The sequence below is a fragment of the Corallincola holothuriorum genome (assembly GCF_003336225.1).
Taxonomy (GTDB): Bacteria; Pseudomonadota; Gammaproteobacteria; order Enterobacterales; family Neiellaceae; genus Corallincola; species Corallincola holothuriorum.
Map to the genome: position 1 here is coordinate 1 of NZ_QPID01000004.1, position 57671 is coordinate 57671.

The 57671-nt window shown below is 49.4% G+C and carries 45 protein-coding genes, 14 tRNA genes and 1 riboswitch (1 of these 60 running past the window's edge); of the genes, 33 read left to right on the plus strand and 26 right to left on the minus strand.

What is annotated here, in order from left to right; translation table 11 throughout:
• Nucleotides 1–277: 277 nt before the first annotated feature.
• Complete coding sequence (locus DU002_RS07550) at nt 278–1762, minus strand: capsule assembly Wzi family protein (protein WP_114337781.1); 1485 nt, start codon at nt 1760–1762, stop codon at nt 278–280.
• A gap of 164 nt (nt 1763–1926) precedes the next feature.
• Between DU002_RS07550 and DU002_RS07555 the strand changes: the two genes are divergently transcribed.
• Nucleotides 1927–2742, plus strand: coding sequence for an HDOD domain-containing protein (locus DU002_RS07555; protein ID WP_114337782.1), 816 nt, complete (start codon nt 1927–1929; stop codon nt 2740–2742).
• Nucleotides 2743–2831: 89 nt separating this feature from the next.
• On the opposite strand, the gene DU002_RS07560 is transcribed toward DU002_RS07555, so the two are convergent.
• From DU002_RS07560 to DU002_RS07570, 3 genes are all read right to left on the minus strand, one after another.
• Entirely contained in the window at nt 2832–3623 is a 792-nt protein-coding gene (locus tag DU002_RS07560; RefSeq protein WP_114337783.1) for a sugar nucleotide-binding protein, read from the minus strand.
• 17 nt (nt 3624–3640) lie between these two features.
• Nucleotides 3641–3841 carry a hypothetical protein gene (locus DU002_RS07565; protein WP_114337784.1) on the minus strand — a complete coding sequence of 67 codons (201 nt, stop codon included), beginning with the start codon at nt 3839–3841 and terminating at the stop codon, nt 3641–3643.
• A gap of 119 nt (nt 3842–3960) precedes the next feature.
• The gene (locus DU002_RS07570; RefSeq protein ID WP_114337785.1) at nt 3961–4665 is read right to left on the minus strand and encodes an SDR family oxidoreductase; all 705 of its coding nucleotides are present in this window, start codon (nt 4663–4665) and stop codon (nt 3961–3963) included.
• A 130-nt stretch (nt 4666–4795) separates the two neighbouring features.
• Here DU002_RS07570 and DU002_RS07575 point away from each other — a divergent pair, with 130 nt between their 5' ends.
• Complete coding sequence (locus tag DU002_RS07575) at nt 4796–5224, plus strand: helix-turn-helix domain-containing protein (RefSeq protein ID WP_233496447.1); 429 nt, start codon at nt 4796–4798, stop codon at nt 5222–5224.
• A gap of 50 nt (nt 5225–5274) precedes the next feature.
• On the opposite strand, the gene DU002_RS07580 is transcribed toward DU002_RS07575, so the two are convergent.
• On the minus strand, nt 5275–6048 hold the full coding sequence (locus DU002_RS07580; protein ID WP_114337786.1) for a DUF481 domain-containing protein: 774 nt from the start codon (nt 6046–6048) through the stop codon (nt 5275–5277).
• A gap of 169 nt (nt 6049–6217) precedes the next feature.
• On the opposite strand from DU002_RS07580, the gene DU002_RS07585 reads away from it, so the two are divergent.
• Entirely contained in the window at nt 6218–6823 is a 606-nt protein-coding gene (locus DU002_RS07585; RefSeq protein WP_114337787.1) for an FMN-dependent NADH-azoreductase, read from the plus strand.
• A 76-nt stretch (nt 6824–6899) separates the two neighbouring features.
• On the opposite strand, the gene asnB is transcribed toward DU002_RS07585, so the two are convergent.
• The 3 genes from asnB to DU002_RS07600 form a co-directional block, all read right to left on the minus strand.
• Nucleotides 6900–8564, minus strand: a complete 1665-nt coding sequence (gene asnB / locus DU002_RS07590; RefSeq protein ID WP_114337788.1) for an asparagine synthase B — start codon at nt 8562–8564, stop codon at nt 6900–6902.
• A 239-nt stretch (nt 8565–8803) separates the two neighbouring features.
• Nucleotides 8804–9769: a cysteine synthase A gene (gene cysK, locus DU002_RS07595; RefSeq protein ID WP_114337789.1), complete on the minus strand. Its 966-nt coding sequence runs from the start codon at nt 9767–9769 to the stop codon at nt 8804–8806.
• Nucleotides 9770–9948: 179 nt separating this feature from the next.
• A complete protein-coding gene (locus DU002_RS07600) occupies nt 9949–11451 on the minus strand; it encodes a hypothetical protein (RefSeq protein WP_114337790.1) in 1503 nt (500 codons plus the stop codon).
• A gap of 174 nt (nt 11452–11625) precedes the next feature.
• Between DU002_RS07600 and DU002_RS19270 the strand changes: the two genes are divergently transcribed.
• Both DU002_RS19270 and DU002_RS07605 read left to right on the plus strand, forming a co-directional pair.
• Nucleotides 11626–11808, plus strand: coding sequence for a hypothetical protein (locus DU002_RS19270; protein WP_131414594.1), 183 nt, complete (start codon nt 11626–11628; stop codon nt 11806–11808).
• Between the two features lie 140 nt (nt 11809–11948).
• Nucleotides 11949–12031: riboswitch (cyclic di-GMP riboswitch) on the minus strand.
• A 206-nt stretch (nt 12032–12237) separates the two neighbouring features.
• Nucleotides 12238–12996 carry a sulfite exporter TauE/SafE family protein gene (locus tag DU002_RS07605; RefSeq protein WP_114337791.1) on the plus strand — a complete coding sequence of 253 codons (759 nt, stop codon included), beginning with the start codon at nt 12238–12240 and terminating at the stop codon, nt 12994–12996.
• 79 nt (nt 12997–13075) lie between these two features.
• On the opposite strand, the gene purT is transcribed toward DU002_RS07605, so the two are convergent.
• Nucleotides 13076–14260, minus strand: coding sequence for a formate-dependent phosphoribosylglycinamide formyltransferase (gene purT / locus DU002_RS07610; RefSeq protein ID WP_114337792.1), 1185 nt, complete (start codon nt 14258–14260; stop codon nt 13076–13078).
• A 243-nt stretch (nt 14261–14503) separates the two neighbouring features.
• Between purT and DU002_RS07615 the strand changes: the two genes are divergently transcribed.
• Nucleotides 14504–14872, plus strand: coding sequence for a diacylglycerol kinase (locus DU002_RS07615; RefSeq protein ID WP_114337793.1), 369 nt, complete (start codon nt 14504–14506; stop codon nt 14870–14872).
• Nucleotides 14873–14958: 86 nt separating this feature from the next.
• Here the strand turns inward: DU002_RS07615 and cysZ are convergent, their stop codons facing one another.
• Nucleotides 14959–15717, minus strand: a complete 759-nt coding sequence (gene cysZ / locus DU002_RS07620) for a sulfate transporter CysZ (RefSeq protein WP_114337794.1) — start codon at nt 15715–15717, stop codon at nt 14959–14961.
• Nucleotides 15718–15865: 148 nt separating this feature from the next.
• Here cysZ and smc point away from each other — a divergent pair, with 148 nt between their 5' ends.
• From smc to ligA, 3 genes are all read left to right on the plus strand, one after another.
• Nucleotides 15866–19315 carry a chromosome segregation protein SMC gene (gene smc, locus DU002_RS07625; RefSeq protein WP_114338069.1) on the plus strand — a complete coding sequence of 1150 codons (3450 nt, stop codon included), beginning with the start codon at nt 15866–15868 and terminating at the stop codon, nt 19313–19315.
• 32 nt (nt 19316–19347) lie between these two features.
• On the plus strand, nt 19348–20343 hold the full coding sequence (zipA, locus tag DU002_RS07630) for a cell division protein ZipA (protein ID WP_114337795.1): 996 nt from the start codon (nt 19348–19350) through the stop codon (nt 20341–20343).
• Between the two features lie 72 nt (nt 20344–20415).
• Nucleotides 20416–22434 (plus strand): NAD-dependent DNA ligase LigA, encoded by a 2019-nt coding sequence (gene ligA, locus DU002_RS07635; RefSeq protein ID WP_114337796.1) that lies wholly within the window; start codon nt 20416–20418, stop codon nt 22432–22434.
• A gap of 67 nt (nt 22435–22501) precedes the next feature.
• On the opposite strand, the gene DU002_RS07640 is transcribed toward ligA, so the two are convergent.
• The 6 genes from DU002_RS07640 to DU002_RS07665 form a co-directional block, all read right to left on the minus strand.
• Entirely contained in the window at nt 22502–24445 is a 1944-nt protein-coding gene (locus DU002_RS07640; RefSeq protein ID WP_114337797.1) for a sensor histidine kinase, read from the minus strand.
• 17 nt (nt 24446–24462) lie between these two features.
• The gene (locus DU002_RS07645) at nt 24463–25629 is read right to left on the minus strand and encodes a sugar ABC transporter substrate-binding protein (RefSeq protein ID WP_114337798.1); all 1167 of its coding nucleotides are present in this window, start codon (nt 25627–25629) and stop codon (nt 24463–24465) included.
• 78 nt (nt 25630–25707) lie between these two features.
• Nucleotides 25708–25783: transfer RNA gene (locus DU002_RS07650), tRNA-Val, on the minus strand.
• Between the two features lie 31 nt (nt 25784–25814).
• Nucleotides 25815–25890, minus strand: a tRNA-Val gene (locus DU002_RS07655).
• A 24-nt stretch (nt 25891–25914) separates the two neighbouring features.
• Nucleotides 25915–25990 (minus strand) — tRNA-Val (locus DU002_RS07660).
• Nucleotides 25991–26009: 19 nt separating this feature from the next.
• Nucleotides 26010–26085, minus strand: a tRNA-Val gene (locus tag DU002_RS07665).
• A gap of 296 nt (nt 26086–26381) precedes the next feature.
• Here DU002_RS07665 and DU002_RS07670 point away from each other — a divergent pair.
• The 6 genes from DU002_RS07670 to DU002_RS07695 all read left to right on the plus strand — a co-directional run bounded on the left by DU002_RS07670 (nt 26382) and on the right by DU002_RS07695 (nt 26953).
• Nucleotides 26382–26457: transfer RNA gene (locus tag DU002_RS07670), tRNA-Ala, on the plus strand.
• A 22-nt stretch (nt 26458–26479) separates the two neighbouring features.
• Nucleotides 26480–26555 (plus strand) — tRNA-Glu (locus DU002_RS07675).
• 31 nt (nt 26556–26586) lie between these two features.
• Nucleotides 26587–26662, plus strand: a tRNA-Glu gene (locus DU002_RS07680).
• A 27-nt stretch (nt 26663–26689) separates the two neighbouring features.
• Nucleotides 26690–26765, plus strand: a tRNA-Glu gene (locus DU002_RS07685).
• A gap of 30 nt (nt 26766–26795) precedes the next feature.
• Nucleotides 26796–26871, plus strand: a tRNA-Glu gene (locus DU002_RS07690).
• 6 nt (nt 26872–26877) lie between these two features.
• Nucleotides 26878–26953, plus strand: a tRNA-Ala gene (locus tag DU002_RS07695).
• 118 nt (nt 26954–27071) lie between these two features.
• Here DU002_RS07695 and nspC read toward each other — a convergent pair.
• The 3 genes from nspC to DU002_RS07710 all read right to left on the minus strand — a co-directional run bounded on the left by nspC (nt 27072) and on the right by DU002_RS07710 (nt 30275).
• Nucleotides 27072–28208 carry a carboxynorspermidine decarboxylase gene (gene nspC / locus DU002_RS07700; RefSeq protein ID WP_114338070.1) on the minus strand — a complete coding sequence of 379 codons (1137 nt, stop codon included), beginning with the start codon at nt 28206–28208 and terminating at the stop codon, nt 27072–27074.
• A gap of 84 nt (nt 28209–28292) precedes the next feature.
• A complete protein-coding gene (locus DU002_RS07705; RefSeq protein ID WP_114337799.1) occupies nt 28293–29492 on the minus strand; it encodes a saccharopine dehydrogenase family protein in 1200 nt (399 codons plus the stop codon).
• Between the two features lie 156 nt (nt 29493–29648).
• Nucleotides 29649–30275, minus strand: a complete 627-nt coding sequence (locus DU002_RS07710) for a nitroreductase family protein (protein ID WP_114337800.1) — start codon at nt 30273–30275, stop codon at nt 29649–29651.
• Between the two features lie 159 nt (nt 30276–30434).
• On the opposite strand from DU002_RS07710, the gene DU002_RS07715 reads away from it, so the two are divergent.
• The 3 genes from DU002_RS07715 (at nt 30435) to pyrI (ending at nt 35862) form a co-directional block, all read left to right on the plus strand.
• On the plus strand, nt 30435–34328 hold the full coding sequence (locus tag DU002_RS07715; protein ID WP_158537996.1) for an ATP-binding protein: 3894 nt from the start codon (nt 30435–30437) through the stop codon (nt 34326–34328).
• Between the two features lie 141 nt (nt 34329–34469).
• The gene (pyrB, locus tag DU002_RS07720) at nt 34470–35393 is read left to right on the plus strand and encodes an aspartate carbamoyltransferase (protein ID WP_114337802.1); all 924 of its coding nucleotides are present in this window, start codon (nt 34470–34472) and stop codon (nt 35391–35393) included.
• Between the two features lie 10 nt (nt 35394–35403).
• Nucleotides 35404–35862: an aspartate carbamoyltransferase regulatory subunit gene (gene pyrI / locus DU002_RS07725; RefSeq protein ID WP_199405196.1), complete on the plus strand. Its 459-nt coding sequence runs from the start codon at nt 35404–35406 to the stop codon at nt 35860–35862.
• Nucleotides 35863–35922: 60 nt separating this feature from the next.
• On the opposite strand, the gene DU002_RS07730 is transcribed toward pyrI, so the two are convergent.
• Complete coding sequence (locus DU002_RS07730; RefSeq protein WP_158537997.1) at nt 35923–37878, minus strand: transglycosylase SLT domain-containing protein; 1956 nt, start codon at nt 37876–37878, stop codon at nt 35923–35925.
• 96 nt (nt 37879–37974) lie between these two features.
• On the opposite strand from DU002_RS07730, the gene DU002_RS07735 reads away from it, so the two are divergent.
• Genes DU002_RS07735 through DU002_RS07750 form a run of 4 tightly spaced genes read left to right on the plus strand, consistent with a single transcriptional unit; the run spans nt 37975 to nt 43196 of the window.
• A complete protein-coding gene (locus DU002_RS07735; RefSeq protein ID WP_114337805.1) occupies nt 37975–38904 on the plus strand; it encodes an AAA family ATPase in 930 nt (309 codons plus the stop codon).
• A 15-nt stretch (nt 38905–38919) separates the two neighbouring features.
• The gene (locus DU002_RS07740; RefSeq protein ID WP_114337806.1) at nt 38920–39885 is read left to right on the plus strand and encodes a DUF58 domain-containing protein; all 966 of its coding nucleotides are present in this window, start codon (nt 38920–38922) and stop codon (nt 39883–39885) included.
• Nucleotides 39882–41876, plus strand: a complete 1995-nt coding sequence (locus DU002_RS07745; protein WP_114337807.1) for a transglutaminase family protein — start codon at nt 39882–39884, stop codon at nt 41874–41876. Before DU002_RS07740 ends, DU002_RS07745 begins: the two co-directional genes overlap by 4 nt.
• 36 nt (nt 41877–41912) lie before the next feature.
• Entirely contained in the window at nt 41913–43196 is a 1284-nt protein-coding gene (locus DU002_RS07750) for a fumarylacetoacetate hydrolase family protein (RefSeq protein ID WP_114337808.1), read from the plus strand.
• Nucleotides 43197–43273: 77 nt separating this feature from the next.
• On the opposite strand, the gene DU002_RS07755 is transcribed toward DU002_RS07750, so the two are convergent.
• Both DU002_RS07755 and gloB read right to left on the minus strand, forming a co-directional pair.
• Nucleotides 43274–44935, minus strand: coding sequence for a lytic transglycosylase (locus DU002_RS07755; protein ID WP_114337809.1), 1662 nt, complete (start codon nt 44933–44935; stop codon nt 43274–43276).
• 67 nt (nt 44936–45002) lie between these two features.
• Nucleotides 45003–45770, minus strand: coding sequence for a hydroxyacylglutathione hydrolase (gene gloB, locus DU002_RS07760; RefSeq protein ID WP_114337810.1), 768 nt, complete (start codon nt 45768–45770; stop codon nt 45003–45005).
• Between the two features lie 102 nt (nt 45771–45872).
• Here gloB and DU002_RS07765 point away from each other — a divergent pair, with 102 nt between their 5' ends.
• The 8 genes from DU002_RS07765 to DU002_RS07800 all read left to right on the plus strand — a co-directional run bounded on the left by DU002_RS07765 (nt 45873) and on the right by DU002_RS07800 (nt 50125).
• A complete protein-coding gene (locus tag DU002_RS07765; protein WP_158537998.1) occupies nt 45873–46580 on the plus strand; it encodes a class I SAM-dependent methyltransferase in 708 nt (235 codons plus the stop codon).
• Nucleotides 46581–46702: 122 nt separating this feature from the next.
• Nucleotides 46703–47443, plus strand: a complete 741-nt coding sequence (dnaQ, locus tag DU002_RS07770; RefSeq protein WP_114337812.1) for a DNA polymerase III subunit epsilon — start codon at nt 46703–46705, stop codon at nt 47441–47443.
• Nucleotides 47444–47516: 73 nt separating this feature from the next.
• Nucleotides 47517–48827, plus strand: coding sequence for a hypothetical protein (locus tag DU002_RS07775; RefSeq protein ID WP_147271804.1), 1311 nt, complete (start codon nt 47517–47519; stop codon nt 48825–48827).
• A 118-nt stretch (nt 48828–48945) separates the two neighbouring features.
• Nucleotides 48946–49022: transfer RNA gene (locus DU002_RS07780), tRNA-Asp, on the plus strand.
• Nucleotides 49023–49057: 35 nt separating this feature from the next.
• A tRNA-Asp gene (locus tag DU002_RS07785) sits at nt 49058–49134 on the plus strand.
• A 128-nt stretch (nt 49135–49262) separates the two neighbouring features.
• Nucleotides 49263–49339: transfer RNA gene (locus DU002_RS07790), tRNA-Asp, on the plus strand.
• Nucleotides 49340–49386: 47 nt separating this feature from the next.
• Nucleotides 49387–49463 (plus strand) — tRNA-Asp (locus tag DU002_RS07795).
• A gap of 155 nt (nt 49464–49618) precedes the next feature.
• Nucleotides 49619–50125: a GNAT family N-acetyltransferase gene (locus DU002_RS07800; protein ID WP_114337814.1), complete on the plus strand. Its 507-nt coding sequence runs from the start codon at nt 49619–49621 to the stop codon at nt 50123–50125.
• Between the two features lie 52 nt (nt 50126–50177).
• On the opposite strand, the gene fadE is transcribed toward DU002_RS07800, so the two are convergent.
• Entirely contained in the window at nt 50178–52643 is a 2466-nt protein-coding gene (gene fadE, locus DU002_RS07805) for an acyl-CoA dehydrogenase FadE (protein WP_114337815.1), read from the minus strand.
• A 326-nt stretch (nt 52644–52969) separates the two neighbouring features.
• On the opposite strand from fadE, the gene DU002_RS07810 reads away from it, so the two are divergent.
• A complete protein-coding gene (locus DU002_RS07810) occupies nt 52970–53737 on the plus strand; it encodes a class II glutamine amidotransferase (protein ID WP_114337816.1) in 768 nt (255 codons plus the stop codon).
• Here DU002_RS07810 and DU002_RS07815 read toward each other — a convergent pair.
• Genes DU002_RS07815 through purM form a run of 3 tightly spaced genes read right to left on the minus strand, consistent with a single transcriptional unit; the run spans nt 53703 to nt 56195 of the window.
• Nucleotides 53703–54521 (minus strand): DUF3108 domain-containing protein, encoded by an 819-nt coding sequence (locus DU002_RS07815; RefSeq protein ID WP_158537999.1) that lies wholly within the window; start codon nt 54519–54521, stop codon nt 53703–53705. The two genes, DU002_RS07810 and DU002_RS07815, sit on opposite strands and share 35 nt — an antisense overlap.
• Entirely contained in the window at nt 54508–55149 is a 642-nt protein-coding gene (purN, locus tag DU002_RS07820; RefSeq protein ID WP_114337818.1) for a phosphoribosylglycinamide formyltransferase, read from the minus strand. The genes DU002_RS07815 and purN overlap by 14 nt, the downstream gene beginning before the upstream one ends.
• 5 nt (nt 55150–55154) lie before the next feature.
• Nucleotides 55155–56195 (minus strand): phosphoribosylformylglycinamidine cyclo-ligase, encoded by a 1041-nt coding sequence (gene purM, locus DU002_RS07825; protein ID WP_199405197.1) that lies wholly within the window; start codon nt 56193–56195, stop codon nt 55155–55157.
• Nucleotides 56196–56224: 29 nt separating this feature from the next.
• Between purM and DU002_RS07830 the strand changes: the two genes are divergently transcribed.
• Nucleotides 56225–57391, plus strand: a complete 1167-nt coding sequence (locus DU002_RS07830; RefSeq protein ID WP_199405198.1) for a DUF2066 domain-containing protein — start codon at nt 56225–56227, stop codon at nt 57389–57391.
• 21 nt (nt 57392–57412) lie between these two features.
• Nucleotides 57413–57671 carry the start of a DnaA inactivator Hda gene (gene hda / locus DU002_RS07835; protein ID WP_114337821.1) on the plus strand. The gene runs 443 nt beyond the window's last position, so the window shows 259 of its 702 coding nt (coding positions 1–259); the start codon lies at nt 57413–57415; its stop codon lies beyond the right edge, outside the window.

The following is a 57671-nucleotide window of genomic DNA, read 5'->3' on the forward strand; positions in this document are numbered from 1 at the left end:
CGCTGCGGCAATGCGCAAGCTGACTCATATTTGCTTCGGCGTGCTTAAGCACCAGAGCGAGTATCAGCCTCAAACAGCGTGAAAATCACTGCTTGAGGCATGACGAGCAAGATGGTATCTCTCCCCTTGGAGAGGGGGCTAAAAGCGTAAGCGATGATGGTTCATTGCTAAAATCAGCCTATTTTCTCTCAAGCTGCCTCGCTTAGATCCCTTCTCCCTTGCCGGGAGAAGGTTAGGATGAGGCGGCTAAAGACATAGCTAACAAAGGTCTTTGACGCTAAAAAACATACTCCCAATTTACCCAGCCATTCCATACGCCGTCTGAATCTTCATCGGCATTGTCATAATCGGAATAGGTATAGTCCATACCTATTTCAATGCGGCCATGGAACATAGGCATCAGGTAACTAACGTCTACCTGTTTTGCTTGTTCAGCAATGGGTGCAACGGTGTTCCCTCCGGGCGGAGTCCTATTTTCATTATCGAAGTTCAGATCCAGATAGCGGAAGTTACTTTTCCATTGGTGGCCATTACTTCTTATGCCGACAAAGCCTAGAGTGTAACTCTTGGTGTCGTTGTCATAAGTACTACCGATGCTACGATCCCAATAGCGGTAACCGCTTTGGTATTGAGTGTGCTCGTAAGTACAGTTGTATTGGCCTCCACACCATGCGCCAGTATCTGTGTATTCAAAGAAGGTACGAATTTGATTGCCTGCTAGCAGGTAACTAACGTCGATACCGCCAAGATAACTTTTCGCCTGAAATGGGGGGAATTTATCTAAGCCAAAACTGTCTTCCCCCATGGTTTCACCGTAGATTCCATAAGGGACGCCCCAAGCGGTGTCGCCCCAGCGAAAATCTAACGCGGCTAACTGGTTGCCTGGTGCATTTTCATCGCCTATCTCATTGTCATCACCGGTAAGCATTTTTCGCCAAGTACTTCCTTCGCATGGGCGGTCATCACCACATATTTGCGCGGAACGGGACATACCTAACTCTAACTGCGGAATCGGCTTGATAGTGGCGCGGAAGGTCCAGAGTAGGGCATCTTCAACATATCTATCATCGTCATTGAGGATGCCAACACCTGTAGAGAGGGTCCATGGGCCTAGCCACTCCAATACCGGAAAATCGAATGGTTCGGCATAGTTACGGCTGATCATCATGGTAGGTATTGGCCGGGCGTTACTGCTCATGGTTAATGCAGTGTCCCACCCTGGCCCCCACCATTGATCAATGACTCCGCCAGTGATCGCCCAGTTGCCGATGATCATGCTTAGATAGGAACCGTCTAAGCGCAGATCTTCATCATCTTGCGCATCGTAGGCGTAGGTGGCTTTAAGCTTATAGGCGATACGATTGCCCATCCCTTCATGGCTGATAGAGGCTTCGCCTTTCTCTCTGAGCGGTGTACCAAAATGCTGGAAGCGGGCATCATTAGTGGCTGCGCCAATTGACAGGCTGGTGACACCTTGCTTGTCGTTTTGCTGGGTAAATGCATGGCGTACTCTGTGTACGGCCATCCGTACACTTTCAGGTTGCTCGCTGATAGAAGCTTGATCTATGTCTCTTATTATTCCACTCCACATTAGCGGAAAGGTGTTAACAGGCACGGTGATCACACCAACGTCAGCGAGCATCTGAATATCGGCACGCAGGTGGATTTCATCAGGCGATATCCAGGGCGCGGCGATGCTATTAATTGATATAACAGAAGAAAGCAGTGCCGCGGCGGCACAAGCGAATATACTTTTGGTCATCGAAGAGTTGCTCAAGAGAGTGACATCCCGTGTCTTATAACTTTTGTGCCTATTGTCGCTTGTTCTACGGATAATGAAAAGCGTGGTCTGCGTCGCTTGGTTTGTTTCTTTGCTGCAGGCAAAATAGCGCAATTGATTCTGGCCTAGGTTGTTTGGGAGGCTGTTTGGCGATTCAGCAGATGAAAGGCGCAATGGCGGCGCTGTTTAATTCAGAGCAACACTTACTGGCATTGCCCGAGCAAGTGGTTGCTGTGCGTCGATTGTGTGTTAATCCAAACTCTGATCTTTATGATGTCGAAGAGACGGTGTTAAAAGATCCGGCGTTTAGTGGGTACTTGTTGAAGCTGGCTAATAGTGCGCTTTATGGCACAGGCAAGCAGACCTGCCATCAGGTGGCTGACGCTATTAGAAGAATAGGGATACATGCGGTAGGTGAATTGGCGATGATCTATGCGGCTAAGCAGCTGCACGATGCCCGCTGTTTAGATACCAATATTGCCCAGCGTATGCGTTTGAATTGGCAGCAAAGTTGGAGCCTAGGGCAGGTGGCCACTGAATTGTATTGGCAACATCGCCATCGCGAACCCGCCAAATGCCGACGCTTAGATGCTTCCGATATTTTGACTGCCGCAGTGATGTCGGGGGTTGGTTCGTTAGCTGTATTGACTGCCGCAGACCAAGTGATCACGCGAAGTGCCAATGACGCTGGTGAAGACGAAGCTAGCTTGCCAGCGCTTAGCCAAGACACTATTGAGGATATGCTTACTCTGAGCAATAAGTACTTGCAGCTAACGCTACAGCGCTGGGGAATGCAAGATGCTTACGCTCAGGCGTTGGTGAAACCACCGATAGAAGATGGTGAGTTTCACTTTACTCACTACCTTTGGGCGGCCAAACTTTCTACGTCGCCCACCTCTGAGCTTGGCCAATGTGAGCGTACTAAGAGTGCACTTAAGCTTCATGGTGTACTGGCAGCATAACCTGCGCTAGTTTCCGCCTTGTGCTTTGTTGGCGTTTGTTTATATCTTAGGCACTTCTCCCTCGGTGGGAGAAGTGATCGATGTTGTAGCTATATCGGCTTTAGCGCCGGGAAGGCTTCTCTCAGTGATGGCATCGGCAGTCGAGGATCTTGCATTCGTTGATCGAATACGAAATCTTGATTAGCGACCACGTGCCAATCCATGTTGTGTTTGGTTTTGATTGCGTTAACGACATCAAAAAATGTCCATTGGCGGTTACTGTCGAGCATATAGGTATCGCCAGGCAGTTCATAGGCTTTGACTAAGCCCTTCACCGTTTCATTGATTGCGGAACAGGCGGGATACCAGCACTCGCTGGCGCTAATGGTGCCATTACCTGCCGCTGCTTGCTGGCAAAGGTTTTCCAGCATGTTGTTGCCACCGGGTGTTTCATCTATTTGCCAACCCAGGCGTACGATCCTTGCTGACGGCAACTTATGCCTTATTCCTTGCTCCGCTCGCAGTTTCTCAAAGCCGTAGCCTTCGGCGGCATCTGGTTGGCTGTTGGGGGTGAATGGGCCTATCGCGTGATCGGAAAAAACCATTGCTGTGCTGGTGAATACCAGCTCGATATTGAGCTCTCGGCAGAGGTCAGCTATCTGCAGTGGCCAATCGTGATTGATACGCCAACCTTCATTTTCCAATCCAGTGCTGCTGGACGCGATGGCCAGATGGAAAATAGCATCAGGCTTCACGCGCTGCAGGAATTGGTAGCTCTGGTGCCAGTCGTTGACTGTGACACTGTGGCGATCCCAAGGCAGCACCGTCCAACCCTGATTTTTCAGGTGTTGGCTTAAATGCTTGCCGAGGGTGCCATTGGCGCCGGTAATAATCGCTTTCATGGTACTCCGCTTTCTATTTATGCAGCGGAGGCAATCTCCGCAATGGAACGAATATAGTTGACGTCAAATGGGCAGTCTACTTGATGCCGTTGGCAAATTCCGTCAGCTTCAGTCGCGAGCGTTAATACTTCCTGCCAATTGGGTTCCGGTTGCTTAACCGTTTCTGCCACAGCATTTGCTATTTCAGCCAGTCGATTAGCATCGTTCTGCTTGTCCATACCTTACTCCAGTGGTGTCAATATTTCGGCAAATTTGCCAGACACTGGAGTTAAAGCATGCAGCGTGCCAATATTCTATTTTGTTGTATAGCTGGTTTCCATACCCGCTATCGTTGCAGTTAGAAGCCGTAAAGGCCGATGTTCTCCAGAAACACGCGCTTTGGTTGTTTCAGCACATAAAGTACGGCGGCCGCCATATCTTCGACCTGTAACCATCCCGGCGATTGATCGGCGACATTATGTGGGCGTGGTACCTGAACTAGGCCAGGACAGAGACTATGTACTTTGATGCCATCACCGCGCACCTCTTCTTGCAAAGCGGCGGCGAAGCCAAGAACGGCAAATTTTGCCGCACAATAGGGGCCAGCATTGGCATAGCCATTCTTAGCGGCTTGTGACGCAATATTGATGATATGGCCGGATTGCCGTGCCCGTAAGTTGGGTAGCACCGCTTGGGTCATTAGGAATGTGCCCTTGGCACAGGTATCCATCACCAGATCCCAGTTCTCTTCACTGCACGATTCTATGCTATCGCCGACTCCTAGGCCGCTGTTATTGATTAGCCCGTCGATACCTCCAAACACTCGCAGCGCCGCTTGAGCCACTTCCTGGACCTGCTGTTTGTTGCGCACGTCGGCACCGACGCCTATGGCCCTGCCTGGGCCAATAGCGCTTAAGCGCGCGGCCTCTTGCTCCAATAGCTCTGTTCGACGAGAGGTGAGCACCAGGTTCGCGCCCTCGGCGATCAGTGCTTCGGCTATTCCCAAGCCAATACCGCTTGCGCCGCCGGAGATGATGATTGTTTTGCCTTGAATTGATTCCATTAGCTAGATCCTCATTGGTTGTCTCTCTAGTATTTTCATCTCTTGAGTGCTAAATTCAACCCTATGGTGCGAATTGTCTCGCACTTTGGTTCGAGATTCGGTTATGAATATTTCGTAATGGAGAAAGCGTGTGAGTGAAGAAGCCAGTTTTGCGACGCGTCTGAGGGAGTTAATGGGAGAGCAGAGTGTCAGTGCCTTTGCTCGGCGTGTTGAGTTAAGTGAAAGTCTGGTGCGTAAATATTTGTCCGGCTCGGAGCCAAGCCTGAGTAAAGCCAACCAGATCGCTATGAAAGCGAACTGCTCATTAGAGTGGTTAGCGACTGGCTGTGGCTATGAATATCGCAAGGCCGAAGTGGTGGATATGGAAGCGCTAGAGAAGTCGGTTCAATTAACCATGACCATGGCTGAACAGAATGACCTCAGTGTGGCTAATGAGAAGGTGATGAAGGTTATTGTGGCGACTTATCAATATCTCCGTGCGACGAAGAAGAAAGATGGCTACTTCGATCTTGATGAGGCCACGCCGTTCGTTCGTTATGTCATGGGATTGTGCGATTAGTCAGTGAACGAAGACTTGGATACAGGCCGTCGTTCACTAACCCGTGGGTGTTAGTCAAAGCTATATGAAAGCTTGATCGCATATTCCCAGTTAGTTTCTTCCGCCTCTTCGAAAGGCTCAGAGTCGTACTCTACTTCAGCTTCTAGGTGAAGTGCTAACGCTTCAGTGATACCAAACTTAATACCGCCGCTGCCGGTTGCTCTTAAATCACCAAGGTCGTCGAGCACTGGTTGTAAATAGAGCTGGCCGTAGAGGGTGTACGGAAAGGCATCTGCGCGGTCCCACACCCACTTGGCGTAAAAATTTCCACGCCAGTTGTTATTTTCTTCATTTTGACTGTCTGATTCTTCATGTTCAAAGAACCCCCCAGCCCCTAAGCTAGTGTAAAGCTTGCCTTCATCTGATTTGTCTTCAAAGCGCCAGCGAACGCCGCTGCCCAAAAGTTCACGGCTGGAAAGATCATCAAATTTGTCATATTGATATTGAGCAAATAGCTCCCAGTCCAACATCGGGCGGAAAAAATTGTTTTCTGTCCAGCGTCCATGGACAAACAGATCGTCCTCATCCTTAACGTCATTGGTTTCAGCGTAGTTATAGTTGGACAGCAATAACGCTGTTCGTTGCTCTTTTACGTGTCGGAGTATGAGATTAGCAGCGTACTCTTGTTCATCTTTTGTACCTGATTCACCTTCAAGGCCAATGCCGACAGAGCCGCCCCAGCCTTGATTTGGGTTCTCTTTGGTATCGATAGGGGTGATGGCCTGACTGCTGAAGCTTGTGACGAAAAGTAGGCCGCATAAACTGATTGTTCTTATCTTTTGCATGGAAAATTGCGCATCGAGTTAACATCCGAGTTACATCCTATCAGTGTCAATTTTGAAGAAAAGTGAAAAAGCAGGATGTTCTAATTATTAGAACGAAAATGGCTATTTTTTACGATTTTATCCGCTAAATTAGCTTGTATTATAGAGGCTCCAGATAAGGAGCAACCCGATGAAAAAACTACTTGTACTGAACAACAGCATTCTTGCAGAGCAGAGTCAATCGAGCCAATTGACACACCATTACGTTGAGAAGTGGTTGGCGGCGCATGCCGATGGTGTTGTGATCTCTCGTGATCTCGGCTTAGAGCCGATCCCTCACCTAGATGGAAAGATGTTGTCAGCGTGGTCTACGCCTGTAGAGGAGAGAAGTCCTGAACAGCGGCAATTGGCATTGATCAGTGATCAACTCATTGAAGAGTTAATGGCTGCAGATGAAGTGGTGGTTGGTATGCCTATGTATAACTTTGGTGTGCCGTCAGGCTTTAAGGCTTGGATTGATCATATCGCCAGAGCCGGAGTGACGTTTCGCTATACAGAAAGTGGGCCTGAAGGATTGCTCAATAATACAAAGGTGATTGTCGCTGCAACCCGTGGCGGTTTGTATGCCGGTACGGAAAAAGACACACAAACACGCTATTTAACTGATGTATTTGCATTTTTGGGGCTTACAGATGTGGCGTTTGTATATGCTGAAGGGCTAGCTATGGGGGCAGACGGTGCCGCCGAAGCAATGACTAAAGCTAAGAATGCTTTGGTGGGGTTAGCTCAGCGCTAATAAAAACAGCGGCCATTTGGCCGCTGTTTTTATTTAGAGCACGTAACCTATATTGCGTGCTTTGCGTATTCCGCTATTAGTAAGATTCGTTGTGAACACCTACAGAGCGACCAGATGGATCATTCAGGTTCTGGAAGCTTTCATCCCACTTTAAGGCTTCCGGTGTCGAACAAGCGACAGACTTGCCATGTGGAACCGTGCGGAGAACGCTTTCATTGTTACCGAAGTGTTCTTCAAATATCTGGCGGTACATGATCGCTTCTTTGCTGTCTGGGGTGTTGATCGGGAAGCGGAACTCGACATTTTCCAACTGTTGGTCAGAGATCTCCGCGTCAGCAATCTCTTTCAGAGTATCGATCCAAGAGTAACCAACGCCATCAGAGAACTGCTCTTTTTGACGCCAAGCAACGCTTTCTGGCAGGTAGTGAGCAAAACACTCACGGAGTACCTGCTTCTCTATCTTATCGCCTCGACACATCTTGTCTTCTGGATTGATGCGCATCGCTACGTCCAGGAACTCTTTATCCAGGAATGGTACGCGTGCTTCAACACCCCAAGCGGCCATCGACTTATTGGCACGAAGGCAATCAAATAGATTTAGTTTTTCCAGTTTGCGGTTTAACTCTTCGTGAAACTCTTTTGAGTTAGGTGCTTTGTGGAAATAGAGGTAGCCACCAAATATCTCATCAGCACCTTCACCGGATAACACCATCTTAATACCCATGGCCTTAATCTTACGAGCCATCAAGTACATAGGGGTTGATGCACGAATGGTAGTGACATCATAAGTTTCGAGGTGATAGATCACGTCGCGTACGGCATCTAAGCCTTCTTGTACGGTAAAGTGGATCTCGTGGTGCTGGGTGCCAATATGGTTAGCCACTTCGCGGGCAGCTAATAGATCGGGAGAGCCCTCTAAACCAACCGCAAACGAGTGCAGACGCGGCCACCAGGCTTCTGATTCTTCATTGTCTTCGACGCGGCGTGCAGCGTACTTATGGGCAACGGCAGAGATCACTGATGAATCAAGGCCACCAGAAAGCAGTACTCCGTAAGGTACGTCAGACATCAGTTGACGTTTAACGGCGGCTTCAAGAGCAGAACGCAGATCTTCACGGCTAGTGCTGTTATCTTTCACAGCATCGTAACTTTGCCAGTCACGTTTATAGTAGGGGCGAATTTCACCCTCTTCGCTACTCAGATAGTGTCCAGGGGGGAAGGTTTCTACTTTATTACATACCGGTGTCAGCGCTTTTAGCTCTGAAGCAACGTAAAAATTGCCATGCTCGTCCCAGCCGATATACAGCGGGATGATACCTATGTGATCACGGGCGATCAGGTAGCTGTTCTTCTCTGCATCGTAGAGGGTGAAGGCAAACATGCCATTCAGGTCGTCGATGAAGTTAATCCCTTTCTCTTTATACAGAGCCAGGATCACTTCACAGTCTGATTTTGTTTGAAACTGGAAGTCGACGTTCAGTTCGGCTGCCAATTCTTTGTGGTTATATATCTCACCATTCACTGCGAGTGCGTGAGTTTTTTCCGGGTTCAGCAACGGCTGGGCACCGGTATTGACGTCAACAATCGACAAACGTTCGTGGGCCAATATTGCGTTATCATTTGCGTAGATGCCTGACCAGTCAGGGCCACGGTGGCGCATTAGCTTAGAAAGCTGTAATGCCTGCTTACGCAACTCTGCCGGGTCGGTCTTTATGTCAAGAATGCCGAAAATAGAACACATACCGTTCCCTGTCTCCTGAATACGTCTCTGATGGGTGTGGGCACTGACTTTAGCACATTGCCCACAGACCAGTAATGGTCTTAGCACTCTGCCATTCTATGGGTAAAAATCAAGTAAAAAGTCACTTTGAGCGCATAAATATGTAGTTTTTATGCAGTTGCGGTGAAAAATAGCGGCGGAGGGGGATAAACAACGGTCAAGGTAACAAAGGCTACCTTGACCGATTTAGAATAACAAGATTACTGCACGTTTTCAGCGTCGCTAAACATGCCTTGGAACAGCACGCTGGACAGGTAACGTTCAGCTGAGCTTGGCAGGATCACAACAATGTTCTTATCCTTGAACTCATCTGTTTCAGCAAGGCGCTTCGCAGCAACTACTGCTGCACCTGAACTGATACCAGCCAAGATCCCTTCTTCTTCCATCAGGCGGCGAGCCATATCAATGGCATCAGCACTATTGACCTGCTCAACACGGTCGACCATCTCCAGATCTAAGTTACCAGGAATAAAGCCCGCACCGATACCTTGGATCTTGTGTGGACCCGGTGTTAAATCTTCGCCCGCTTTTGCTTGCGCAATCACTGGAGATTCAACAGGCTCAACAGCAACAGTGACGACGTCTTTGCCTTTTTCAAGCTTCAGATAACGGCTCACGCCTGTGATAGTACCGCCGGTACCCACACCTGCGATAAATACATCAACTTCACCGTCTGTGTCTTCCCAGATCTCAGGGCCTGTGGTTTTTACATGGATCTCAGGGTTAGCTGGGTTATCAAACTGCTGTAGTAAAACAACTTTATCCGGGTTCGCGTCACGGATCTCTTCAGCTTTGGCAACGGCACCTTTCATACCTTTGGCACCGTCTGTCAGTACTACTTTGGCACCCAGAGCAACTAACAACTTACGGCGTTCCAGACTCATGGTGTTTGGCATGGTCAGGGTCAGCTTGTAACCTCTTGCTGCAGCAACGAAGGCCAGCGCGATACCGGTGTTGCCAGAAGTGGGTTCAACCAACTCTTTATCTTTCGTCAGTTCGCCACGCTTTTCAGCATCCCAAATCATGTTAGCGCCGATACGGCACTTAACACTGAAGCTTGGGTTACGGGCTTCAACTTTTGCAAATACATTACCGCCGGTCACGCGGTTCAGTTTTACCAGCGGCGTACGGCCGATAGTTTGAGAATTATCTTCGTAGACTTTCATGGATCCGATCCCTTGTGTTCCGACTTATTGGATTTGTACGGGGTCAAGCATACTCAACCAAACCAAATAATATAAAGGTATATTTTGTTATATCGTTATTGCATAAGCGAATAGAACTTATTTCGTCGAAATAGTTCCGCAATGGTGAGATAAATCATGCTGTTGCTTATGCCCTCATATTATCTGAGGACATAAGCGATCATTGCGACGGCGGCGAGCACAAAGATGACAACCTCAACGGCGGTGACGATCAATGCGCTGCGGCTGTAGGGCTCTTCAGCATAAAGCTGGCTATCTGGTGTAGGTTCATCAGCGCAAGGATGCTCCAGCCGTTCAGCAATGGATTGGCTGAGAGCGGGGGAGGCTATGTTGGCTTGGCTCTGTGATGTGGCTTGTTGCGGTGTTGTTGTTTTTTTATCCGCAGCGGTTGACGCTGTATCTGTCTCAACTGCAACGGCTTTTTTTACTTTAACTTTGGCTTCAGCTTCAGCTTTTTTTATTTCCGGCTGCGTTATCTCTTGCTGGCTTCTCTGGGTGAGAAGAATTTCATCTTCTAAGCCATCGCTGTTGTGTAGTGGCTGCGCTTTTGGCTTTTCTGGCTCGCTCGTTGTCGCGGTAGATGGTTGGCTTGGCTCACCAGCAACGTCCGATTTTCGCTCACCTGTTTCAGATGTTTTTTGCTGTTCTTGTTCTTGTGCTTGTCCGTCGCTTGCCGCTTTTGTTTGCGGTTCTTTAGGCGCTGCAACATCGTTGGTTTGAGTGGTTTTCGCCGACTTATCAGTTTTGGTTGTTTTGCTACTGTCACCATTGACCTGTTTTACCTGCGCCGTAGACGCGGTAGAAGCCAGCGGTTGCTCATTTATGCTCGACTCATCTTTCTCGGCCTTGTTTTCCGTCTTACTTAGCGCAGGCTTGTCAGTTGTTTTATTACTCTCTTTTTTAACTGCCGGTTTGGCCGTGGCGGCTGGTTGACTCAAGAGCGTATGCAGTTTGGCGATCAGTTCGTTAACTGCACTTTGTGATTTTTCTCGGTCGAAAATAGTGAAGCGAGAGAGTTGCGGTAAGCGCACCAGTACTCTGGCTGCAGCCCCTTTGCCAAGAGGATAAACTTTGGCACTGATGTTACCCCAGTTCAGCTTAATGGTGTCTACATCAGCTTGCTTTAGCGCTTCGCCACTGAGGATCTCGTAGAGATCGGTGGCGGTGTGATCATCAATACATATCACGATCTTAGCGTTTAGCGGTGGCAGTATCTCCGCCCACAACTTTTTCGCGAACTGGTGCGCATCTGCCTCATTGTGGAGGGTGTCAGCACTGGTCGCGCGGAAAGGGATGTAGTGCGCGGTCATACTGCGTTGTAGCAGTGCATCGCCAGAGCAATAGAATAATCGGGCAAATTGACGAAACATGGCTTGAACCTGCTTCTGTAACGGAGCGCGCCCTATGGCATGGTTGCCCCACTGCTCCGTCGCAAAAATACTGCCTTGCTCTGCACTTGCAGAAAAGACTGTGTCCGGATGGTATTCGGTGAGCGGCAGAGGGGTGAAGAAAATAATGTCGGCCCCTTTCTTGAAGGTGTTTTTTGGCGAAGTGAGAAACTGCCACCCCTCAGAGTGTCCCTGTGCGTCGTAGGCATGCTGAATTCTTTCACTGGCAAGCTTGAATACCCTGGTTTGGGGCATGAATGGCTCCGTCAACAATCAATCCGTAGTCTGCCTAAGGTTAATATGAGTTCCACTGTTATTAAAGGGAATTGGCGGTGATATATCTTCAGAGCAAAAAATAACACGCCGGTCGATATTCCGACCGGCGCAAATAAGCGTCGGGAGAACGCGTTGGTAGGAAAGGGAGCGTCCATGCTCGACACGAGAGATCAACAACGGGCAGTCCCCGGGCGGTCACCGTGTGTTCCAGCCGCTGATGCGGCAAAGTGTCATGTTGGTTGGCCAAAGGTGCGTCATTACTCATTGGCCGAGTCTTCCCAAATATCCGCCGAAGCGAAACTAGCCGACGATAACCAGCACTATCATCAGTGCTGAGATGGCTGCTAGATTTTGAAAACAAAGCATTGTGTTTCTCCTTCGAAATTAGATCTCGATTAGCTTGCTTGTCACAAGCTGGCTATTGGTACACAGATGCTGAAATAGGGTAGGAGGGAAGGCTGAACAGTCTTCCTATTACCGGCAACCCCGCTGTCATAGGTTTCCCCTTAGATCGGTGGCTTTGCGTCCCAGCTTTTCAACTGGTTTGCCTTTATCAGCTGTGTAAAATTATTTGACACTTTCTCTTTTTTAGCAAGTCGAAATAGCGCTGTTTGATGGTTCTGTGATCTGTTACGTAAATGTTAACCTCGGCGTTTTTTTAATCGGCCGACGTGACCGACAGGGGGGAGCGACGAGGGGAATTTGACCCAGTAGCTATCTAATCGTTATTGTCTGCTCTCTTCACTGCCACTGCTTGAGAATTGGATGCTCGAACAAATTACGCTGCTGATCGTCTCTTTGATTGCTAATACCTTTTCGGCATTTTCCGGCGGAGGAGCCGGTTTGTTGCAATTTCCGCTACTCATCTTTTTGGGATTACCGTTTGCGGTGGCTTTGGCAACGCATAAAATCGCCAGTGTGGCGCTGGGCGTTGGTGCATTAGTGCGGCATGCGAAAGAGCGTACGCTAACCCTCCGATTGTCACTGGAGATGTTGCTATTCGGCGTACCGGGCGTATTGTTTGGCGCACGTACGATTTTGTCAGTGCCCGAGCAGATGGCACAAACCGCTTTAGGCTGTTTGACGATTGGCTTGGGGCTGTATTCTGCCACTAAGAAGCAGCTGGGCGTGACACAAGTGTTGCGGGCCACTGGCCTGAGGACCTCCGCCATTGGTGGCCTGGGTTTGTTTGTGATCGGTGTGCTGAATGGTTCGTTGACGTCGGGAACGGGTTTGTTTGTGACTCTTTGGTTAGTGCTCTGGTATGGCCTCGATTATAAGCGGGCAGTGGCATTTACCTTGGTCTGGGTAGGCGTTGTCTGGAATGGTTCAGGTGCCGCGGTATTAGGTGTGCTTGGGGAAGTGCAATGGAGCTGGTTACCCCCTTTGCTGTTGGGGTCACTGTTGGGCGGCTATTTAGGTGCTCACCTGGCTATTGCCAAAGGGAGCCGGTGGATAAAGCGAGCATTTGAAGTGGTCACGATTGCGGCGGGGCTTGCTTTGCTCGCTAAGGTCTATCTGTAGCGGCTAACTCTTCGCCGTTTTGAGGTCGGTAAAAATTAGAAAAAGCCTATGTCATGTTGATGCCATAGGCTTTTTCTGTTTATGCGTCGGCAAATGTCACTGAAACCGCGCTGGCAACCTCTGTTGCACGTGTCAGCGCCTGCTCGATGCTTTCGCCGCGAGCCAAGGCTACGCCCATCCTGCGTGTACCGACTAGTTCCTGCTTACCAAATAAACGTAGTTGTGCAGTAGGCACTGCCAAGGCATTGGTTAAGTTGCCGAAGATTAGATCCCTAGAGTTCCCTTCGGGTAACAGCACGGCAGATGCGCTAGGACCTCTGTGACTGATTTCGCCAATTGGCAAACCAAGAATCGCTCTTACGTGGAGGGCAAATTCAGACAGATCTTGAGAGATCAATGTCACCATGCCCGTGTCATGGGGGCGTGGTGAGACTTCACTGAACAGTACCTGATCCCCTTTCACAAACAACTCGACACCGTATAGGCCAAAACCGCCGAGGGCTTTCACCACTTTTTCCGCTACGGCTTGTGCGGCTGTCAGCGCCGTTTGGCTCATCTGTTGTGGTTGCCAGCTTTCCCGATAATCGCCATCTTCCTGCCTGTGGCCGATCGGATCACAGAAATGCACACCGTCAGATGCCAATACCGTGAGTAGGGTGATCTCATAATCGAAGTCGACAAACCCTTCAACGATCACGCGGCCACCACCAGCGCGTCCCCCTTCCTGAGCGTACTGCCACGCGTCGGCGATATCACTGGTTTGGCGGATCACACTCTGACCTTTACCAGAAGAGCTCATGATGGGTTTTATCACACACGGCATGCCAACCGCGGCGACACCAGCAGTGAGTTCTTCCTGCGTATCAGCAAAGCGATAGGGTGATGTGGGGATCTGTAGCTCCTCTGCAGCCAGTCGTCTGATGCCTTCGCGATTCATGGTGAGTTGCGTGGTGCGGGCGTTAGGAACGACTTTCACTCCCTCTTGCTCTAGGGCAATCAAGGTATCGGTGGCGATCGCTTCGATTTCAGGAATTATATAATCCGGTTGTTCTTTTTCGACGATCGCACGCAATGCATCGCCATCAAGCATATCAATGACATAACTACGATGGGCTACCTGCATCGCAGGGGCATCGGCGTAGCGATCGGTGGCGATGGTTTCAACCCCTAATCGCTGTAGCTCGATGACCACCTCTTTGCCTAATTCACCACTGCCCAGCAGCAGTGCTTTGGTGGCGTGAGACGCGCCTGGTGTACCTATCATCCCATGTTCCTTTTCATTCAATAGTGAATTGAAATTTCCGCGACATTATAGCCGTGGTTAGCCTCTTTGAGTTGACTAGGCGCAGTTTCTTTTGCGCATTTTGTTGACGCCGTTGCCTGGCGGCCTGCAGGTAATGGAATTGTCATAGTCATTGCTGGCATGACTGGCTAAACTCCGAACCTTTGATCTTTCGTCGCACCTAATATTCAGGTGTTGGAAATAGGATGAGGGTGGAGAGTTGTTGTGAATGATGTGAAAGGTATCAAGCGGATCGTGAATGCCACCCGATATTCATGGCAGGGTTTTAAAGCTGCATGGCGCGGTGAAGAGGCATTTCGTCAGGAGTTGCTGCTGGTGTTGGTGATGATCCCTGTGGCTATCTGGCTCGGCACCAATGCCGTTGAACGTAGTTTATTGATCGGTTGTTTGTTATTGCTATTGATTGTTGAAATGCTTAATTCTGCGGTAGAAGCGGTGACCGACCGGGTGGGCACAGAACGCCATGAACTTAGTGGCAAAGCTAAAGATATGGGCTCAGCAGCGGTACTCCTTGCACTCATTAATGTTGCTGTGGTGTGGGGGCTGATCGCCTATCAGCGTTGTATCGCCTAGCTTGCCTTGTTTCGCGCTGTAGCAAGCAACAAAGCGTTTAATCGAAGACGCCTTGTTGCTTTTGACCGCGACCTAAGCCAACAAGGTTAGCGGTTTAGTGTGCTCTCTTTGTACTGTTCAACCCACATTGCCGTCGCACCGCAAACGGCCACAGGCATGACGACTAAGTTAACCAGTGGGATCATGGTGAATAGGGTCACTATGCTGCCAAAGCTTAGGCTGGCGCCTTTCTGCTCGGCTAGTTTTTCTCTCATTACGTGGAACGGTACTTTGTGATTATCAAATGGATAATCGGCATATTGGATAGTCATCATCCAGGCAGTAAATAGGAACCAGATCACCGGCGCGACGGTCTGGCCGATAACTGGGACAAAAAATAGGATGAGGCAACCAAGGGCTTTCGGCAGGTAATAGACAAATTTCTGCCACTCCCGTTTGAATATTCGAGGTAGGTCTTTGACCATATCCATCATGCCACCAGTGTTGAATGGCTTGTCGCTAAGCATCAACTCGACTTTCTCTGCCAATAGGCCATTAAAAGGTGCGGCTATCCAGTTGGCCACTGTGCTGAAAATGTACGAGAAGACCACTAAGGTGGTGATAACCAAGAGCGGCCAGATCAGATAATTTAGCCAGCTTAACCACTCTGGGATATAGCCGTTAACATACTGAATGAATTCATCGATTTTTAAAAATAGGTAATAGAACGCGGCTGCAAATAACACCAGGTTGATGGTGAGCGGCACAATAACGAACTTTCTGAGTCCTGGGGTTTTAACCAGTTCAAATCCGCGAAAGAAGTAACTGGCACCGCTGTGGCCTTGTTTAAGCAGGTGATCTGCCATCTGGATTGTTTCCTTACATTACGATATCTGTGCAGTATAGAGAGAGCTGCCTCTCAGTAAAATGCCTGTCTTGTTACAAACTTTTATACAATCTGCTAAAGTCGCCGCGTCTCCATTTTCAAGATTACTCCGAAGCACCGAAGCCTCCATGAGATTGAAGCAGATCAAGCTGGCAGGGTTTAAGTCATTTGTTGACCCGACGACGGTGCCATTTCCCGGCAATATGACGGCAGTCGTTGGCCCTAACGGCTGTGGTAAATCGAACACCATTGATGCAGTGCGCTGGGTGCTGGGCGAAAGCTCGGCTAAAAACCTGCGTGGTGATGCCATGACAGATGTCATCTTTAATGGTGCAGCCTCCCGCAAGCCTGTTTCTCAAGCCAGTGTTGAACTCGTTTTCGAAAATCACCAAGGCCGTATTGGCGGTAATTATGCCAATTTTGCTGAAATATCGGTGAAGCGGGTCGTTACCCGTGATGCGGTGTCGACCTACCTGTTAAACGGCAGTAAATGTCGTAAGCGTGATATTACCGATCTGTTTTTGGGTACTGGTCTCGGCCCCCGCAGCTACGCCATCATTGAACAGGGGATGATCTCCCGGCTGATTGAATCAAAACCGCAAGAGCTACGCATCTTTATTGAGGAAGCCGCAGGGATCTCCAAATATAAAGAGCGCCGTCGTGAAACCGAAAACCGGCTTAAACATACTCGCGAGAATATGGAACGCCTGGCTGATGTGCGGGATGAGTTGGGTAAGCAGTTAGAAAAACTGCAGCGCCAAGCGGTTGCCGCGAAACGCTTTAAGGAACTTAAAGCGCGAGAACGTCAGCTTAAAAGTGAACTGTATGCGATCCGTTGGTATCAGTTGAATGAACAGCTGAACCGCTGTGAGCGCGAGCAAGCGGAGCAGGAAACGGCGCTTGAGCAGTTTAATGCCCAGCAGCAAGGCAAAGAATCCCGTCTTATCGCTTTGCAGACAGAACGGGAACAGCTGAAAAGCGATCAGCAACATAGCCAACAAAAATTGTTCCAGTTAACGACTGAGATCACTCGCCTTGAACAGCAGATGATGGCAAGCCGTCAACAACGGGTGCGGTTAGAAGATGAATTAGCTCTGCTTGCTGCAAAGCAGGAGGAGCTTGAACTCTTGATTGCCAGCGAAGTTGAGCAGCAACAGATCTCAGCCGATGAATTAGCAGCGCAACAAGAAGCTGCACTGCTCCTTGATGAAGAGATCGAGCAAGCACAAAACATGCTCGATGACGCCGAATCGGCCGTTATCGATTGGCAGCGGCGCTGGCAAGCTTCAGAGCAGGCTGAGGCCGCAGTGCGGCAGCAACAAGCGCTGTTAGAGAGCAAGTTAAATCATTTAGTACAACTGTCTGCACAACAAGGGCAGCGTCTGCAGCAGGTCAGTGATGAACTGGTCGAATTAGATGATGCCGAATTAACGCTTGAGTTGAACCGGCTGGCAGAAAGCCTGGCGATGCAAACTGAGCAATTAGCTGAACAGCAGCTATTGCTGGCCGAGAGTGAGTCAGTCGTCGGTGACGCGAAAATGGCGTTGACGGATCTGGATAGTAAGGTCCATCAGAATGAATTAGCTCTTGCCGGATTACAAGCGCAGTGGCAAGCCCTCGATAGTCAGTTATCTCAGGTTGCGGAGAGCGAAGCTTTACCGGACGGAGTGAAGCCGCTGTATCAGGCTATGACGGTGGCCCCGGAGTGGACGCTGGCAGTTGAAAAGGTATTGGCAAGTTTTAGCCAGGCTCACCTATGTGATGCACTTGCCGCCGAAACGGCGGGAGCCACGGGAAGATTACTCCAGCTCAGTAGTGGCGCTGTGGTGGCGTCTCACCTCTTAGCCAGTAAAGTAGACGGTGAAGCTAAATATGCTGTAGCCAATCTGCTTCGTGGTATTGAGTGCGTAGATACGGCAGAGCAGGCGTGGCAACGGCAACCAACTTTAACTGAAGGGCAAACGGTGATCAGCCGCTGTGGCGTTTGGTTGGGGCAACACTGGTTACATCCGGACGTCGACATGGTGGCTGGGCCGATTAAGCTCCGCCAGCAGCAATTGATGTTGGCTGAACAGATCAGTCCGCTGCAAGTGCAACTGACCCGTGACAAACAGGAGCTGCAACAGGCGCAGCAGCGAGTCGCTCGCTCTCAACAGCAATTCACTGAGCAGCAGGGGCTTTGTCGGCGTATTGACGCTGAGGTGGCCACACTGCGCCAACAACGGCATTTTGCCGACCAGCAGCACAGTGAACGCCAACTCAGAAAACAGCGGCTGCAACAGGAGCAGACGCTGTTACAAGAACAGGTTGCTGAACATCAAGCGGAGCAGGAGTTACTGCTTGCACAACAGTTGGAGGTTGCCGAGCGTCTTGATGATATGGGGCAGCAGGATCAACTACGGCTGCAAAAAGAATCATTTGATCAGCAAGTGTCGCAGGCTAAGCAGCAGGTACAACAGCGGCAACAGCAACGCCAGGGGATCGCGTTGCGGCAGGAAAACCTCAAGGCACAACTTACTGCTTTGAGCCAGGCACAGCAACGGACGGAAAAAGATCGCCACGAAGCCTTATTACGCAAGCAGCAGTTAGTTGAAGAGCTGCAGCAACATGAAACCCCCGATGTTGATCAAGCCGAGCAGCTGGAGATATTGCTGGCTGAACGACTTGAACTCAGCAGTGAGCTGGAGCTACTGACCGAGCAGTTATCAGGTCTTGATGAGCAGACTCGTGAGCTAGAGATGGGACAGCGGGATGTGCTGCAACATCTGGAAAAACAGCGGGTCAGGATATCTGATCTGCAGATTGAAGCTGAAGGTTTCCGCGTTCGTGCGCGATCGGTGTTGGAAACCCTGCATGAGATGCAGGCCAATTTGAAAGAGTTATTGGTCGCGTTACCTGATAGCTATAGTGAAGATGAGTGGCAGCAACAGCTGGAAAAAACCACTCAAGCGATCTCTCGCCTTGGTGCTATCAACTTGGCTGCGATTGAAGAATATGAACAACAAGCGGAACGAAAACAGTACCTTGATAGTCAGAATGAAGACTTGGAAGGGGCGGTTGATACTTTGGAAACTGCGATACGTAAGATCGACAGAGAAACACGTCAGCGCTTCCGTGAGACCTATGAACAGGTGAACACGGATCTGCAGCATCTGTTTCCGAAAGTATTTGGTGGAGGGAGCGCACATCTCGCATTGACTGATGATGACTTACTGGAAACAGGTGTTACTATCATGGCGCAGCCTCCAGGCAAAAAGAATAGTACGATTCATCTGTTGTCGGGTGGCGAAAAGGCGTTGACCGCTTTATCATTGGTGTTCGCTATTTTCCGACTCAATCCGGCGCCGTTTTGTATGCTGGACGAGGTCGATGCACCATTGGATGACGCGAATGTCGGGCGGTTCTGTAATCTGGTGAAAGAGATGTCAGAAACAGTTCAGTTTATTTTTATCAGTCACAACAAAGTATCAATGGAAATGGCCAGTCACTTGACTGGGGTAACCATGCAGGAACCTGGCGTATCTAGGTTAGTCGCAGTCGACGTTGAGCAGGCTGTGGCATTAGCTGAGCTAGGTTAGTCTAAGAATTATTACTAAAAGCAAGTGTGTATATGGAAGGATTTCGTATCATTCTCATCATTATTGGGGCTATCGCCATTGGCGCGATTCTTATTCATGGCCTCTGGTCTATTCGTAAGCAGAATAGCAATCATAGGATACATCAGGGCGACGTCGGCGTGCCTGATGTTGCATCCGGTGCTGAGTCTTCGTCAGTGTCTGATGGTTTTGACCAAGATGGTATTGGCAAAGTGCGAGTGCTTGGCAGTGCTGATGATGAGAGTATTCAACAGCAAAGTATTCCAACGGATGCAGCACTGCAAAGTGACGTTGAGCAGCGGGTTGAACCGGGCATCGCAGTTTCAGGAGCCGGTAACGCTGGTTTTACTGAGGCCTCGATTAAGGCAGAAAAAGTTGAACCGAGCTTCACTGTGCCTAAGGTTTCTTCAGAGCCGACTTCTGCCCCAGAATTAACAGAACAAGTGGATCTGTTTGCTGAGCCAGTTGAGGAAGTGGCAGAGATCAAGCCAGAGTCGCAACCGAGCTCTGCGGCTATCGATAAGCCAGCCGCTAACGAAGCTGCGCAAGCGCCTGCGGCCGACGATGAACCATTGGGAGAGCCACAGGATGTGTTGGTTCTGAATGTGGTTGCTGGTCCCTCGGGGACACTTGAAGGCGCGGTAATGTTGCCTTGCTTGCTTACCTTGGGCTTAAAGTTTGGTGAAATGTCTATTTTCCATCGCCATCAGTCGCCAGCAGGCACCGGTCCAATATTGTTCAGCCTGGCGAATATGGTGAAACCGGGTACGTTTGATCCAGAGTCGATGGAAAGCTTTAATACGCAGGGGATCTCGCTGTTTATGACGCTGCCCTGTTATGGCGAAGCGCAGAAAAACTTTGGCTTGATGTTAAAAGCCGCGGAACAGTTGGCCGCAGAGATGCGCGGGCAGGTGCTTGATGATCAGCGAAATGTGCTGACTAAGCAGAAGATCCAGCATTATCAGGAGCGGATCCGCGAGTTCGAGCGTAAGAAACTGCTTAGCGTCTAATTATCTTCTCTTTTTAAGAAAAGCCTCCGTTATGGAGGCTTTTTCACTTAACACTTTGAAGCAGGGTTACCGATGTCGGATATACAATCGGAAATGGCAGCGCTGAGCGCGCAGATAGAAGAGTTTAATTATCAATATTACGTGCTGGATACGCCGACGGTGCCAGATGCGGAATATGATCGCGTTATGCAACGTTTACGCGTGTTGGAAGAGCAGCACCCTGAGTTGTTGCAGTCTGATTCGCCGACGCAAAAAGTGGGTGGACAGGCGTTGGCGGCTTTTGAGCAGGTGGCCCATGAAGTGCCTATGTTGTCATTGGACAATGTGTTCAATGATGAGGACTTTGTGGCATTCGCCAACCGTATCGAAGAGCGCTTGGATGGTGCCGCGTTCAGTTTTTGTTGCGAGCCGAAATTGGATGGTTTAGCGGTTAGCTTACTTTATGAAAATGGACGATTAGTTCGGGCTGCCACCCGTGGCGATGGTCAGACCGGAGAGAACATCACCGCCAATGCTAAGACGATCACCTCTGTACCCTTGAAGTTGCGAGGTGATGATTTTCCCCCACGCCTAGAAGTGCGTGGCGAAGTTTTTATGCCGAAGGCTGGTTTCGATGCACTTAATCAGCGTGCGCGGCAGCGCGATGAAAAGCAGTTCGCTAATCCTCGTAATGCTGCCGCGGGTAGTTTAAGGCAGCTGGACAGCCGCATTACGGCAAAGCGCCCATTGGCTTTTTATGCTTATTCTACCGGTGTCATCGAGGGGGACTATGCGGCTGTCAGTAGTCACTATGAGCAGCTAATGCAGCTGAAGTCATGGGGGCTGCCTGTGAGTCCGGAAGTGAAACGTCGTGACAGCCAAAATGATGTTATTGCTTACTATCGCGACATCATGGAGCGGCGCGCCGCTTTGCCCTATGAGATAGATGGTGTGGTGTTGAAGGTCGACAGCTTGGCCCAGCAAAACAGCCTTGGTTTTGTGTCTCGGGCACCGCGCTGGGCAACGGCGTTTAAGTTTCCTGCCGAAGAAGAGATCACCTTGCTGCAAGATGTCGAGTTTCAGGTGGGACGTACCGGGGCGATCACGCCGGTTGCCAGATTGCAGCCTGTGTTTGTTGGCGGTGTTACCGTGTCTAACGCCACCTTACATAACGCTGATGAGATCGCCCGTCTTGGTGTGATGGTGGGGGATACCGTTATAGTGCGGCGTGCAGGGGATGTGATCCCACAAATTGTTGCCGTGGTTGCTGACCGACGCCCTGAAGATGCCAGAACCATTTCATTTCCAACGACTTGTCCGGTTTGTGAGTCAGTTGTCGAACGCGCCGAAAATGAGGCCGTTAGCCGTTGCAGCGGCGGACTCTACTGTGGTGCGCAACGCAAAGAAGCGATTAAGCATTTCGCTGCGCGGCGGGCGATGGATATTGATGGGCTGGGCGATAAGTTAGTTGAGCAATTGGTTGATGAGGGGTTGATAGCCAGCCCTGCAGACCTGTTTAAACTGTCTATCGTGGAACTCTCCGGTTTACCCCGCATGGGACGTAAATCGGCAGAAAATTTAATCGCGTCGCTGCAACAGAGTAAGCAAACGACATTGCCGCGGTTCCTTTTTTCTCTTGGTATTCGGGAAGTGGGGGAGGCCACCGCACTCAATTTAGCTAACTATTTTGGTACGCTCAATGAAGTGATGGCTGCAGATGAAGCTACCTTGCTCAAAGTGCCTGATGTCGGGCCAATCGTCGCCCACCATATCGTTACCTTCTTTAAACAGCCGCATAATCTTGAAGTGATCGAAGCTTTGCTGGCAGTCGGACTGCATTGGCCTGACGTTGAAGTACGGGAAGCGTCGGCGCAGCCACTTGAAGGTGAAACATGGGTATTAACCGGCACATTGAGCCAATTAGGGCGTAGCGAGGCGAAAGCAAAGCTGCAGCTCTTAGGTGCTAAGGTAGCTGGCAGTGTGTCGAAGAAAACCCATTGCGTGGTAGCGGGGGATGCAGCCGGATCCAAACTGACTAAAGCGCAGGATCTGGGAATAAAGGTGCTGGATGAACAGGCGCTGATTACGCTGTTTACCGAGCATCAGGTGTAGATAGCTGGTGGGTATACCTAGGCTATGAATATCAGAAATAGCCCGATTGAGAGTCCGTGTATGGCATTTAATCGGGCGGATTCAGAGGCAAAGTGAGTTGAAAGCGCACACCATGACCAATCTGACTGGATGCCTGGATCGTGCCGCCTAGTTTTTGGCGTACAACGTTATAGACGATATGCAGCCCTAACCCCGTGCCGCCGGATGCGCGTCGGGTGGTATAGAAAGGGTCGAATAACCGCTTCAAGGCTTTCTCTTCTACACCTTTACCATCGTCCTGATAGTCCAAGATCAGATTTTCCGTATCAGTATGGAAGTGGATGGAGATATGATGCTGTTGCTGCGGATCGAACCCATGCCGAACGGAGTTGACTATCATGTTGGTCAACACTTGACTGAATGCACCTGGGTAACTGTTTAAGGTCAGGCTTTCATCGCCGGTGGTTGTTATCTCTACTTTATGATTTTTAAACTCTGGGGAGAGACTGGTGAGCAGATCTTTGATGTAGTCTAGCAGGACGAAGAAGCGTTTTTGTTCACTACTTTGGTCAACTGCCACCTCTTTAAAGTTGCGGATTAACTCAGCCGCGCGGTTGAGGTTGGATAGGATCATCTCAGCACATTGTGTCGTCTTATCTATGTGTTGCTCTAACCCTGAACGAGTGAGTTGATTCTCGCCGGCGGCTTTGTTTAGCTGTGTCATTTCATCTTGCAGCAGGGTTGCAGCGGTTACGCTGACGCCTACTGGGGTATTGATCTCGTGAGCGACGCCTGCGACCAACTGCCCCAATTGCGACATCTTTTCCGCTTCGACTAGCTGGTCTTGTGTTGCTCTCAACCTTTCCATGGTTGAAGTGAGTTCTTCATTGGTGGTTTGTAGCTCACGGGTTCGACTGGCCACCCGCATCTCTAATTCTCTTTGATCATCCTGGATCCGCTCGGCCATTTGGTCGAGCACCAGGGCAATGCGCTGAAGTTCGATAAAAGGAAGCTTCAAGGTTTGTGCGTGATAATCTGCTTTGGCGTATCGTTCAACCAAGCCACTGATCTTGAGTAAAGGCTTTACCAGGCGACGAGATGCAAATAGCGCGATGCCAGCGAATAACAGCGCTAAAATACTGACGATGGTCCACTGTTGCAGCTCCAGATCCTTAACGGAGGCAAGTGCTTGTGAGCGATCGATACCCATGACAATTTCAATGGGTGTATGTTGATGGCTTAGTTTCAGTGGTATCTGTATGGTGCGAAAGTCGTCGGTGGCGATATGTTGTGCTTCCAGCCTGAGTAGCGAGTCATCGCTTAAAATATCCAGCATCTCTATTTGTCCAGAACCAGCTTGCTTAAGCAGTGTATTCGCGTTTTCGAAAATGGCGTGGACAGGTAACAGCACGATGATGGCCCCCACAAGCTCGTGGGCTTCCGCGCGATCGACAGCCGATACCCACAGCGGTGAGTAGACGACAAACATGTGATCACTGGTGCGGGAGATGATTTTTCGATCTTTTTCTTTCAGACTAAAGATACGATCCAGGTAGGCGACATCGTTGAGATCGGTAATTTTCTGCGTAGCATTAACTGGATCGGCAAAAAATTGTTCTATCTCAGAATTAAGCGGATCCAAAGGCAGGAGCTCAAAGCTGGTTGGAACAACCTCAACTGGCCAGCCAGATTTATCGACTAAAAAAATGCCGTAGGCAGCGGGGTGCATCTCACTGAGGGCGGCTAGCTTTAGTTTTGCTTTTGGACCAAAAACTCCAGTGTATGCCGCATAGATAACATCAGGATCTTGACTGGTATTGTGCAAACTGGCGAAAAGTAGCTGATAGGCGCGCTCAATGTCGTTGGCGAGAACATTGGCAGTGAGTTTGAGTGAGCTAAATGCCGTCTCTTCTGCTACGCGTTGAAAACGATCAATCAAGTAGTATGAAGTCAGCAGAGTGGGGATCAAAGCGGCACTTAAAATGATCCAACTTAATGTCCCGCGTAGCGAACGACCCCTATTAAACTGCATTTGGATCCCTCAGTGTTTTATTGGCTATTTTTCTGCAATTCGTGTTCGGAGAATCTTTGCATCAGCGCTGTAGCTTCTTCTGCGCTGCCGTGGCCATCAATAAAAAGCGCGAACCCTTTTCTCATCCCTAACCATGCCGCTGACATCGCCGGTGTAGGAGGCGCCCCTCGCGCGAGTTCCAGCTGCTTTAAAAGTATCTGCATTTCAGGCGATGCGCTACTTTTGATTTTGGCAACAATCTGTTCGTTAACAGGCAGAGCACCCAAATCATCATAGTATCGCTGTTGCATCTCTGGCGACTGCAGATAGCTGGAAAAGCCCTTAATTGCTTCGGCAGCAGGGCTATTAAGCGAATATCCGGGATAGACCAGCGATAAAGTGCCGTACATAGGTTGTATCGGTTTGCCGTTGATCGTGGGCAGCAAGGTAATGCCAAAATCATCGCCTAGTGCGCTGGCTGTTTCCTTAAATGCCCAATCACCGTTGATGGCGTAAGCGAATTCACCGTTTTTAAAGCGATCAAAGCTGCAATCGTAGTCACAGTTGGGATCAATCAGCCCCTCTCGCGATAGATTACGATAGAAGGTGAGGGCATCTCTCACTGCTTGGGTATCCAAGGTGACCCTATTATCGGCAACAGGAAAGCCACCGAACGGTGGTATAAATGCGCAGAACCAATACATTTCACCATACTTCCAGCCAATCGGTTGTACGTTGATTTCGCGCAGCGCTTTTGCTTGTGTGATGAGTTGTTGCCAGGTGGCCGCCGGCTGTTGGACAAATTTTCTGTTGTAGAACAGAAGCAAGTGGTTACCGCCTTGTAGCGGAACCCCATAATAGTTTTCGTCAAACATGACGGTCGCCAGTGACTCACTTGTTTGTGCAGGGGAGAGGAGTGATGCGTCTACGGTGGACAACTGCAGTTTGCCTCGATCACCGATGAAGTCAGAAGGCACAAGAGCCATGGCAGGCGCGGTGCCATCAATCACTGAACGAACCAGTGTGGTTTTTAACTCTCCTGTTGGTAAAAAGGCGACATTGATTTTTACACCCGTTTTCTCTTCATATTCTTTGGCAACGTTTGGCAGCCAAAGTTTAGCTTCCTCTTTTTGATGCCAAAGCATGAGTTCAACGGCTTGGGAGCTAAAACTAATGAAGAGCAGCAGAAAACACCAATTTGCCATATAGATATCCCTGATAAATTCGAGATCTTAGGCAAAGTATAGATGTTTGAAATAAAGAGAGGGTTTTTCTTGATGAAGTGGTGGGCGGTACTGGGCTCGAACCAGTGACCCTCGCCTTGTAAGGGCGATGCTCTCCCAACTGAGCTAACCGCCCACTGTATCAATATTGTGTTGCAGGCCAAGAGTGGTGGGCGGTACTGGGCTCGAACCAGTGACCCTCGCCTTGTAAGGGCGATGCTCTCCCAACTGAGCTAACCGCCCATCTTGGTATCTTGCAGCTCAAAGTGGTGGGCGGTACTGGGCTCGAACCAGTGACCCTCGCCTTGTAAGGGCGATGCTCTCCCAACTGAGCTAACCGCCCACTTTGAGTATGTGAAAGATGGTGGGCGGTACTGGGCTCGAACCAGTGACCCTCGCCTTGTAAGGGCGATGCTCTCCCAACTGAGCTAACCGCCCATCGTTCACAGGACGCGTATTATAGGCAGGCTCTTTTTTCTGTCAACTGATTTATGAAGGGCATATGACGAGTTGGGCAAAGTTTAGGCTAATCGTTTGAATTTGCTACGTTAGGAGGTAAAACGTTCATTTAATCAGCAGGTTGGACGATATTTGTCTAATTTTTCAGTCGCAGGAATATGTCAGCCTTGAGAACAAAAAAATCATTGACATGCTTAGGGGGGCTGCATAGAATGCGCCTCGCGTTTCGGGGCAGAACAGTTGCTTTGTGCTGCTATTAACTGAGATGCATGTGTGGGGCTATAGCTCAGCTGGGAGAGCGCTTGCATGGCATGCAAGAGGTCGGCGGTTCGATCCCGCCTAGCTCCACCAAAGTTTTAATGTGTATTGTTGCGTCCCCTTCGTCTAGAGGCCTAGGACACCGCCCTTTCACGGCGGTAACAGGGGTTCGAATCCCCTAGGGGACGCCATTCCATTAAAGCCGTTATGTAAGTACGTCTAGTCCCCTTCGTCTAGAGGCCTAGGACACCGCCCTTTCACGGCGGTAACAGGGGTTCGAATCCCCTAGGGGACGCCACTTACATAACAACAAAGAAAGTTCCGGGTCCCCTTCGTCTAGAGGCCTAGGACACCGCCCTTTCACGGCGGTAACAGGGGTTCGAATCCCCTAGGGGACGCCATTACTTTCCACCAGTTTACCAGTTTGCTTAGTCCCCTTCGTCTAGAGGCCTAGGACACCGCCCTTTCACGGCGGTAACAGGGGTTCGAATCCCCTAGGGGACGCCATTATTCGGGGCTATAGCTCAGCTGGGAGAGCGCTTGCATGGCATGCAAGAGGTCGGCGGTTCGATCCCGCCTAGCTCCACCAGAAAAAAACCACTCTATTGAGTGGTTTTTTTGTTTTTGCAGCTTATGTTATTAAGTTGCTCGGATATAAATCTGGGAGACTGTTTCGTGAAACGAGCCTCCTTATACCACCAAACTATCTATGACAACTTGTCCCTAAACTCTTCATAATTGAACTGCTTAATTAGTTCAAACTCGCCATCTTTGCGCAAAATTCCGATGCTTGGATGTTCTACGCCATTGAAGAAGGTTGTTTTGACCATGGTATAATGGATCATATCTTCAAAGATGACGCGGGCGCCGGGTTTAAGGGGCTCTTTGAAGCTATATACGCCAATGACATCGCCAGCTAAACAGGAGTTGCCACCTAATTTGTAGTTATAAGTGTGTTGATTGGGCTCACCTGCATCAGTGATAGCAGGGCGGTAGGGCATCTCTAATACATCAGGCATATGTGCCGTTGCACTGATATCTAGAATAGCGATAGCGCCTTCGTTATCTACTATATCTACGACCTCTGAGACAAGCGGCCCAGTTTGCCAAGCCACAGCTGACCCGGGTTCTAAAATAATCTCCAGATCATATTGCTGCTTTAGCCGTTTTAGTTGTGCGATAAGATGGTCGACATCGTAGCCATCTCTGGTCATCAGGTGACCACCACCAAGGTTTAACCATTTCATCTGATGCAGCAGGTGACCAAACTTTTCTTCGACGGCGGCTAAGGTTCGTTGCAACGCATAGGAATCACATTCACACAGATTATGTACATGAAAACCTTCTATTCCGCTCAAATCTACACCGTTGAGATCTGCCGCAAGCACACCAAGGCGAGAGCCTGGAGCACTGGGATCATATAGCTCGGTATCGGCTTCCTGATGCTGAGGATTAATCCTTAGACCAGCGGTGACGCCACTTGCGCTTACCTTATCTTTATAACGTTGCCACTGGCTTAAGCTATTGAACGAGATATGCTCGACTAAGCTGAGTAGCTTATCTATATCGGCAGGCTTATAAGCAGGCGAGTAGGCATGAACTTCGCCACCAAACTCCTGTTTCGCTAACTTGGCTTCCCATACGGAACTGGCGGTGCAACCTGGTAAGTATTGCTTCACCAGCGGGAAGGTACTCCACATGGAGAAGCCTTTCAGTGCCAGAATGATCTTGGCACCACTTTCTTGTTGTACGCGCTGCATCAGTTGCAGGTTGGTTTCAAGTTTGGCTTCTTCGCAGACGTAGCAAGGGGAGGGAATATCGGCTGAGTGAAACGGTTTATTCATCGCCATTGACCTTCAATACAGAAAACAACAGGGGAAGCCTCATGCTTCCCCTCGTCTTTACTTTATATCCAACAACGGATATCGCTATTTGCTAAAAGGAGAATCACACTCAATCACCTGCCATGGCAGGCCATATTGATTAAGGCGCTCCATGAAGGGATCGGGATCAAACTGCTCCATATTCCAAACACCTGGCTGCATCCAGTTGCCATCTAACATCAACGAGGCCCCGATCATTGCCGGTACACCCGTGGTGTAGCTAACGGCTTGAGCGCCCACTTCTTCGTGGCATATGGCATGCTCGCAGTTGTTCCAGATAAAGATGGTTTTCTCTTGGCCATCTTTAACCCCGGTGATGTAGGTGCCGATGCAGGTTTGGCCGGTATAACCTTCCGCCAACGAGCCAGGATCTGGCAGGACTGCTTTGAGGAACTCAAGAGGAACGATCTGCTGGCCTTGAAACTCCACTGGTTCAATCGACGTCATACCGATACCTTCAAGCACGCGCAGGTGAGTCAGGTAAGCGTCGCCGAAGGTCATCCAAAAGCGTGCGCGCTTCAGGGTTGGGAAGTGTTTAACCAGTGACTCCAACTCTTCGTGGAACAACAGGTAGGATGCACGTTTACCGATACCGTGGTAATCGAGATCTTCACGCACGGAGATGGGGTCGGTTTCTTTCCACTCGCCATTTTCCCAAAAACGACCGCGTTGAGTAATTTCACGAATGTTAATTTCGGGATTGAAGTTAGTAGCAAACGCTTGGCCGTGATCGCCACCGTTACAATCAACGATATCCAAGTAGTGGATCTCATCAAAATAGTGCTTCGCGGCGTAAGCGGTGAAAACGTTGGTTACGCCTGGATCAAAACCTGATCCTAACAGTGCCATTAGGCCCGCTTGTTTGAACTTGTCTTGATATGCCCATTGCCATGAGTACTCGAACTTGGCGACCTCTTTCGGCTCATAGTTAGCCGTATCTAAGTAGTGAACACCTGTCTCTAGGCAGGCATCCATGATTGTTAGGTCCTGATATGGCAGAGCGACGTTAATGACTAGGGCTGGTTTTACTTTGTTAATCAAAGCGACCAATTCAGGCACGTTGTCAGCATCAACAGCAAATACCTCTTTTACGCGGTCTTTGCCTGCTTCTTGCTGCAGTTTTTCGCATTTGCTGACGGTGCGGCTAGCCAGATAAATTTCAGAGAAATATTGCGGCAGCATGGCACATTTCTTAACGACTACAGAACTAACGCCACCGGCGCCGATAATTAATACCCGAGACATAGGTTATCACCTTATTAAACGTCACTAATTCGAGAAGTTAGCAAAGCTCACTCATCTGTCCAGAAAGCCCCTGAAAAAGAGGTGCTTTAAAAACGCGCATCCTAGCACTAAATCATGAAAATTCTAGTTAAAAACACTGTCGATCGCGGTTTTTTATTACTTACTAAACTCTGTTTCTGTGTCATTGAATTTACCGCAATGCCAAACGTCAGTGAGTCGCAGGCGTTCACTCGGCTGTTCCCGTTTGGCTAGCTCATCAGGTAGCGTTTCGGGTGGCGCCATTGCACCGATAGCAAATCCGCATACTACTTCATATTTATCCTCTGGTATTGCTAAGGCGGCGTAGACCGCTTGCTTCTTTATTCCACCCATACCATGGCTGTAGAGGCCAAACATCGCGGCTTGTAATGTCATCGACATCCATGCTGCTCCGCAGTCAAATTGTGCCCACTCGTTGGTTTTACCATTGGTAGGGAAGTGGCGTTGGGCAATAACAAAGCCGATCACCGAAGCGTGTTTAGCCCAAGTTTGGTTACTGTCTACAAGCAGAGAAAGAAACGTATCGAAATCTTTTTCATTCTGATTAGTGATAAAGCGCCAAGGCTGCGCATTAAAGCAACTCGGTGCCCACCTTGCAGCATCGAATATGGTGGTTAATACATGCGGTGGGATTGTTTGTTTGCGAAAGGCCGGCGGTGACCAGCGGTGCGAGAAAATATCACTCACGCCATCATCTGCGTCTCGGTTGGAGAAGTCGGCGGTGTAGGATGTTTTGAATAGCATCGTGCGTGCTTACATCGTTGTCTGTTTGGTCGGTTAGAGCAAGCTTAGTACAGGTGCTTTATTCACAGCATAATTACATGCGGTGACTTGGCTCTCGTTTCTTGGCTAGCAGGTCGTTGGTTGCTTGATAAAATGGAGGCTATCGATAGATTGGATCAGATGCCTGAACCTAGCGAGATTGATGAGCAACAAATGCCAGATAGCGGAACTAGCCGATTGATCCATAAGCAGAGTTTTTGGTTTGTCGTGATGGCGTTTATGGGCGCAGTGGCGTATCGCTATACGCTGCCGGTGTTTGGCAATATCGAGCTGGTTTGTGGCAACCTGTTTCCTTTGTTGCTGGTATATCGCTGCCGACCTTTAGTGGTTGGATTGTGCGCCTTTATTGCTGCGTTGTCGTTATGGCAAAACTGGGATAATCCCTATGTACTGCTGACGTTCACCTTGGAAGCGTTTGTTGTCTCGGTATTGGTACGTAGAAAGATAAATCTGCTGTTTGCTGATTTGGCCTATTGGCTTTTTGTTGGCGTGCCGGCGACCGGCATTATTATTATCTTCATCAATCCTATCGCTCCTGAATACATTATCCATGTGTTGATAAAGCAAGCCGTGAATGGTGCCGCATACGCCATTATTGCGATGGCACTGCTATCCATTCCGGTATTGAAGCGATTGTTGGTCGTGAGAACCAGTGAAACGCGAACCTTTCGACGCCAAATCTCGCAGAGTCTACTTAGTGTTATGTTCGCCGTGGTGCTATTGGCGGGGTTAGTGGTTGAACAAGTGGAAGTCAATAATAGAGCCACTGCTTTACAGCGAGAAATGACCAGCTATGCCCAAAACTTGGTGCAAGGGTTAGATACACAGTTGCTGGTTAGCAAACGTCAAGTCACTGCGTTGGCGGAATTTTTTGGTAGTAATGAGAACTCGCCGTCGGACAGAGATAATTTATTACGGTCAATGCATCGTGCCAGTCCCAGTTTTTTAACCATGTTTATCAGTGATGAGGTCGGAGATATCATCAACGCCAGTCCGGCCTCGTTGATGAAGCTTTCCCATGAGAGTGAAGGCTCCCACAATGTCAGTGATCGGCGTTATTTTCGTGTCCCCCGAGATACAGGTGAGTCATTTATTTCCGGTGCGATCCAAGGTCGCGGGTTTGGCAATGACGTGATTGTTGCTATCAGTGCCCCGATCCTTAGGGATAATAAATTTGAAGGGATCGTTGAAGGATCGATGAACCTCTATCGTTTGGGCAGTTGGGAGCAGCTGCAGCAACAAAAGGATTATCTTTGGCTGATTTTGGACGGTGAAGGTCGAACACTTTTCGCTGCTGACAACCTAAGACTGCAGGCTTTTTCCGCTGCCCCAATCTCCGAGCTTAATCGGCGGGCTAATATCTTCGGCTTGCCCTCTCTTAAGTTGAGTGAGGAGCCTGGTGCCGCGCAATATCTTTACTCCGAGGTTGAATTAGACAACCGCTGGCGAGTCTTGGTGATGCGTGACTATCAGTTGGAGCTGGCAGATAACCAGCAACGATATATTCTATTTCTTGCGATGATTTTCGCAGGAAGCTTGGTTGTATTGGGCTTTGCAGGCTGGTTTGCTCACCGCACGACCCGCCCCATTGAACGTTTGGCGCAAAGCGCTTTGTCTGGGGATGTAGACGGCCTGGAAAAAGATCTATTCAGTGATTCACCAATGGAGATCCAAAAGCTTGCTACCGCAATCCAGGACAAAAGTGAGCAAATCGCAACGCACAACCGCCAGTTGGATGCACAGATCCAGGACCGCACAGTGCAGTTAAGGGATGCCAATACCCGTTTGACCGAGTCGCAGCAACTGTTGCACAAAGTATTAGACGCTATACCGGCGCGGGTGTTTTGGAAAGACACGCAATTGAATTACCTCGGGTGCAATAGCCTATTTGCTGCCGACGCCCATGTTGCATCGTCTGCGGAAATTGTCGGTAAAAGCGACTTTGATCTGGTCTGGCATGATGTTGCGAGCAACTTTCAGGACGATGATCGCGCCGTGATTGCCAGCGGAGAAGCAAAACTGCACTATCTGGAGCCGCAAACTCGTGCAGATGGCAAAACAAGCTGGCTGGAAACCTCGAAGATCCCCCTGAGTAACAAGCAAGGTCAGGTGATCGGTGTGCTTGGCACTTACCAGGATGTCACTGACCGGATTGAACGAGAGCAAGCACTGAAAGAAGCCACGGTTGCCGCGGAAGCTGCCACCGAAGCTAAAAGCCACTTTCTGGCAAATATGAGTCATGAGATCCGTACGCCGATGAATGCGATTGTTGGCCTGGTTGAACTGCTGCTTAGCGATGAACTTTCAGCTCAGCAGAGCAAATACTTGCAGCGCGTACAAAGCTCTACAGAGCACTTGCTTTCGATTATTAATGACATTCTTGATTACTCTAAGATTGAAGCTGGCAAGCTAACGTTAAGTCCGGAAGCGACTGATTTACGCGTGCTACTAATGGAGACCGGTGAGATATTTGAGCAGGCCATCAGTCAGCAAGGACTCAGCTTTACCTGTGATATGCCTAAAGCGCTGCCTACCATGATGGTTGATCCGTTAAGGTTGCGACAAGTGTTGGTCAATTTGCTCGGCAACGCGGTGAAATTTACCCGCCGTGGAGGTCTGGTGTTGGGCTGTGAGTTGCAACAGGAGAGTGAAACGACAGCCGTTATTGACTTAACTGTGCGAGATACCGGCATTGGTATGAATGGTGAACAAGTCGCGCGTTTATTTACTCCCTTCACACAGGCCGATAGCACAACCACACGTCAATTTGGCGGTACTGGTTTGGGGCTGACTATTTGTAAGCAAATTATCAATTTGATGGGCAGTGATATAACGGTAGAGAGCCAGCCCAATGTTGGTAGTTGCTTTCAGTTTCGATTGCATCTGCCGGTGACTTCGGAACGGCCCGCTAATCAGCCTCAAGCACGTGTTCATCAGCAGTTTCAGCCTTTGGATTGCCACATTTTACTGGTGGATGATAACCAGATTAACCAAGAGGTGGCAGTGGGTATGTTACGGCGGTTAGGCGCAAGAGTCACCGTTGCGAATAACGGTGCAGAGGCGGTCGCTAAGCTCTCATCCGCAAACTATGATCTCGTGTTTATGGATATCCAGATGCCAATTATGGATGGTTATCAGGCAACACAAGCGATTCTTTTGCAGCATAAAAAGCCGCCGCCCATCGTTGCTTTGACGGCTAACGCGATGCCGGATGAGCAAACGAGAGCCATGACGGTTGGTATGTCTGGCTATATATCCAAGCCTGTCCGGCAAGCTGATTTATATCATCAGATCTTAGACAAGCTAGGGGAAAAGGCGTTATCGGCCGACACCACTTCGACACCCGTGCCGCCCGTTGCGGCGGTTAGTACTGAACTTGATACCGAAATAAGTATCGGTTTGTCGCAATGTGGGCAGGATCATGAGATGTATCAGCGTTTAGTTGCTCAGCTTGCAAAGCAGTGGCAAGGGATGTTGCAAGCTTTGATAGCGGTCGATTTCGCTCACACATCAGAAACTGTCGTTGGATCTTTGATCGCGCAGATGCACTCATTGCGGGGGATCGCTGGCAATCTTGGCGCGAGAGGCGTTGCAGCAAATGCGGATGCAATGGAGTGTGGCTTGCGAGGAATTGCTGATAATTTGCCGCTTTCCAGCGCGGATCTGCGTGTAGGAGAGCTAATTGAGCAGCGTCAGGAGATAGCAAGAGCGATGGACGATTTCATTTGTCGTGTTAACGCAGCTTATCTGCCAAATAAAGTGCTTGTGAACTCTGACGGTGACCAAAAAGAAGCCCTAGCGGACCATGAAATTCAAGATTTTTTAGCGTTAGTAAAGCAGAGTCTGGTTGGTCATGATTACGTTGATACGGCGCCATTGCAGCGCTTTATACAGGTCACTGATGACGCAGAGTTGAAAGCTGATGGTCAGCTTCTATTGGAGTCATTAGATGCGTTTGACTACGAGCAGGCCCAGATCCATTACTTGAATATTGAGCAACGACTGAAAGTCTGATTGTCCGCCTGACGTGCCAGAAAATTTGCCGACAATTGCGCGGAGTCATTAACGCCTTTGTCTGGCTTTTGATATACTTGCGCTCCGGTTGTACCTGGCCTTCAGGTAAGTACTGTTCCGGACCGCTCCAAGGGATGCACAATGACCAACCCGCTCTATAACAAGCATATTATCTCTATCTCTGATCTGTCGCGAGATGAGTTAGAACTTATCGTTGCCACTGCCCACAAGCTCAAGCGTGAGCCTCAACCTGAATTATTGCGGAATAAGGTGGTGGCCAGCTGTTTTTTTGAAGCATCAACTCGTACGCGTTTATCTTTTGAGACGGCTGTGCAACGCCTTGGTGGCTCCGTCATTGGCTTTGATACCGCAGGCAATACGTCGTTAGCCCAAAAAGGTGAAACGCTGGCTGATTCGGTCAAGGTTATCTCTTCTTATACTGACGCTTTCTTTATGCGGCATCCAAAAGAAGGGGCTGCAAGATTGGCCTCCGAATTTTCGGCCGTTCCGGTGATCAATGGGGGAGATGGTAGTAATCAGCATCCGACGCAAACCTTGCTCGATCTCTATACCATCTATGAAACACAAGGCACCTTGGAAGGGCTAAAAGTCGCTTTCGTTGGGGATTTAAAATATGGCAGAACAGTGCACTCGTTGGCACAAGCTTTGTCACTATTTAATTGCGAGTTCTATTTCATATCGCCTGACGCATTGAGCATGCCGGAGTACCTGTGTGAAGAGCTGATGGATGCGGGTGTCAAGTTTACTAAGGTGGGCACCATTGAAGAGGTGGTGGCTGAATTGGATATTCTCTACATGACGCGAGTGCAGAAAGAGCGCTTTGATCCCACTGAATATCAGCATATGAAATCGAATTATGTGCTTAGCGCCAGTATGTTAGCCGAGGTCAAGTCGACGTTGAAGGTGTTGCACCCATTACCGCGTGTCGATGAAATCACGAATGATGTTGATAGCACTCAGCATGCTTACTATTTCGAGCAGGCAGAGAATGGCGTTTATGCCCGGCAGGCTTTATTAGCTCTGGTATTAAGTGAGCAACTGTAAGGAGATGATGATGGAAACTAAAATGACAGTGGAAGCCATCGCTCACGGCACAGTGATCGATCATATTCCTGCGGGGCAAGGTGTTCGCATCCTACGCTTTTTTCAGTTGACCGATGGGAATGAACGGATCACCGTCGGCTTGAATTTGCGTAGTGGCGATAGCCAGGTGAAAGACATTATTAAGGTAGAAAATAATGTTTTTACTGCTGAACAGGCCAACCAGTTAGCGCTTTTTGCGCCTAATGCGACGGTTAACTTAATCGATAACTACCAAGTGGTTGATAAGTTTCACGTGACTCTGCCTGAGCAGATCTCTTCTGTACTAAGCTGCCCTAACAGTAATTGTATTAGCCATGATGAACCGGTGAATAGTCGATTTTTTGTTGCCGTAAAACATGAAAAAGTGAAGCTGAAATGTCACTACTGTGAAAAGAGTTTTTCTGAAAGGCTGTTCAAAGAACTGAAATAAGTTAAGTCTCTTGCTTGGTCATTAATAAAGCCCGCTACAGCGGGCTTTATTAATTTTATCTCAGTATGTCGCCGTGTTTTCATGTGGGTTCAGCAGTGGTACTGGCTGTCCCATCATATGCCGAAACACCACATTGTATGACAGCACCGCTTGCACGTAGCCTCGAGTCTCTTTGAAAGGAATGGTCTCTATCCAAAGCGCTGCACTGAGTGCTGTAATGTCTGTGTTTCGCCAACGGTCAACGCGATGGGGGCCTGCATTGTAGGCGGCAACGGCATAGATTCGGTTGTTAGAAAAGCGTTCCAAAAGTTCTTTGTAATAGGCACTGCCAAGTTTGATATTGGTTTCCACATCAAATAACTGACGTTTGCTGGGTTTCGCCCCTCCCAGTTTCTTCGACACCATCTTTGCTGTGCCTGGCATAAGCTGCATCAACCCTCTGGCACCAACCCGCGATTCAGCAAATGGGTAAAATGCGCTCTCTCGGCGAGCAATGGACATCAATTCACTCTTCTCTACGCCAGTTTTACTGGCATAGCGTTCAAAGGTATCGAGGTAGGGGGTGGGAAACCTAAGATCCAAAGAGTCCCAGGCAGCCGCTGTATTGGCTGCGGAGATGGCGAGGTTGTGCCATCCCTGTTTTGCTGCCATTAAACCGAGTTGTAACTGTTCACTCTCTTCAACGCCTTGGAGCAACAAACGCCACTCGCTGCTGGCCAGTTGGCGTTCATCATGATACATGAGCTCCTCAACCCGTCGAAAACCGGCTAAGTTAACCAGCTGCGCTTGGCCGTGGCTCGCTTCAGGGACTTTATTGTTATTGAGCTTGTAGGGCTTTTGGCGCAGATCGGCGGCGAGAAAGCCGTAATAAGATCGGTGCTCTGCTAGCTGATCCAGAATAGGTATAGCAGCTTGCGCTAACCCAAGTTCCTGATAACTGATGGCGCGCCAGAATCGCCAGCTATCATCTTGCTGTTTTTTCTTTGATAGGTAGGTGATGAGCTTTGATACGCTGTTCCAATCTTCATCTTTGAGGGCCCAGCGGATCCGTGTTTCTGTGATGACATCATTCTTTATATGGCTGAGTTGACTATCAAGCCATACTTTGTTGGCGGTAACTCTTTGAAAATTAGAACGTTGAGCTATTGTTTTTATTACCGCGGTCCGTTGCTGAGTTGAAAAGCGGTAGGTGAGTTGTGCTTTTTGCCAAAGCTTCAGTGCCGTTTCAGCATCTTCTCGCGCTAGTGCTTGTAAGCCATGGGACACAATATCTGCAGCGTAGGGTGATCCACTTGGCGGCAGTTCGTCTTGCAGTGCTGCGGGATCCCGATAAAGCTTGAGTAGTAGTTTCGCGGTCGGCGTTAGGGCAGGGCTGGCTTGCTTCGCTAGATAGCTCAGTAGGGATTTTTGCCGCGCATCAAATGACTTCAGCATGCGTGCCCAGATCAGCTCATCGGTCAATGGTTTCGCTTTTCGCCATGCGTTAAATAGAGGGTCACAAACATCAGGGCGAGATTTGCCATACACCCAGAGCTTTTCGGCGCCTTGCCAAGCGGTTTCGCTATGACCTTCAGCGAGCTGAGCACGGTAGTAATAGCATTTTAGCCGCGGATCATTGGGGGCGTCGGGGCTTACTGTCAGAAAGTCTGCCCAGCGCCGTTCAGCGCCGCTCTTAAAAAGGTATTTACCTTTCATGCGGATCGATAGCGGGGTTCCCTGACTTAAGTTTATAAACTCTAATGCCTGGTCACCACTAACATGGGAGAGGTTGGGTACTAAGCGGTAATAGTCGAGGTAGATGGCCAACGGGTAGTGATTTAGTTGTTTTCTTAAGCTTTCATATTGTGGCCAATCTTTTTGATTTATTGCTTGCAGTGCTTGTTGATACTGATTTCTCTGCGTTGCCAAGTGTCCGCCATCTTCAGCTCTGGTCGTCGAGCTGCATAACAGCGTCAACAGCAGTATTGAGACAAGCCCAATGGGTGCGAAGAATCGTGCTGCAGTAGGTCTGTTCAAGGAATTTGTAACATCCTCTTGCTTAACACTTTCTTTAGCTAATCCAGCGCGTACACTGAAACGTATAAGAGAAAAGTCATCGTAGGAAGTGTCGTTATGCAGCAACAGGTCCAGCAGGTTCTGAAGGCGCTTGATCAAGTAGTGCTCGGAAAGTCTCATCAAATTCGTCTCGCCGTCTCTTGTTTACTGGCCGGAGGGCATCTCCTGATCGAAGATCTCCCCGGCATGGGGAAAACAACACTTAGCCATGCATTAGCTAATGTGCTCAGTTTAGGCTATCGGCGCGTACAGTTCACAAGTGATATGTTGCCTGCCGATCTGATCGGTATCTCAATTTTTAACAAATCATCCCAAAGCTTTGACTTTCATAAGGGGCCTTTGTTCAGTCAATTGTTGCTGGCAGACGAGATTAATCGTGCCAGTCCTAAAACCCAAAGTGCATTATTAGAGGCGATGGCGGAACGTCAGATAAGTATTGAGGGCACCACATATCAGTTGCCTGCGCCTTTTTTTGTTATTGCGACACAAAATCCTGTGGATCAGTCTGGCACATTTCCTTTGCCTGAATCTCAGCTAGATCGTTTCATGATGAGGATCTCTTTGGGTTATCCCGATGCCAAGGCAGAGAAACGGATGTTGCTCGAACAGGGAGAACAAGCGCAGGTGATTGCAAGCCTTCAGGCGTTGATGTCGGTAGAGGATTTGGTGCGCATGCAACTAGCGGTGCAGCAGGTGCATGTGTCAGATCCATTACTCGATTATTTGCTTGCGCTGGTAAATGAAACTCGTGCGGACAAACGTTACCCAAATCCGCTCTCCCCCCGAGGCACCAAAATGTTGCTTTCTGCAGCCAGAGCCTGGGCTTATATTGACGGTCGAGATCATGTGTTACCTGAAGACTTACAAGCAATACTGCCGTCGGTGGCTGAGCATCGCCTTCGCAGTAGTTTGGAGGTGAGTGCGATGGATAGTTATGGTTTAAGTGAACGCTTGCTTAGTCAAATTGACCCAGATAGAGCAGCTTAGAGGCGGTATTTCTTTATGTTGAAACGTTGGGTCTCTTCTCTTTTTGACGCTTGGTTAGTTCGCCGTATTCCAGCCAGTGAAGAGATTGCGCTAAGTCAACGTAACATCTTTATCTTTCCTAGTAATTTCGGCTGGGCCTATCTCTTGACCACACTGGCTGTGTACTTGCTGGGGACGAATTACTCAAATAATTTGGCCTTGTTTCTTGCTTTCTTTCTGGTGAGTATTTTTGTTGGCAGTATCTGGCATAGCTTTCGTAATCTTTCCGGGTTGCATCTATCCAGTGAGTCAGCTTCCGAAGGTTATGTTGGAGATTATGGAAGTTTCTATGTCCGAGCTAAAGCGTCTCAACCCCATATCCAGATCGCACTCAAGTTCGGCACGGAAACAGCGAGTTACGTAACACTGACCGAACCTGAGGTTGCTCGCGTAACTGTCGTAAAGAGGCTGACAAGAAGGGGGCGATTCAAGCCGGGACGCCTAACGCTAGAGAGTTACTACCCTTTAGGCTTGTTTCGCACTTGGACACACCTTGATCTTGGCCAAACCACATTGGCTTATCCAAAGCCAATTGGTTGCCAACTGCCCCTGAGAGGCAGCCAATCAGGGCTAAATCAGGATGAGGGCGAAACAGCAACAGCCAAGGGCAATGAAGAATTTGAATCTTTGCGTAGCTATCAGGCTGGAGAGTCGTTACGCCAAGTGGCTTGGAAGCAATATGCCCAGGGGCGCGGCATGATGACCAAGCAGTTTGAGCAACCAGAACAGGAAACCTGTTGGTTAGTATTGATGCATACGCCAGGGCGGGATATTGAAGAGCGTCTCTCTAAACTTTGCTACCGGGTGCAGGAGCTTAGCCGTCAAGGGGGCCTCTACGGATTAGATTTAGGCACAGAGCGTATAACGCCTTCCTTGGGGGAGAAACATCGTCAAACGTGCCTCAAGGCGCTTGCGCTTTTTGGCACAGGAGGAGAAGCATGACAGCGGTGGTACCTTCGCAAGTGGATAGCCGGCGCTTGTTTTTCTGCCTGATGTTGGTTCACTGGGCGGTAATCTTGCCTATTTATGATCAGATTTATCCTCTTTTTTATCTCATCAGCCTATTTGCTATTGGTTGGCGAGCCGGCAGCCTGTGGCTAGGGTGGCGATTACCTAGCAAGTTTGTGGTGACCACTCTCAGCCTTGGGGGCGCAGTGGCATTGGTGTTGTTGGCTAGGCAGCTGGGTTTGCTAGCGACCATGATCAATTTGTTGCTGTTTGCTTACGCGCTTAAATTTATTGAGCTAAAGGGATTGCGGGATCTATACACCCTTGTGTTGATTGGTATCTTTTTGGTTGGCGTCAGCTTTATTTTTCAGCAAGGTATGGGGATGGCTGCCTACCTGTTAGTGGTGACCCTGCTGAGTTTCTATTGTATGCATCTTTGTCAGTTGCCTGTGGTGCTTCAGGGCTACTCCTACTCCGCGAGTTTTCGACAGCTGTTGGCGGCACTGCCTTTGGCACTGATCCTCTTCCTTATTCTGCCGCGGCTAGGGCCATTGTGGAAAATGCCTGATGCGAAGAAGTCCGTCACTGGCCTAAGCGAGGAGGTCAGCCCTGGGGATATCGCTGAGCTGGGGCGTTCCAGTAAACTGGCATTTCGGGTGACTTTTGATGGCGGTGCAGGGGTTAGTAGGGATCAATTCTATTGGCGCGCCATGGTCCACGAGCAATTTACCGGACGCAGTTGGCGTTTAGATCCGACGGTGAAGACCTGGAAGAGGGATGTTCTGCGTGGCGCTGCTCGCCCAGAGTTTTATCCGGCTAAAGGCAGTAGCGTTTACTATACCATCATTGCAGAGCCGACTTTTCGCAATTGGTTGTATGGCCTGGATAACCCAAGAAGCGAAGACCGAAGCGTATTGAATGCGCCTGGCAACATTTTATACGCTAGACGAATTGTATCGAAAACCAAGCAGTATGCTGTTGCAAGCGTTATTAATGGCCAACAGAGTGAACTGTTGACTGATGAGCGACGCCAGCGCAATCTCGACCTACCTACCCGTGGCAACCCTGAAGCTAGGTTGTGGGCAGAGGAATTGGCGGCTGGTTATGATACTGCGGAGGAGATCAGTGATGTGATCCTGCAACGTTTTCGTCAGCAAGCATATTTCTACACCCTGCGTCCGCCGTTATTAGGTGATGATCCTATTGATCAATTTTTGTTTTCAACCCAAGCCGGATTTTGTGAGCATTACGCCAGCGCTTATGCCTTTGTAATGCGGGCCGCTGGCGTGCCTGCTCGGGTCGTGACGGGCTATCTGGGTGGCGAGTATAACCCTGGCGCAGATTATTACTCCATCTACCAATTCGATGCGCATGCTTGGGTTGAGATCTGGATCGATGGTGAGGGATGGCGACGGGTTGACCCTACTGCCGCCGTTGCGCCTGAGCGGGTGTTAGGCTCTCTAGAGGATGCTTTGGCAACGCCCGATGAGTTTGTCAGTGGTGATCCATTTAGTTTGGTACGTTATCGCAATATTGGCTGGATAACAGAGATGCGTCATTTGATGGCGCTGGTGGACTACCGTTGGACTGTTTGGGTGCTCAATTACAGTAATGAACAGCAATTATCGCTATTGCGTCATCTGTTTGGTCAGTTGTCCCATTGGAAGATGGTATTTATTGGCTTGGGTAGTTTGCTTGCAGGAGCGGGATTGCTATTTGTTTTTGGCAAGATCAACTGGCAAAGGCCACGCTCACCAATGCAACGCTTTTGTCGGAAAGTACAGCGACGCTTGCTAGCCAAAGGTATTGCTAAAGATGACGGAGAGAGCTTTGCCAGCTATTTAGCCAGAGCTGCAGACCTGTTGCAGCAAGAAGAGTATCGACAGATCGCTGTTCACTATCGGGCGCTACGCTATCAAGCAATAGATGAAAGCAATCAACTTAGCCATTGGCAGTCCATGAAAAAAATATGGCGTAAGCTATGATTTAATTAATTTTTAATTGCATTTGGGAGTGCGAGCGTGAGTAAACCTTATGGTTTGACGAACAGCTTGATTATTGGCTTTGGGTTGCTCACCTCTATGCTGTTGCAAGCGAATGAAGCGCCAAGAGTGCTGCGTTTCATCAGTGACAGCGGCGTAACCTGCATGGGGCGAGTGGTTGTCACCTTTGAGGGGGCGCCGAGCGAGGTCGAAAACTTGGGAGGGTCTGATCCATCGTTTTGTGGTGAGGTCACAGATGATGAGCAATTAGCACAGCTCCTGAGAGCTTTTAAGCACGTCCGTACTACTCCTGTGCTGTCATCAGCTATCGAAAAGGTAGATAGCTCGCAGCTTGCAGAGCGTATTTTGTCTCCGGTTCAGATAAGTGAAAAATCGCTGCGTGACCAGCAACGATTTATTGTTGCCGCGGGCCTTAATTATGCAGATCATCGCTCCGAAACTGGATTTAGCAGCTCAGCCTCTGAGGACGACCTTCTGCTCTTTGCTAAACGCACAGCACCAACGGGGGCCTATCAGGATGTGCCTATTGGCTATCGCTTGGGAACGACAGAAAAAGTTGCCTTGCTTGATTACGAAGTGGAGTTAGCGCTCGTCCTGTTACAAGAAATCGATCTCAATAATTTGCCTGATGAATTTGTTTTCTCCCATAACATCGCCTTTATGGTCGCAAATGAATTATCTGATCGCGAGCCCATTATTATTGCACCAGATACTGGCTATGTGCAGGGCAAGTCTCACCCCGGTTACCTGCCCTTGGGGCCATGGATGATCCATGGTAGTGATATAGAGCCGAGCTGGCGCCAGGGGGGGCGCCACAGTTTGACTCTGAGTCTGCTGGTGCAAGATGAAGGCGGCTTTATTATCCGTACACAGCAACAGGGGCTCAGCTCGCAAATGCTTTTTAATGGCTACCGTATCTTGCAGATACTTGCAGACAGATATCAGCGGCAATCTCTAACCTGTATGCGTGACCGCTATGGTGTTCCTGCGGCATTGCACCTAGCTGATGGCAAGTTGCCGGCAGGCAGTCTCATATTGACAGGAACGCCCGGTGGGACTGCGATTAAGGCGCCGTCACTGGCAGATAAGCTAGGTTTATTTATTGATGCCGGGTTAAGTTTGAATGGTGCCCGAGCGTTGTTTTTGCAAAGGCAGATGGAAGCGGCTGATCATCTTGGTTACTTGCAAGTTGGAGACTTGGTCTATACAGCGATAGGTCGACTAGGTCGCCAGCGGTGGCAAGTCGTTGATGGAGCAGGGCAACCGCCAATAGATAGTTGGCCAAGCTCATCTTGTGATTAACGCTGATAACGGCTGTGAGATAGGGACAGTATGAGAATGAACAACGGCGACCTCAGTCGCCGTTGTTCATTTGCCAGTTAAGAACTGATCTGCGTGACATCCACATACAGGCGTAACATCTGACCTGGTTGCAGATATTTATTTTTATCCAATTGATTCCACTGCATAAGATCGCTTATCGATACTTTAAATTTTGAGGCGATGCGGGCGAGTGAATCGCCGGAACGGACTTTGTAGGCGATCTTCCTGGTGGTGGCGTTGCCGTTACCTGTGGTTGCCGGCTTGCCTTTCTTCCAGATCACCAATTTTTGATTCAAACGTAAGGTATCGGTCGGCGCCATACCATTCCATTTAGCCAGTTGCCTGACATTTACCTTATGGCGTTTAGCTATCTCCCATAAGCTGTCGCCGCTTTTGACCTTATAGTTGATGCGCTGTGATGCCCGAGGTTTGGTTTGTGTTTTTGCTAACCGTTGGTCAGCACTGAAACCGTAGGAAGATAGCTCTGAAGCAGCAACAGGGATAAGTAGGTGTTCACCGACCCGTATGGTGGTACCTTTGAGCTTATTGACATCCCTAATAACGCCCGTGCTTGTGTGATATTGCTTTGCCAGTTTGTTCAGACTGTCACCAGACTTAACCCGGTGGCGCACCCAGTTAAGGCGCTCAGTTCGTTCAAGGGATGCGAGTTTTGTCCTGAACTGTTCTGCTTTTTCAACAGGTATGAGTAACGCATGGGGGCCATCGGGTGAGGTGGCCCAGCGATTAAATGCCGGATTTAGCTTATGCAGTTGGTCGACAGATAATCCGGCAAGATCGGCGGCTAACGCTAGATCGATTTGCGATCCAGTCTCGATTTCTACCACCTTGGGTTGATTGCTGATGGTCATCCAACTCATGCCATATTCGTCCCTACGTTTCAGCAGATCGCCTAAAGCGAGTAGCTTAGGCACATAGGCGCGGGTTTCTTTTGGCAGTGAAAGAGACCAAAAATCGGTAGGTTTTCCGAGTCGCTTATTCTTTTTTATTGCGCTTCTTACCCGACCTTCGCCGGAATTATAAGCGGCGAGCGCATGCAGCCAGTCACCCTTGAAATAACGATTTAGATACTCAAGGTAATCGAGCGCCGCATCCGTTGACGCGCTGATATCGCGACGGCCGTCGTACCACCAGTTTTGGTCTAAGCCAAAGCGTTTACCCGTACCAGGAATAAACTGCCAGATACCGCTTGCTCGTCCATGGGAATAGGCGAAAGGATCAAATGCACTTTCGACAATAGGCAACAGCGCAAGCTCCAAAGGCAGGCCCCGTTGTTCGATCTTTTCAACAATCAGAAAAAGATAGGGATCTGCACGTTTTGCTACGCGATCCATATAGGAGGGGTGTTTCTTATACCAATTACGCTGACTGGTGACTCGTTTGTTGTCTGGCACCTCGATATGTAACTGGTCGGCAATGCGTAGCCAGAGATCATCATAGGTTGGTGGCAATGGCTCTTCGCTCACCGGTGTCGTGCTCAGCTCTTGTTCCTCTGGCATCTCGACAGCAGGAGGATCCGCTGGGATAACTTCTTCATCGACAGCGACTTCCGTTACGGCTGTGACAGGCGCAATAACATCAGTTTGGACTTGGTTGTTGTCATTCGTGTCTGCAACTTGTGCAGTTGTGGTTGGCGTGCTCTGGCATCCAGCCAATAGAAGCGCTAACAGGGAAAAACTCGCGGAATACGGCAGCTTCATGGTGACCTCACATACTTCAGTGGCGGCACATGGTAAGGAGCATCGAAGAACGGATCAAGCTAATTGGTTAAAATTTGTCCTTCCAAGATCTCAAACCAGCAAAAACCGCGCTTGGGGCCTTAACGGACTTTTCAAGATAGCCGCTGACAGCGGAGATAACTGTGATCTGGTCAACACGAAGGAAGGGGTTAATCTGTTTTTCTTGCTCTATTGTGCTGGGGATCGAGGGCTTATCTTGTTGTCGCAGGGCGCTAACAGCGGTTTGGTAGCTTTGCAGTGCGAGGTTGTCTGGTTCAACAGCCATTGCAAAGGCGAGGTTGGCCTGCGTATATTCATGGGCACAGTACACTTCCGTTGCGTCCGGTAGCGAAGCGAGCCGTTGCAGTGACTGGTGCATTTGGTCAGCTGTGCCTTCGAATAGGCGTCCACAGCCACCACTGAACAGAGTATCTCCGCAGAAAAGGCTGTTTTCTCCGTAATAGGCTATATGTCCTAATGTATGTCCAGGTACTGCCAGTACTTTAAGCTTCAACCCTGTATCTGCAACATCGATGATTTCGCCGTGGCTAAGTTGAATATCACTATGTTCAACAGCTTCCGCTTTGGGCCCATAGACTTTGATCTCAGGGTAGGTTTGGCGCAACTTGGCTACGCCACCGACATGATCGCTGTGGTGATGAGTGAGTAAAACAGCTTTTAGTTTAATTTGTTGCGAAGTTAAGAAAGCGATTACCGGCGCGGCGTCTCCAGGGTCAACGACAATACCGCCGTTAAGCGTGTGTAATAGCCAGATATAGTTGTCGCTAAACGCCTTAATCGGTGATACTTGTAGCATGTGAGACCTTGTAATAGTGGCAATCACTTAACTATTGATTATGCATTAAGGCTGATTGAATTGCAGCGTATGTTCAAAACTCACCGAGGCAATATTGTTCGCATGCAACCTGATACTTGGCAGCAGTTACCCCATGGGCTCTGGCTGCGTGGCTTAGCGGAAGAACGCCTTCGCCAGTGGTGGCCAAGGATGTTTGGCTATCATCTGTTAAAGCTAGGCGGGTTAAGTGCGCAATTGAGCCATGATGGCTGTCCCATTAAGCATGCAGTTAGCTTGGGGCGAAATCACGGTGATTATGGTATTACCAGCGCACTGGAGGCCTTGCCTGTCAGTGAATACAGTGTGGATGCTTGCTTGATGGCGTTTACGTTGAATTTTTCCTCTGATCCTCACCAATTGATGCGGGAAGCGCATCGCGTGTTGATTGCTAACGGCCACCTGATCACGCTGACCTTTAACCCATACAGTTTGTTAGGCGCTGCGAAATATTGTCCCGGTAATAAGAGCAAGCTGCCTTGGACGGGGCAGATGTTGTCTCCGCATCGCTTAAAGGACTGGATGCGATTGTTGGGGCACGAAGTTATATGGCAGGAGCCACTGTTTCATGGCTCCTTGTGTGGTCAGACGCCTGCTTGGCCATGGTGGGAGAGGTCTGCAGCCAAAGTGGTGGCACCAATGGCGGGGGCGTCTTTGCTTATTAGTCGTAAGCGAGAATTGCCCTTGACGCCCATTAGGCCGTTACGGGCTTACTCAAAGCGGATGAAAGCGCCGGCATTGGCTGGCCAAGTTCGCTCGAATACTCTGAAGTAGTTGCCACTGATGTAGCGTCGCTATGACATCATGTTGCACTATCACCTGAACTGCTATCATCGATATTTGTTGATAGCTAGGCTGTTTCGTCGTTTGAAAATGTTGGATTGGAGTAACGCTAGATGAGTGCGAATGAACACCGTCAGGTCGTACTGGACACCGAAACCACCGGTATGAACCAGGGCGGGGGACCTATTTATCTCGGGCACCGAATTATCGAAATCGGTTGTGTAGAGGTGATTAATCGACGTTTAACTGGTCGGCATTACCACGTTTATATCAACCCAGATATGCCGGTTGATCCAGAAGCGATCCAAGTTCACGGCATCACTGATGAGATGCTGGCTGATAAACCTCGATTTGCTCAGATAGCCGATGATTTTGTCGAGTTTATTCGTGGTGCTGAACTGGTCATACACAACGCTCCGTTTGACGTCGGCTTCATGGATCATGAATTTTCGCGTTTATCCGGTGGCAACTATCAGCCCACCGCGGATTTTTGTGGTGTGCTCGATACATTGCTCCTGGCGAAGCAGACATATCCGGGGCAGAAAAATAACTTGGATGCCCTTTGTCGCCGTTTAGGTATCGATAATTCCCATCGAGAACTGCACGGCGCACTGCTTGATGCTGAGATCCTTGCTGACGTTTATCTACTGATGACCGGCGGTCAGACTAGCCTAGAATTGAGTGACTCCTCTGAAAGCGGCGGTGGCGACGGTAGCCAGATCCGCCGTTTAGGCGCGGATAGAACACCGTTGCAAGTTGTGATGGCGACCGCAGATGAGTTGAAAAAACATCAAGAAATTCTGGATCGTGTCGAAAAGAAAGCAGGAAGCTGTCTTTGGAGAGGCGAGGCTTAGGCCGAGACGTCGCACATTCATGACAAAAAAAAGTTTGGTTTTTAGATCTCTGAGCCTTTGTTGGGCGGCGTTAATGATGCTGCTTTCCTTTGCGAGTATTGCGGATAACCTGAGTCCGCTGCTTAAAAATCGTTTTCGCCTTGATCACGGTATTGAAGAGATCACCTTGGTTATTTACCGTCACGACGGTTCTGCTCCGGTGGTTTTGATCCAGCCTGATGGTAGTAAGCTGTATGCGTCTCGTCATCCTGAAGAGTCGGTGGCTTGGTTTGATGATGCCGCTTTTGATCTCATTACAATCAAAAAGCCGATGGCTGGGCCGTGGCAGGTAGTTGGTAGTGTTGATCCGCGTAACCGCATGGTCACTATGTCCGATGTTTCTCTGGTGATGGATGCGCTGCCTGAAGAGCTTTATGTTGGCGAACGTCTGCGTTTAACGGCGAGGGTCGTTAACCGTGGGCAAACCATTGCTTTGGCACCGTTTGTCGCCGACTTAAAAATGGAGATATGGGCAAGAGCTGTCGGTTTAAGTAGTAGCTATGATCTCTCCTACAATGGCCTCAAGCTTGGAGAGTTTATCGACGATGGTACCGAGTTTGATGAGTCGCCTGGTGACGGTGTACTTACTGGTACACTGGATCTGAATATCTCAGCTGACCAATATGAGATGAGCCTGCGTGTTTACAACCCCACCTTTGAACGTGTCGCTAACCATTCGTTACGCCTTCTGCCTTCGCCGGTAACGGCTGATCTCGTTGTTGTTGAGGAAAAGCCTGTCGCTATCTACTTCCAATTTGATGGCAGCGCGGTTGAATTAGATAACATTGCTCTCAGCGGCACTATCTTCGCGTCGGATGGCCGCGAACGAGAGTTTACGCTGTCCACACAGGGCCAAGATAATACCCAATTTTCACTTGCTGAATTGACCGAATCCGGTGACTACCGTATGGAGGCTGAAGTGTTTGGACGTTCGGTGACCACGGGACGGGATATGGCGTTGGCTACCAATGTTGTACGGTTTAGTGTTGTAAATCTGCCGCCGACCCCGCAGGAGCGTGTCGCTGAGGTTGTTGGTGGTGAAGCTCCTGAAAGAGTGCCTGAAGCTGGGTTAGGCCGTTTGATGAACCAGATCGATGAAGAGTTTAATCGTCAGCTGTTCGAACTTAATCAGAAAGTTAATAAACCTCAGCCCAGCGTAAATTGGTGGTTGATCGCGGGGATTAATTTCGGGCTGTTGTTACTCGCTGCCATTATGATGTTTGTCTATAAATGGATGATGCTGCAAAAGACCAAAGCAGCGGCATTAGAAGCAGAAAAAAGCAAAGGACCAGAGGTTGAGGAGCTCGATGAAGAGCTAATTGACCTATCATTGCCTGAAGATTAACCGAACGGTAAAAAAGGTATTGACTCACCCTAGGCCAATCCGTATTATCCTCGCCGCGCTTGAGGGGGCTTAATCGCAGATGCCGCAAGGTTATCCTGTTGAGTTCCTTAGTTATTCTGGAGTGGTAGTTCAGTTGGTTAGAATACCGGCCTGTCACGCCGGGGGTCGCGGGTTCGAGTCCCGTCCACTCCGCCAACTCCCTTGCAACCTCAAGCAACCAGTTTTTCGGTGGAGTGGTAGTTCAGTTGGTTAGAATACCGGCCTGTCACGCCGGGGGTCGCGGGTTCGAGTCCCGTCCACTCCGCCAACTTATTTGTCGTGCTAGAGACTTGTAAAGTCCGTCACGAGGTCGGGGAAAGGGTATAGTTTGCTCTGACCCTAACCAAGAGTTTGCTTTGCTAAGCGCCGCTGCTTAGTTGAGCTGTCGGGTTCAGCGGAGTGGTAGTTCAGTTGGTTAGAATACCGGCCTGTCACGCCGGGGGTCGCGGGTTCGAGTCCCGTCCACTCCGCCAACATCCCGGCAAAGATTTTGAGTAGTGATACTCACACCAGTTAGTGCGGAGTGGTAGTTCAGTTGGTTAGAATACCGGCCTGTCACGCCGGGGGTCGCGGGTTCGAGTCCCGTCCACTCCGCCAATTATTAAAAAAGCCTCGTTTTTACGAGGCTTTTTTTTGCCTCAAATTTACCCTCCATCTTTTGGTGATCTGCCACCCAAAATTGTCTTTTGGGTTAATGGCTTTCCTGCGTCAGTGCTAATTTTGCTGCTGGTTTCTATTGCGATGAAGAGTCGATGGTTAAGGACACACAGCTACGCATGGCGAGCGCCACAGATCTTGCAGAGTTGAGGTCCTGGTTTAGCGCTTTGTCAGATCTTCGTTCGTGGGGAGGGCCAGAGATGGGCTGGGCCCGGGATGAAATAGATTGGTTGCACAAGTTACAGTGGCCTGACGCGCAAAGCTTTGCAATGCTCAACAGCCAACGTTTACTTGGCTTTGGACAACTGCGTTTTTCACTGGGGGAGAAGGGTGGTGGGTACTGTCACTTAGCGAGGTTGGTGGTCCATCCTGAAGCAAGGGGTCGCGGGTTTGGCATGCGCTTAGTAACGGGGTTGATGGCGCTAGGAGAGGCGCTGTGGCAACCAGATTACTACTCACTTTTTGTGTTTGAGAATAATCAGACGGCTTTATCGCTTTACTCCAAGCTTGGCTTTCAACAGGTGGGACATTATGTCGATAGACGCAGTGTGTTGCGCTTGGAAAAACGTGTGGGAACTGCAATTCAGCGCATCGGTTCGTAGACAAAAGAAAGCCCGGCACAGCCGGGCTTGGTATTAACTCCGGGGGATAGGGTTATGCAGCTTTCTCTGATGAGCGCGCTTTACTATTAACCAGTGTTGATTTATCGGCGACTAACGCTTCATTTTCGAAGTCATCAACATTAATGGTGTAGAGGCGACCCTCTTCAGCCTGTTTCAGAAGCGCTGCCTCATCCTGCTCTATCCAGCCTTCAGCCAGTGCTTCATCAGCGATCCGGTCGAGGAAGATAAAGGGTATCTTTTTACCCTTCTTCTTGGCTATCGCATCAACAATAGGTTCTACTTTCAGGAGTAGGGCTAATGTACCCTCAAGACGACCGATGGGGTTGCCCTCTTCATCGGTTAGGTATTGACCATGTCCTAACCGGCTGCGAGCTTCAGATGGGGTTTGCAGTAGTTCGGCCACCTTACGATCTAAGCTGTCACTAGGCTTGCGCAGTGGCGCGCCCCAAGGCATCAACAGCACCTTCAGGGTTGCTCCTAGCCAGCGAACAGGGAAATTATTCAATAGATCCCGTAGTGACTCCTGCAGCTTATATAACGCATCTTCTACAGCCCATTGCAGCAGTGGCAGATCTTCTTGCTGACGTCCCTCATCGTTAAAGCGTTTCAAAGCGCATGATGCCAAATAGAGTTGACTCAGTAGGTCGCCAAGGCGGGCTGAAATACGCTCACGGCGTTTTAGGTCTCCACCTAGGGTCGCCATACAAAGATCTGATAATAGGGCTAGATCAGCGCTGAAGCGGCTCATCTGCTTATAGTAGCGGCTGGTCTGATCCTTAAACGGCGATTTTGCCAATTTCGCTCCACTGAGGCCTAACCATGTGGCGCGGAAGAAATTGCTGATAGCAAAGCCAATATGGCCAAATACAGCGCGGTCAAAGCTGCCGAGCGCCTCTCGATCATCCGCTAGCATCGCTGCTTGCATCTCTGGCAAGACGTAAGGGTGACAACGGATCGCACCTTGGCCGTAAATCATCATCGAGCGCGTTAAGATATTTGCGCCTTCTACGGTGACAGCGATGGGACTGCCTTGATAAGCGCGAGCTAGGTAGTTAGCAGGCCCCATACAGACACCTTTACCACCGTGAATATCCATGGCATCGATGACTGTTTTTTGAGAGCGATCGGTCAGGTGATATTTACAGATCGCACCTAGAACGGATGGCTTTTCGCCTAAATCAATTGCCCCTGTGGTCATGGTCGTAACGCTGTCCATCAAGTAGGCATTGCCACCGATCCGTGCCAAAGGCTCCTGTATCCCTTCCATTTTGCCGATAGGCAGCTTGAATTGGCGACGGATCCGGGCGTATGCACCGGTTGCCATCGCAAGGCTTTTGGCTCCGCCAGCACTGTTAGATGGCAAAGTGATTGCGCGTCCCACGGAGAGGCACTCCACTAGCATGCGCCAACCTTGGCCAGCCATCTTAGGTCCGCCGATAATGTAATCGATGGGAACAAATACATCTTTACCGCGGGTCGGGCCATTTTGGAACGGAACATTGAGCGGGAAATGTCGACGTCCCGTTTCAACGCCTGGTGTCGATGTGGGGATCAATGCACAGGTGATGCCTAACTCTTTTTCATCACCCAGTAACCCGTCTGGATCTCGCAATTTGAATGCTAAACCTAACACTGTCGCAATCGGCGCTAGCGTAATATAGCGCTTATTCCAGGTCAGGCGCATGCCAAGCACCTCTTCGCCTTGCCATTGATCTTTACAGACGATGCCAAAGTCAGGGATCGCTCCGGCATCAGAGCCAGCCTCGGGGCTGGTTAACGCAAAACAGGGGATCTCTTTGCCTTGTGCCAAGCGGGGGAGGTAGTGGTTTCTTTGATCCTCGGTGCCATAGTGCTGAAGTAACTCACCGGGACCTAATGAGTTCGGTACGCCAACGGTGGAAGCTAACACGGCAGAGCTGCCTACCAATTTTTGTAGTACGCGACTTTGAGCATAGGCAGAAAATTCAAGGCCACCATACTCTTTCTTAATAATCATGGCGAAGAACTTATGTTCTTTCAGGAATGACCAGATTTCAGGAGGCAGATCTGCGCGCTCGTGGGTGATCTCCCAATCATTGGTCATGCGGCAAACCTCTTCGACAGGACCATCGAGGAACGCTTGCTCCTCTGCACTGAGTCTCGGTGCGGGGTAATGATGCAGCTTGCTCCAGTCGGGTGCGCCGCGGAAAAGCTCTCCTTCCCACCATACGGTTCCTGCTTCGATGGCGTCTTTTTCAGTTGAAGACATCTCGGGCATGATGCTGCGGTAAACCTTTAGTAGCGGTTTGCTGATGTAGGTTTGCCTGATCGCTGCGATATTTAAGGGCAGTGCCAGAAGTGCGAATACTAACCATGACCATTGGCCTGCATCGCCACTGATCGTGGCTCCCACCAGTATGGCTGCAATGGCGCCAGTAAATGTGGCCAGTGACGCACGGTGGTACGCCAGGATACCAAAGACGACAAAGCCTGCCGCCAACCAGATGAGAACATTCATAGTGTCTCCTTTTTAATGTTTGCTATGAGTCCTGTATCTTATACAGGTCAGACCTCTTATCAGTTCATTATGGATGTAGATCAATGTTTTCTTCAACCCATGTGATTCACGGAAATGACAAATAGTTGCTTGATTCTTATTATGTGTCTGAAATTTATCGATTTATTTTTGAGTGTCGATTGATTCTCGCTGCTGAAATGCTGCTTTCATCTGGTTAATTGAGGAAAGTCATTTAATTCGTCACAGTAATCAGTGAGTAACCTTGTTTGCTGTAGTAAAATCCGCCTCCACGAAAAATTGAGCGGAATAAAGAGGTAAGCAAGATTATGTGTGAACTGCTCGGCATGAGTGCCAATGTACCCACTGATATCTGTTTCAGTTTTTCTGGATTAATGCAGCGCGGCGGCAATACTGGCCCACACCGTGATGGATGGGGGATCACCTTCTATGAAGGGAAAGGCTGTCGTAGTTTTAAAGATCCTAATCCAGCGGCAGAATCTCGTATTGCTGAGCTGGTACAGAGCTACCCGATTAAGAGTCGCGCAGTGATTGGGCATATCAGGCAGGCTAACCGTGGTGGCGTTTGTTTGGAAAATACCCACCCGTTTACTCGGGACCTTTGGGGGCGATCGTGGACCTTTGCTCACAATGGTCAGTTGTCGGGCTATAAAAAGCTGCCTGTCGGGCAGCACTTACCTATTGGTTGTACTGATAGTGAACGAGCTTTCTGTTTTATTCTCAATGCGTTAACTGAAAAGTACAAACGCAAGCCTGGAAACATGCCGGCGGTATTCAAGTACATTGCGACTTTGTGTGATGAACTAAGGGCGATGGGGGTTTACAACATGCTACTCACTGATGGGGAGTATGTCATGGCGTACTGCAGCAACAATCTGCATTGGTTAACGCGTCGAGCCCCGTTTGGTGAAGCAGTGCTTAAAGATCAGGATTGGCAATTGGATTTTCATAAGGAAACCACGCCAGATGACGTGGTGACCGTGTTTGCTACCCAGCCACTCACCATCAATGAACAGTGGTACAAAATGGCGGCCGGTGAGTTTACTCTGTTTTGTCAGGGGGAGCAGATACTTTAAGCGCTGTTTTCAGCTCTGGGTGGGGGGCTTGCTTTAACCATTTGAAATGACTTATTTGCAGATCGGCTTGCTCTGAGCCGCCCTTGGCTTGCCATATTCGCGCAACCACATAGCCATACTCTTTGGCTAACCAAACATACGTCTGGCGTTTTTTGTTGCCGCGGATCCGTTCCAGTTTGACGGTAGCCAGTTTGCCAAATGGTGTTTCTAGCTCCTCTTCACCAATCAGTTTGAAGCGGTACTCTTTATTTTCTCCACTCATAATAATGGGGTAGGTGATATCTTTCACGCCGGCCTGAATGTCACGCATCATCTGAAACTGGTAACTGGCGCCATCGAGAACGCCTGACTGATAGACCGCCTCGAATTCGTCATAATCGCCGATCTCTTTTACTTTTTTTAGGCGGTGGTCAAATAACACGAAGGAGAGGTAGTCGGGGCCGGTGCCAGAGCGTTTTTGTTTATATTGCAAGGGAACGACGTGATCATCGAATACCTTAAACCAACTTTTTTCCTGACGCCGGTCCGAGAGAAATAGCCAGCTTACATCTGTGCTGGTTTCCAGATACCAAAGCCCATCCTCAACTTGCAGGAGTGAGCGCGAGCCTTTGCCATATTCACTGCCCCCTCTGAACACTTTGTATTCGGCTTGATAGGGGCGGATATCGAGCTCACTGCTCTGTGACTCAGGTGTACCCGAGTTATTCGCTTGGTCAGCGATAGTGGAGAAGGGAAGAAAAAAAAGGGCGCCTATCAGCGCCCGTTTTAGATTAGTCGTTTGCATAACCATCCGGCGGTAGGATATTTCCATCCAGTATCGCCTGTCCATCGCCCATCGACAAGCGTCCGCAGGCAAACCAGGTGACAACCATGGGATAGATCTGGTGTTCTTGTTCGTGAACACGGGCAGCCAGTTCGTCGACTGTATCTTCAGCAAACACTGGCACACGAGCTTGCAGGATCACAGGTCCACCATCGAGTTCTTCAGTAACAAAGTGTACCGACGCTCCATGCTCTTTATCACCTGCTTCAATGGCTCGCTGATGGGTATGCAAGCCTTGATACTTAGGTAACAAAGAAGGGTGGATGTTGAGCATTTTGCCGCTGAAGTTTGTAACAAACTCAGGGGTTAAAATACGCATAAAACCAGCCATCACCAGAAGGTCTGCTTGAAATTCGTTAATTAAAGTAATTAACGCTTTGTCATAGCTTTCTCTGCTCTCGAATGCTTTATGATCAAGCACCTTGGCGGCGATATTTGCTGCGCGAGCACGCTGAAGACCGTAGGCATCAGATCTGTTGCTGACGACTGCAACGATTTCAGCGCCATCTTGAAGATGGCACTTATCGATGATCGCTTGCAGATTGCTACCGTTTCCAGATATCAGGACGACGATACGACAATTAGGCATCGCAGTTACACCATCTCAACCTGTTCTTCATCGCCAGTACGTTTAGCAATCTGACCTACTATCCACGCGCTTTCGCCAGCTTCATTCAATGCTGCCACGGCGGCTTCCGCTTCATTGGCTGATAACGCAATAACTAAGCCTGCGCCACAGTTAAATGTGCGATACATCTCGTGGGTTTCTACGTTGCCTTTTTCCTGCAACCAGTTAAAGATCTCTGGCCATTCCCAGCTCTTGCTATCAACAATTGCTTTGCAGGTAGCTGGCAGCACCCGTGGTATATTTTCCCAGAAACCACCACCCGTGATGTGGGAGATGGCGTGAATATCAAATTGTTCCATCAAGGCTAGTACGGGTTTTACATAGATACGGGTTGGCTCAAGTAAGGCATCAGCCAGTGTGCCGTTGCCAAATGCTTGCTGGGTATCCGCTTCGCTAACTTCCAGGATCTTACGGATGAGCGAGTAACCATTGGAGTGAGGGCCTGAGGAAGCCAGTGCGATCAGGGTGTCACCTGCGGCCACTTTGGTGCCATCAATAACTTTCGATTTTTCGGCAACACCGACACAGAAGCCTGCGAGATCGTAATCATCTCCTTCATACATGCCAGGCATCTCTGCTGTTTCACCACCAATTAAAGCAGCGCCAGCCAACGCACATCCATCACCGATACCTGATACCACATCGGCTGCCGTGTCGACATTCAATTTGCCGGTGGCGAAGTAATCGAGGAAGAACAGAGGCTCTGCACCCTGCACAATAAGGTCGTTAACACACATGGCGACTAAATCGACACCAACACCGCTATGACGGTTCAGGTCGATGGCCAGGCGCAATTTAGTGCCGACACCGTCTGTACCACTTACCAGTACTGGTTCTTTATATTTTTTCGGCAGCTCACACAGTGCGCCAAAACCGCCTAATCCACCCATTACTTCGGGGCGTTGGGTTCGTTTTGCCACACCTTTAATACGGTCAACTAATGCATTACCTGCATCAATGTCGACACCTGCGTCTTTATAACTGAGTGATTGCTTCTGTTCGCTCACGGCTGCCTCATTTGGATCTTGGTCGTAATTTGGGCGCAATTCTAGCAGAGCATGGCGACGAAAGGGAGCAACTTGCGAAAGGTTCATTTATACGTTGTTATGGTATGATGCCGCAGCAACATACTGGACGGGTAAAATTCGTGGTGAAAGGAAGACTTTTCATACTGTTAATGCTGCTATTTGGCTTGTTTTCGGCTCGCCAAGCAGTGGCTATTGAAGTAAATAACCTCTATCAGGTCGACATTCTTGTTTCCGATAAAGGCTCAGCAGAGATGAACCAGGCACAAACGCAGGCTTTTAAAGTTGTGTTAGTACGTGTTGGGGGGACATCTGCGGTGTTAGAAAACCCCTTAATTAAGTCTCAGTTGACGAAAGCACAAGATTATATGCTTCAGTATGGCTATCAGGAGTCTGAGCAGACATTTGTTAGTGTTCAGTTTGATAGTGAAAGAATTAATCGCTTATTGCGCCAAGCCAACGAAGGCGTCTGGGGCAACCGCCGTCCATTAGTGATGGTTTGGTTGGTTGAGGAGAAGGCTGGCGAGCGTCATATTTTGGCCGATAGCACAGCATCAGAGCTGCCTGGGCTTATCAAGCAGGCCTCTGATGAAAGAGGGATGCCATCCTTGCTTCCGCTAATGGATCTTGATGATGCTATGCAGGTCTCTGTCTCTGATGTTTGGGGGCGTTTCCAAGCTCCACTGGCTCAAGCTTCAAGCCGCTATGCTGCCGATGCAATGATTGTTGCTAAGTTATTTCAGGCGGGTGATGCCTGGGTGCTCGATTGGCAGTTATTGACTTTGCCTGACATGCAGCCGCTAAATGATGTTGGTCAGTCACAATTGACCGGAGCACGTGAAGAGCTAATGACGGCGATGGTTAATCAGTTAGCTGATGACTTTGCCAGTAAATATGCAGTAACGGGCGGCTCACTGGCTTCTGATTCAATTACCATTACGGTCGTTAATGTGGAGCAACCCGATATCTATGTCGCCGTGATGAAGCAGCTAGCCTCTTTAACTCAGGTGTCAGCGGTTGAGTTAGTGAGTTTAAATGGTGCCAGAGCACAGTTCCGACTGGGATTGTTGGGTGATCCAACGTCGGTGCTTGCAGCGATTGAACTGGATGAACACCTGGTGGTTGTGGCTGGGGATGATATTACCCAAGAGAGTCAGGAGTATGCCTGGCTACCATGACTATTTGTTGGTGATACGAGCTTGAGTACGTTTGACAAACAGCTGCCATTGGCACTGAATCTGCCTGATGACGAAACATTTGCTAGCTATTACGGCGCGGCAAATGACTCGGTCGTAGAGCAGCTGAAGCTATTGCTAGACAAAAATGAGCAGCCATTTTACCTGTGGGGTGCGGCGGGCTGTGGCAAATCTCATTTGTTGCACGCTGCATGTGCCGATGGGGCAAACCGGGGGATGCAAGTCGCCTACCTACCGATGTCTATCTCATCTCAAATTAGTC

Coding starts and splice junctions, on each gene's coding strand:
- DU002_RS07550 (WP_114337781.1), bottom strand. CDS start 1,762: ATGACCAAAAGTATATTCGCTTGTGCCGCCGCGGCACTGCTTTCTTCT.
- DU002_RS07560 (WP_114337783.1), bottom strand. CDS start 3,623: ATGAAAGCGATTATTACCGGCGCCAATGGCACCCTCGGCAAGCATTTA.
- DU002_RS07565 (WP_114337784.1), bottom strand. CDS start 3,841: ATGGACAAGCAGAACGATGCTAATCGACTGGCTGAAATAGCAAATGCT.
- DU002_RS07570 (WP_114337785.1), bottom strand. CDS start 4,665: ATGGAATCAATTCAAGGCAAAACAATCATCATCTCCGGCGGCGCAAGC.
- DU002_RS07580 (WP_114337786.1), bottom strand. CDS start 6,048: ATGCAAAAGATAAGAACAATCAGTTTATGCGGCCTACTTTTCGTCACA.
- DU002_RS07585 (WP_114337787.1), top strand. CDS start 6,218: ATGAAAAAACTACTTGTACTGAACAACAGCATTCTTGCAGAGCAGAGT.
- asnB (WP_114337788.1), bottom strand. CDS start 8,564: ATGTGTTCTATTTTCGGCATTCTTGACATAAAGACCGACCCGGCAGAG.
- cysK (WP_114337789.1), bottom strand. CDS start 9,769: ATGAAAGTCTACGAAGATAATTCTCAAACTATCGGCCGTACGCCGCTG.
- DU002_RS07600 (WP_114337790.1), bottom strand. CDS start 11,451: ATGCCCCAAACCAGGGTATTCAAGCTTGCCAGTGAAAGAATTCAGCAT.
- DU002_RS19270 (WP_131414594.1), top strand. CDS start 11,626: ATGCTCGACACGAGAGATCAACAACGGGCAGTCCCCGGGCGGTCACCG.
- DU002_RS07605 (WP_114337791.1), top strand. CDS start 12,238: ATGCTCGAACAAATTACGCTGCTGATCGTCTCTTTGATTGCTAATACC.
- purT (WP_114337792.1), bottom strand. CDS start 14,260: ATGATAGGTACACCAGGCGCGTCTCACGCCACCAAAGCACTGCTGCTG.
- cysZ (WP_114337794.1), bottom strand. CDS start 15,717: ATGGCAGATCACCTGCTTAAACAAGGCCACAGCGGTGCCAGTTACTTC.
- smc (WP_114338069.1), top strand. CDS start 15,866: ATGAGATTGAAGCAGATCAAGCTGGCAGGGTTTAAGTCATTTGTTGAC.
- zipA (WP_114337795.1), top strand. CDS start 19,348: ATGGAAGGATTTCGTATCATTCTCATCATTATTGGGGCTATCGCCATT.
- ligA (WP_114337796.1), top strand. CDS start 20,416: ATGTCGGATATACAATCGGAAATGGCAGCGCTGAGCGCGCAGATAGAA.
- DU002_RS07640 (WP_114337797.1), bottom strand. CDS start 24,445: ATGCAGTTTAATAGGGGTCGTTCGCTACGCGGGACATTAAGTTGGATC.
- DU002_RS07645 (WP_114337798.1), bottom strand. CDS start 25,629: ATGGCAAATTGGTGTTTTCTGCTGCTCTTCATTAGTTTTAGCTCCCAA.
- nspC (WP_114338070.1), bottom strand. CDS start 28,208: ATGAATAAACCGTTTCACTCAGCCGATATTCCCTCCCCTTGCTACGTC.
- DU002_RS07705 (WP_114337799.1), bottom strand. CDS start 29,492: ATGTCTCGGGTATTAATTATCGGCGCCGGTGGCGTTAGTTCTGTAGTC.
- DU002_RS07710 (WP_114337800.1), bottom strand. CDS start 30,275: ATGCTATTCAAAACATCCTACACCGCCGACTTCTCCAACCGAGACGCA.
- DU002_RS07715 (WP_158537996.1), top strand. CDS start 30,435: ATGCCTGAACCTAGCGAGATTGATGAGCAACAAATGCCAGATAGCGGA.
- pyrB (WP_114337802.1), top strand. CDS start 34,470: ATGACCAACCCGCTCTATAACAAGCATATTATCTCTATCTCTGATCTG.
- pyrI (WP_199405196.1), top strand. CDS start 35,404: ATGGAAACTAAAATGACAGTGGAAGCCATCGCTCACGGCACAGTGATC.
- DU002_RS07735 (WP_114337805.1), top strand. CDS start 37,975: ATGCAGCAACAGGTCCAGCAGGTTCTGAAGGCGCTTGATCAAGTAGTG.
- DU002_RS07740 (WP_114337806.1), top strand. CDS start 38,920: ATGTTGAAACGTTGGGTCTCTTCTCTTTTTGACGCTTGGTTAGTTCGC.
- DU002_RS07745 (WP_114337807.1), top strand. CDS start 39,882: ATGACAGCGGTGGTACCTTCGCAAGTGGATAGCCGGCGCTTGTTTTTC.
- DU002_RS07755 (WP_114337809.1), bottom strand. CDS start 44,935: ATGAAGCTGCCGTATTCCGCGAGTTTTTCCCTGTTAGCGCTTCTATTG.
- gloB (WP_114337810.1), bottom strand. CDS start 45,770: ATGCTACAAGTATCACCGATTAAGGCGTTTAGCGACAACTATATCTGG.
- DU002_RS07765 (WP_158537998.1), top strand. CDS start 45,873: ATGCAACCTGATACTTGGCAGCAGTTACCCCATGGGCTCTGGCTGCGT.
- dnaQ (WP_114337812.1), top strand. CDS start 46,703: ATGAGTGCGAATGAACACCGTCAGGTCGTACTGGACACCGAAACCACC.
- DU002_RS07775 (WP_147271804.1), top strand. CDS start 47,517: ATGATGCTGCTTTCCTTTGCGAGTATTGCGGATAACCTGAGTCCGCTG.
- DU002_RS07800 (WP_114337814.1), top strand. CDS start 49,619: ATGGTTAAGGACACACAGCTACGCATGGCGAGCGCCACAGATCTTGCA.
- fadE (WP_114337815.1), bottom strand. CDS start 52,643: ATGAATGTTCTCATCTGGTTGGCGGCAGGCTTTGTCGTCTTTGGTATC.
- DU002_RS07810 (WP_114337816.1), top strand. CDS start 52,970: ATGTGTGAACTGCTCGGCATGAGTGCCAATGTACCCACTGATATCTGT.
- DU002_RS07815 (WP_158537999.1), bottom strand. CDS start 54,521: ATGCAAACGACTAATCTAAAACGGGCGCTGATAGGCGCCCTTTTTTTT.
- purN (WP_114337818.1), bottom strand. CDS start 55,149: ATGCCTAATTGTCGTATCGTCGTCCTGATATCTGGAAACGGTAGCAAT.